Consider the following 57,671-nt stretch of genomic DNA (forward strand, 5'->3'; position numbering starts at 1 on the left):
TATGAAATCCTAAAAAGAGTAAGGCATCTAGATGCAACTATTCTAAAGAATATCTAAGTAGAATGGAAAGGCCGTAGCTTGCAGTAATCTTTAGATTGCTGTTAATACGAAGTCAGTTCCACTTCTTTAACGCCCAACCAATAACTTGAAGAGAAATAAATCTTATAGATTTTATTTCCATACGCTATTACTTCCAAATAATAAGCGGTGTCTTGCTGTTTCAATAAAAGCCTTTCTACCTTACCAAGTCCTTAGCTTTATTGGGATTTAGTTTAAACTTAATAAACATATTTTATTTTCTTTCAAAAGTTATATATATTTACTTACAAATAATGCGATCTTTAAGTTAATTGTTTACCATAGGCGGGTGGGGGGCAAGGTGCTAAAACCTACTTGTATGGATAAAATATTTAAATCGCGTTTTGAGAAGTAATTAGCTATAACTAGATGAAATTTAACCAACTAAACCAATAAAATATGTTTCCTCCCCTTTATCCCTCAGGGATATTGCCATCTTCATTACAGTATCCCAGTATTGGGAATGCCGTTAATTTCTTAGCGCTTAAAGTCTATCATGTAAAATCTGAAGCTATCCGTACGAAAAACAATTTTAAGAGTTCCTGTCCATCAGTGTTTTTACGGCCTAGCGACGATTATTAGAAATAATGAATCATTAGATATACCATCCCAAGGGTGGTCGCATTTTAAAATCCTTTAAAACCATTTGCATGACAGCTATTTATATCATTTTAGGAATTCTAGGGATCGCCTTATTTTTAGGTTTGGGCTATTACCTGTGGTCTAGTTCCAACGAGAAGTACGATTACAACATATTTAATCTAGGAGTTATTATTAGAGGGGTGCTGGCTGTGGGATGTATTTGGTTGGCAATGGGCATGTCTGACCTCGGGGACGGATCCTCAATGGTATGGATTATTGCCTCAGTTATCTTATGGTTATGGACATTTCTGGAAACCGCTATGAGAGCAAATATATTTATAGCCATATTTTCCTTGGTTTATCAACTATTAGCGGTGGTTTTTATCTTAAATATCATTAATCGAGTTCTTAAATTATTTCCAACCAAAAATTAAATTGACTTAGCTAAGGGCATAGAGTACTCCTTCTATTTTTTAGGCAGAATGCCATGCTACCCATAAAATATATTCTGAATTAAAGCCGATTATTATGGAAAAAGAGAAACTTACCAAAAACCAAATAATTAATCCCAACCGACCTTATTGGCGAAAGGAAATTGATGAGGCATTTGCTAAAAGAAAGGCATTGATGCACGAGGTAGCCTTAAAGAGGGGAAGGGCTTATGATGGTGAAAGTATAGCGCTATTTCACGATTGCTACACAGGTAAATTGCTTAGAGGGGGTGATCGGTATGATTATGAGCATATTATATCTGCCGAAATCTTATTTGATCGGTTTAAGGCAACCCATACCAACCAGGAGATTGCAGAAATTGTAAATCATCCCGATAACGTGGGAGTTACCTTGCGTAGCATAAACCAATACAAAGGCAAACACCCTCTAGTCTCGCGTATTCTGAATAATCCAGAGAAAGTAAAGGAGTTTGGAATTGATGCTCAATTGGCTAAAACGAATTTATTAAAGGCAGAGAAAGCGGTTTATTCATTTAGGAAAAAATAATAGGCCTCTACTGCAAAGGTCAGAGTGGCCAAAAAAAAGAGGGCGCTCCCGAAATTGCACGCCCTCCTTTTACGTCGTTTTCATACACTACACTATGACTGTAGATTATGAGCGACAAAATTATTCAACAAAAAAGAGACCCTCTAATTATTTAACGGTTATAGCTTTTTTTTAACATTCCTAGACTAGGTTGCTCTACCCCATAGCCTTAGGGAACGCCATATATAGGATAAAGAGCACTTAATTTGATTCCTAATTCCTGTAAAGCTTACTGATTTTTATTTTGGTAGTTTAGAATTTCAGGAATAACTCAGCAAGTTTCCTAGGATTCACTTTCCCACTTCTTTATAAGGCGATTATACTAACACTTTATAGGTTTTAGTAGTAATTACTGGGAGTTTGAGGTGCATTAAGGTGAAAATCTATAAGGGGGGGGGCCCCTGTAGCGCACGGCAACCTTATCCGTATTAATCGATTGGGTTAGTTTTAATATCGAACATGATATATGTCATTGTTTTTTATTGTAAATTGAAAATGCGAATACTCAGTAGGTGTAGGAAGTCAGTATACTTTCTATGCAGTGACTGAAAATGGAAGGAAATGTTAAAGTGGACTATTATTTTCGTGGTACTTGCGCTAATAGCAGCAGTTTTTGGATACGGAGGATTTGCTTCTGGTGCTGTGTCCATTGCCAAAATTCTATTCTTTATATTTTTGGCATTGAGCGTAATCTCCATAATTGCCGGCAGGTCCAATAAAATATAGGATTCATTACGTGTAGAATGGAGCTAAGCTTCATTTAATGGTACTAGTGTTACCATTTTATTATGTAGACCCTCTAAAATCCCTCCCAAATGAAAAAGGAGAAGCATGAGAATAAAGTTTTTATAGATAGCTATAAGTTGATGCGGTCGCGAAACAGTTTTAATAAACGGGATGAAGTTTTTGTGGAAGTCGAGGGAAAAAAATCTATTTCTTCAAAGAAATCAAAGGGCTATACCTATCCTAAAAATACCTTTCTTACTACCTATGACCCCTTAGAGAGTCTGTAATTAAAGGTGTTTAAAATTGTTTGTAGGTTCTTTTTATACCAAATCACTTGTCCTTTGGATTCCGTCTTAGGTGCTTCAAAGGTATAGGGCTGTATACCCCTCCGCTATGTTTTTTATAACATTAATGGCTCAAAAACTGCGCTCTAAAGATAATAGGAGCTGGTGCTAGCTTTTGAAATCTTATTTCAAAAGACTATAGTGTTACTAGTTGGTGGCGTTGGTATAAAACCCCTAACCTAGTATTTGTAGGCCTATTAATTCTGCTAACTAAAAGATTGTAATGGAGCTAAGCGAACTGCATATCAGTATACAACTTTTTGAATACTATAAGTCCCTTGGTGAAAAAACAATGGAGCAGTTGGAGGAAAAGGATTTTTTCTGGCAATTTAATGATGCGTCTAACTCCATAGCCATCATCGTTCACCATCTTTGTGGAAATATGAAATCTAGGTGGACCGACTTTCTAACTACGGATGGGGAAAAAGTTTGGCGTCAGCGCGATTTAGAATTTGAGGATGTGATTAGGACTAAGGAGGAAATGTTGCTTAAATGGAATGAAGGTTGGCAATCCGTTTTTACGGCTCTAAACTTGCTTGATAAGGAAAATTTGGATTCTACCATTTATATTAGAAATCAGGCACATACCATTCCTGAAGCAATAAATAGACAATTGGCGCACTATGCCTACCATATAGGACAAATGGTTTATATAGGCCGAATGATTAAAGGTGCCGAATGGAAGAGCTTATCCATTCCGAAGGGAAAATCCGATGCGTTTAATGAAATCAAATTCTCCAAAGGAAAACACGGCGGATCCTTTACGGATGACATTATTAAAAAAGGATAGCCCCTAGACCTGATTTTTTGTAGGTGAAAAATACTTAATGCTACTATTAGCCAGAACACCTAATTAATTAGGTTTAGTAATCCAACTTAAAAATTGTTTAGGTTAATATAGGCAGTTTTAATAGAGGTTTCTTTTTCCGATATATTTGTCCACGCAAAGTGGACCTTATCCTTTACAAGCCCCATTTGTGGTAAACCAGATCTCCTAGATGCGCTTAGACTATCTACTACTATTGCGTTGTATTTTTTACCGGTAGCGTGTACTTTCATCGCCAATAGGCGTGCATCCGTGTCGGTCGCTTCCATCCAGCTTACGATGGCATATTCTTCATCTATCATTAATAAATCTACCCTGCCCAAAGGAGCCTTTTCACTTATAACAATGGGAGTATCAAAATTTTCGCCACCATCATGGGAAAAAATCAGGTTTACCTTAGGTTGGTTATTGGCCGCAGTAAACCAGCTTACGCCAAGCGTATTGCCAATAGCGGCTGCCTTAGGGCCGTTCACAGGACATCCCTTAATTTCCCAGCCATCCTCATTGATAGATCTTGGGGCAGTCCATTTTCCGTTAACCCTTCTTGTAATGGAAATATCCCTAACTTCATCCTCGGTACGATCCCTATAGAGTACTACTGGGCCATTAGAAGTAATGGCGGCAGTGGTCTGGCAACAATCGCAGGTTCTATCGTCCAACAAAACTTCATTGCCTACCCATCCTTTTGCAGAAACCTCGGCAGCTCTTAGGCTCATGGCACCTGCATGCCCCTCGCCATGTCCTGCGCTCGAAGTATTTCGGCCATCGAGCCAAGTAACAAAAAATGAATTCTCTTTATAGGGGAGTGCGGTTACAAAACCATGTTCTGTCTCAGTGCCATCTGTGTGTAGGGGAAGGGAGGTGCTCCAAACGGAATCTCCAGCGGGGAGCACGTTCAATTTTATGTCGTATGAATAAGTGCCGGGGGACGACTTCCTTAGCACGTGAGAAAGTAAATTCCCATTATTCGCTGTAATCATTGGGAAGTCGGCCCAATTTACAAACCAATCCTTACCTGTGATTATTTCTTTCGGTTGCTGCCAAGCATCCTCTACTAGCTCGGCATATTTTAGGCGATGTGTGGTATCATTAACTGCTTCTACCCAAGATAGTATGGCATTGCTACCATCTGTAAATAAAAATGGAAGGGAACTTCCCGTACCCGATGGAGAGGGAATATTACGCACTATTTCCTGGCCTGTTGTTGCCCCTTTTTTTTCTTTTTTATTCCCGGTGTTACAAGCGCTTACAAGGAGAATAATTACGAGGAGTGGTGAAAATTTGAAGGCGTGCATTTACTGAATATTTTTAAGTTTGGTGATCATGGTTTCAGCATCCCATTCAACGGCGCCGGTAATTTCCTCTACTTTCTCCCCTTTTTCATTATAGATGAATGTGGTGGGAAGGGCATAGATATTTAATTGGGAAAGGGCAGCAGTGGTCCTGATAAAATTAAAATCATAATCTACCCGCTCTTTAAAATCGGTGATTTTCTTGACGGATTGATCGGAGACCAATAGAAATTGGTAGTTTTCCTTTTCTAAAATCTCTTTAGCTCTTAACAAAGAGGGCATTTCGGCAATGCAAGGTCTGCACCAAGTAGCCCAAAAATTGAGAAGTATCTTCTTTCCCTGATAATCGGATAAGGAGATAGGATTGCCCTCCAAATCTACATATATGGAAGTTGGGGTGGGAGTTTGTTGAGTAACCGTTGCATCGGATGTGGGAGCTTCGTTCTGTTTTTTCACCTGCTTACATGAAGTTGAAATCATTAAGGGAAACAGTAAATAGAGAAAGATTTTTTTCATGCCTATAGTGCCTAATTAGCGATTGTCTAGGTTATAAATATATCTTATTAAAGCTAAATCCGAGAAGCATTACCTTTATTTTTTTATCCATGCAGTGAGGTAGCAAGGGGTTTATGCAACCGAAAAATCATTCTCCCTTGGGTATTCCCTATAAAAACGAGTACCGCACGCACATTCCTATAATCCTGAATAGGGATTAGCTGACTGTTTAGTAAAACCTACTATAATTGGATCTTCGTCGTTCTTTAAATCGGGAAATATCGAACACTAAAAATAATTCCAACGAATTGGGAATAAATTGCTTGGCCTCGGCCCCAAAGGGCAACCTATAATTCAGCCCCAACTCAAAAGTTTCCAATATCAGGCTGCTGGCAAATCCTACCTCCGTAAAAGAGGCATTTTCCATAAAATTAATATGTTCATTTATACCAATGCTAAAGTTTCCCAAGGTAACATCCTGATAAAAATCTAAGCGGGTATTGGGCCCCTGTACAGATACCGCATTAAAAAAATATAGATATGAAAACTCCGGTAATTTTGCCTGTCCGTATTTATTGATATCCAGCTCATACCCAAATTGTCCGGAGATGAGCATATTAAGGTTAACGTTAATTTCACTTTGTCTGGAAGATATTTTTGGCTGATTAAGATGTTTAAACGATAGCCCAAAGAGCATATTGATATCGTTATGTACTAAAACAGAAGCCCCTAGATCCAAATACCCAATATTTTCCGATGCGGTGATGGGGTCTATGGTATTGGCACTTATTTGACCCGAAAATATATTGATCTGATCTTGAAACGTAAGGTTGTTAAAATCGTATCGGTAGTTGCTGTAGCCCCCCGAAATTCCTGGGTACAACAACCAGTCATTGGGAAGCCTTAATCTGTACATATAACTGAGTGCCGCCGAAGTATATTTATATCCCTCATTGTTGAGGTTGTTATTAAAAAGGTCTACTCCCAATTGAAAATTGTACTCTTCAAATGCGGTGGACCCAAAGGCGTATTTGTGTTGCGAATGAGAACCTTGATTCTGACCTGCAAATTCTGCCAATACCCCAACTCGGGTTTTGTCCTTAAATGCATGAAAACTTGGATTTAGGGAGGCAGGAACCTTACTGAGGTTATGAACAAATTTTTCCTGTGCATAACTCCCCAGCGAAACAACAATAAACAGTAAGGTTATAAGATTATTTTTTTTCATTATTATCTTAATATGGAGGCTTCGCCAGTTTTTGTGATTTGGTTGTTGTCCTTGGTGGTTCCTACGAATAAGTATCTAAATGACTTGTGTTTATAGGGTTTTCCAGAACTATAGTTTCCATTCCATCCCCAGTGGATGGGCATGTTGTTATAATCATAGGCCACAGTGTAAACTAGGCTGCCCCACATATCAAAAATTTGAAAGGTAAAGGACGATATCCCTGTAAATTCACCCTGAAAATAATCGTTGATTCCATCTGCATTAGCAGAGAAGACATTGGGGAACATTACGTCGTATCCCTTACCAATCTGTACGGTTTGCTGCACGGATTTACTACAACCTTGCTCATTAAATAGGTTTAGGGTAACCGTAAATTGTCCGGGGTAATTGTAGCTGTGGGTTGCCAAGGAACCCTCCACAGTGGGATCTATGTTTACTGTGGGACTTCCGTCGCCAAAATCCCATCTTGCCTTGGTGTAACCCTCATTATGGATGTTGAACCTAATATCTTCCTTGGCCAATAAAAGTCCTGTAATATCGTATTCTGCCGAGCTATAGCTAAAGGACGGCTCGGGTACCCCAGTGCTAATAGGTAGCGTAAAGCCGCATCCTTGGTCGTTAACCACATTTAAGGAGGCATTTTCCATGGGATTGGCAATTTGAATGGAATAGGTATTAACATCGGTTTTTACAGAGGGCATTAGCGCATTATTATAATAGAAGCTTACATCGCCCCCATAACTGTTAAAAATGGATACGGAAATACTCCCTGGATTTCCAAGACATAAGGCTTCGTCCAAAAATGGTCCGTCCAATTTTTGAAGCGATTCGGTTTTCTTTACCTGTATTATTTCTCGGTAGTAATAAGATGGATCGTCATTGGAACATCCATTAATATTGCTTGTTACGGTAAGCCTATACCTACCTTCTTCCAGATTGCTAAATTCCGTTCTATTTTGTCCCATGGGGGCAAATTGAGGGTCGGGATTGGAAGTGGTTCCGGCAACTTCCTTTTCCCAAACTATGGAGTAAGGCCTTAGTCCACCAGAAACAGCGATAGAGATAGCCCCATCGTTAGTGGATCCACAACTTACTGGTTTTACTGTTTTGTCCACTACAATTGGAGGATGGGAGGTGGCAAAGGTAAAATGGAGTTGTTGGGAAATACAGTCCTTACTATCGGTAATAGTTAAGGTATAGGTGCCCGGAATTGCTGTGAAACTGGTTATATCCTGTGCTACAAAATTATCGGGTCCTTCCCAATCGTATAAATAATACGGGGTATTATTTGCATCCTTAAAAGGAGAACCACCGCTTACCAATTTGGTATCCAACGAAAAGTTATATTCCCCTTCACATGGCGCCAAGGTGAATTCCTGGGGGCCCTTGTAGGACAATGCCTCATAAGGAGCTAGGTTAAAGGTTTCTACCTTACATTGATTGGCATCGGTAACCGTAATTACATGGCCCTCGCTATTGAGACCGCTTATTGTGGTTTCCTTAGAATTGAATAGTACCGCTGCACCGTTGTTTATTGAATATTGGTAAGGTGCAGTACCGCCCTCTATAGCTATGGTAAATGATCTTCCCGTATTAGGATCGAAACAACTTGCACTTTGCGAATCAATTTCGGTAGCACTAAAAGCCTGAGGGGCTTTTATAACAAAGGTCTTACGGATAGTACAAGGGGCATCAGGATTGCTATTGGTATCGGTAACCACAACCTCATAGCTACCACCACCTAGATTGGTAAGGTTGGTAGTATTGGTAGCATAGCTAGTTCCATTCTTATACCAATTTATTTGTAACTGACTGCTTGGATCCGATTTTACCTGAATGTTTATTTCTGCGTTGGAGTCTTCGGCACATTGTAATTGCTCGTTTACTAGCTGTATACTGCTAAATTCCATTGCTGCCTTAGAGGCCACATGGGCGGTGTAGGTAGTAGAGCAGCCTACCTGATCTGTGATCGACAATACGTATACCCCAGGAGCCAAATTACTAATGTTTTCTGTGTTATAGCTTACATTGTTGGGACCTGTCCAGCTAAAATTATAAGGAGGGAAGCCGCCGGTTACTGTGGTAGTTCCATTATTTAAACTTATAGATCCATCATTTTGACCAAAACAGCTAACATTTTTCACCACAACCGAAGCCTGGTCAAATTGTAATCCCATGGGAAGAGTTACCGATTTGGATACGGAAATGGAACAGGAAGCATCCTGCACAGTTACCGTATAGTTTTCTCCTCCGCTTAATCCGGTATAGGTAATTTTGGGGTTATTGGAGGTTTGTACTGTGCTGGTTCCATCCGGTTTGGTCAGCGTATAGGTAAAGGGTGCAACCCCACCTGCGCTGATTGCTGTAATCACCGTATTACACGTATCCCCAATAGACATAGTAAGTTTCTCTGGTTCTGATACTTGAAAGGGCAGGGAGGTAACGCTACAGCGCTCGTTGTATACCGTAAGTTGATAAACGCCTGCCGATAAATTACTCAGGCTGAGGGTGGTGGCAGAAAAGCTATCATCGCCAACTTTGATCCATTTATATGTATTGGCAACCCGGTTGGCCTGGGTTAGAACATTGGATGCACTAACATTGGAGTCACTCCCCGTACTAACATAAACGGTAAAACTAATTCCCGCAACTTTAGCGGTTAAACTAATCTCATGGTAATTACTGGCTGCAATAACCTCACTGAGTTTGGCGCCCGTTGCACTGTTTACCTTTTGGGCCAAAGCAGCGGCAATTTCACTATTGTTCTGGGGTTGGTTAATGCCATTTAAGGTAACCTGATGTTCGTATACAATTCCGTTGATAATTAAACTGTATTTATTGCCTAGGGTAGGGGTTCCAAAAAATGAAACGGTATTCATCTGTTTTTGTGCGGTACTCCCTCCAGTAATCCTTTCGTTGGGTATTACAATACGCCCATCATCTCCTCCAAAGCAACTAACACCGGTAATATCATTGGCAATAATATCCTGGTTGTTGATAATTGGATAGGGAATTACCGTTACCAATATGGGGGCAGTTTCATCGGAACAAGCCACTCCATTGAGGGTACTGGTTACACTTCTTTTGTAATAGGTAGATTTTGTTAAGGTAGCAGGCGGAGTATAGGTTGGTTGATTAGCATTAACCACCGGATGGTAGGATTGGTTGTCTTCCGAAGAATACCACTGGTACGATAAGATGCCTGCCCCTGAAGCAGCAACTATTTCTACAAGCGCTTTAGGTTGGTCGCCTTCACAGATAGACTGATTATCTGCTATTTGTCCGGCATCCACGGCATTGTATGTAATCTTCACAGGGTTGGTGGCTACCGTGCAGGTTTGGTCACCTAGGGAAGTCCTTGTCAGGGTCCTCTTATAGTAGGTTGTTTCGGTGGGAGTAGGAGGTGTGTAAGATGCGGTGGTGACACCTGTTTCGGTCCACGTATTCCCATCTAAGGAAGCTAACCACTTATAGTGTTGATCGGGAAAATTACTTGCATCGGTAACGGTTAGGGTGCTTGGGGTATCGCCCTCACAAAGGGTCTGATCGCTGGTGAGGCTCCCTGGTACTAATTTGTCTGCCACCTCTACAACAATAATATTGCTATCAGCCATGCATAGTACTCCATTTAAGGTAGATATGGCGGTTCTTTTGAAATAAGTAGTGGGGTAGTTGCCTGCTTGGGGGTCGTAGGTGCCGTTGGTTGCCCCTTGTATTTTTCCCCAAGTGGCGTTATCTATAGAGGAATACCACTGGTATTTTAGGACTCCGTCTGCCGTAGCATCTACGGTGCTTCCCAAGATGCTTGGATCGTCTCCAAAACAAATCTTTTGAGCTCCAGAAATACTGCCACCATCTACATCGTTAATACTAATTTTTATTACGTTGCTCGGTACAAAAGGTCCGCACACCCTATTATCTACAGTGGTGAGATAATCCCTTCGGAAATATTTGTCTGCGGTTAATGGGGCTCCCATTGAATACGTGGCATCGGTTGCGCCTACGATAGGGGTAAAAGTTATATTATCATCGGATTGATACCATTGGAAGTCTAAATAAGGCAGGCCTTCTATAGCACTGGGATTGCCAAGGGACGGAGGCATATCATTGTAACAAATAGTGATGTCCTGGCCTAGATTGTCTGCTTGAGGAACTAAAACGGTCACCGGATTGCTATCTACAATACACTCCACCCCGTTAATATCGGTATTGGTAGTGGTTCTTATATAGGTGGTTGTTTTAAATATGGGGTTCGAAGGAGCAAAGTTTATACTGGTCGCTCCCGGTATTAGACTACCGTTTTTATACCACTGATAGCTTAGGGTGTCATCGCCAGTGGATGCTTCCATCTCTATAATTCCACTGGGAATGTCCCCATTACAGATTACTTCCTCATTGCTACCCTGGGTACCGTTGGCATTGGTAGTCCCAATGACTCCTCCTGTGGCATTGCCTCCATTTATGACGGTTAGGACGTTACTGGTAACACTGCAACTGACTCCGTTTAAGGTAGAGGTGGTAATTCTTCTATAGTATTTATTTTCTGTTACTACCGGAGGGTCAAAGAAAGCCTGGGTGGCATCTGGAATTTGGGTAAAATTAATATTGTCATCGGAAGCTTCCCATTGGTAGGTAAGTTCACCAGAAGCGATTAGAGGGTAATTAACCCCAAAAGGTTGTGGATCCCCACCATTGCATATTTCTGTAGTTCCTGTGGCCCCAGAAGAAAAGGTGATTTTATGGTTTTCTGCATCTTCAAACTTGTTTATATATACTAATACGGGGGTGGTAATAGCTTCACAGGAGCTTGTCCCCAGGGTACTGGTAGCCACCCTTCTATAAAAGGTTTGTATTTCCCCCTCATTTATTGGGGTGAAGGTGGCTTGGTTGGCGTTTGCAATTGTATTCCAGTTTTCCCCATCTGTGGAGCTTTGCCAAGCGTAGGCAATGGTTCCGTTAGAGGTGGCATTTTCGCTACTGGTGAGTGGGGGAATGTTTGCATCACCACATACGGTTTGGGTCTGGACGACAGTTCCTGCCGTTAGGCTAAGCAAGGTAACCTGGGTAGGCGTACTAAATCCTTCGCAATTAAAACCATTATTGGTATTGGTTACTTGTCTTTTGTAGAAAGTGGAGACCGTAATTCCATTGGAAAAATGTAGGGTTTCTCCAGTTTCTCCTGGTATTTGGGTATATGCAATATTATCCGTGGAGGAATACCATTGGTAATTTATTCCTGTTCCAGCTGGGGTTCCATTGGCAACGGTAATAGGGGCCGGAGCTTCTCCCTCACATACTACCTGATCTGCAGACCCTTCACCGCCAGAAATTGTTCCAGCTACGTTTACGGTTACCTCATTGGTGTATGCAGTACACACTTTTCCCTGATAGCTACTGGAATCTAAGCGTCTAAACTTGGTAGAAGTAGAAAGAATTCCTGGGGTATAGGTGGTTCCTTTAGCCGCTGCAATGGTAGTCCAACTGATACCATTATCAACAGACGCTTCCCAAGTATGGGTTAGGTTTCCTGGGGTGGTGGTATTCCCCAAAGCAATAATGGTCTCTGGTTGCTGCCCTTCACAGACATCCTGGTCATTACCTATACTGCCAATTCCTAGGCTGTTCACATAAACGGTGCTTTCTGTAGAAAACTCGTGACAAACGGTTGCATTATTTGTTATAATGGTCTGTCTCCTATAGGTTGTGGTAGTCGTTGGCGCTGTGGAAAAACTGAGGGAAGCATTGGTTTCTCCATTAATATTGGTGAAGCCTCCTGTGGTTGCCGCCTGCCATTGGTAGGTAATATTAGGGCCTTGGGGAGTACCGTTTTCGATGGTTATAGGGGATGGAATATCGGCCTGACAAATAGTTTGGTCTACGCTGGCAGTTCCTCCTTGAATTTCTTGGAGCACTACAATTTCTATTTGGTTGGTATATTCCGAGCAACTATGGCCATTTAGTACAATGCTGTCCTGTCTTCTGTATTTTGTGGTTTGGGTTAGGGCGACAGGCTGATATTCCGCATTGGTGGCCCCGGAAATTGAGGTCCATGCATTTCCATTATACGCTTCCCATTGGTAGGAGATGGTCCCGGAACCTGAAGCATTCTTCGCTGAGGTGATGGGATTGGGAACCTGATTATAACAAATGGTTTGGGCACCAGAAATATTCCCTACATTAAAATTGGTATAGGTAATGGTAGCCACGGAACTAATTCCTTGGCAGCTTGCACCGGAAATGGTGGTGATACGCCTATATTCCTGCACTCCGGGAGCAATATTGGCAGACGCATTGTAGGTGCTATTGGTAGCGCCATTAATATTTACCCAATTGTTGTTGATACGTTTTTGCCATTGGTAGCTGCCATTGTTTTCCCCATTGTTAATGGTAAGCAATTGCAGCTCCTCTAGGGAGCAAATCTTTTGATCTGTAGCTGTGCCACCTAAAACAGAAGAGTTTACGGTGATGGTGGCTGCAGGAGTATCCATATAACAGCTAAAACCATTTAATACATTGGTGATTCGTCTTTTATAAGATGTAGAGGTAGTTAAAGCCGGGGGTTGATAAAAATTTTCGGTAGCGTTCGGAATGGGTTGCCATTCCCCGGAATTGTATTGGTACCACTGGTAGGAATGTCGACCTCCTGGGGTTACAGCTACCTCAGCTGCGGTATTTAATTGTTGGGGAGTTTCTCCCGTACAAATATTTTGAGAGGCTCCCTCTGTAATTCGGCCTGGGGTAATTTCATTTACGGTTACGATGGCAGGGGTGCTCATTTCTGTACAACTCTGTCCGTTTAAATTGAATGAGGTGGCTCGTCTATATTTATTTACCCCATTGGTAATATTGGCCAAGTTAATTGGTAAGGACTCTTTGTTTGAATTAGGAATTGCCTCCCAACTACCGTTTATTTCCTTTTCCCATGCAAAACTTCTGTTTTGTACAATATTGGAGGCTGCAATCCCAATGGCCTGTACCTTGGATAGGGAACATACTTGTTGATCTACTCCGGTTCCGCCAGAAAGGGGTATAAATTCTATAGTGGCAATTTCCTCTCCGTCTGTTAGTCCATTTAGGTGATTGGTATTCCCATCCAGTATATATTTAATACTTCCATCTGTAGTAGTGGCAGTGGGTTTTAAGGTAATGCGCACGTTTTTTATAGTAATCACATCCACTGTTGCTTGGGCATTAGCGGTTACGGTTACTTCCAGTCTGGAGGTGTTATTGGGGGCTTGGATTACGGAGATCGATGAAATATCCGCCCCACTTGTATTAGCTTCGCTGGCTGTAATCTCAAAGTTGGAGGGGGCTTCCAAATAGAACGTATAGGAGCCTTGGCCAACATCGGTTGCTAAGTTTTCCGTTAGAAATAAACTGCCTAGGTTTAATTGGGAATTGGGCAAGCTGTTACCACAGGTGTTGAAACTGCCGTTCTCTATACTACTGCTTAGTTGTGCGTTGCCGTGCCATAGAGAAACCATTATCAGAAGTATGAATGTGGCTGTTTTTATGGAATTTGTTATCATGATAATGCTCCCTTTAACTGATTTACCTGCATTTAAACAGATTATTAGACCCAAGTATGGTGAAAGACCCTATAACGGTGGAGGAGTTAAGGATATTGTCGATTTTTTAGGTATTAAACCTTCCATATCCAGTTTTGTTGTGAAACCGTATATTTGTGTGGTGAACTATCAATCCTAATGTGAAAAATCTTTAATGCTTCCCATATTTTAAGTGGATAGTGCAAAACAAAACTTGGTGGAGGATGGTCTTCCAATAGAGTATCCTAGTATGATATTGGAAGCACTAGGTACCCACTTAATTACTTTACTGACGCGATTTTGATCAGTTTATAAAATTAGATGCTATTTAGTGTATGCCATAATGTACATAGCCACTACAGGGCTGCGGGGGGAGAACGATAAGGTAACGGAGATTTGCATCCTAAATCACGACGGGTCCAACATCACTGATCGATTTTATACCTTGGTAAATCCTGAAATTCCCTTGGATGATGGCCTGTTAAAAGAGTCTGCTCTTAGGGTGGATAGGTTATCGGCGGCTCCAAAGTTTTATGAAATAGCCAAGAAGGTGATGGAGTTCACAAAGGATCGGGTGTTGATTTCCCACTTTGTGAATTTTCATTACCAAGGATTAAAGAAGGAGTATATAGCCCTGGGAGGGGCGTATAAACGCCCAAAAATATGCACGGCAAGATTATCCAGAAAATTGATTCCCGGTCAACAAAGTTATAGCTTGGGAGCTATGTGCACCCATTTGGGGATAATGTTTCAAGGGGGGATAAATGCACAGGAGGGTGCAGAGGCCACCCTATTACTGTTGGAAAAATTATGGGAGTTGGATACAGTGGGAGCATTCCACCACTTATTAAGCGCACGCTCTTTAAGGATTCCGGAACCTCCCTTATGGCCAAAAACGGCAGTTAGCAAATTACCCAATTCCACTGGGGTGTATTATTTTAAAAATTCTGAGGGGGTCATTATTTACGTTGGCAAGGCCAAGGATATAAAACAACGTGTATTAAGCCATCGGTATAGTAGGGACCATAAGGAAATGCGACTTTGTTTTGAAACTACGGAAATAACCTATACCATTACCGGAAGTGAGTTGTTGGCCCTGTTGTTAGAGTCGGACGAAATTAAAAAACACACTCCAAAATACAATCGCGCGCAAAAAAGGACTCGGGCTCGATACGGTATCGGAACCTATATCGATAAAAATGGGATAGTGAACCTTACTTTTGGGCAATTGACCAATTTGGAAACCCCCATTTTACATTATTACACCGCATCTGCCTGTAGGGATTTCTTGGAAGAGCTCTGTAAAACGCACCAACTTTGTTTAAAGTATTGCGACCTACAAAAGGTAAAAGGTCCTTGTTTTCAATTCCACCTAAAGAGTTGCAAAGGAATATGTACCAAGAGGGAATCGGTAGAAGCTTACAACGACAGGGTAGAAAAAGTTTTGGAGGAGATTGTGGCGCCCAAAAACACCTATGTTATTAAAGGAAAGGGAAGGGTAAAGGACGAAACCTCCTTTGTTTTGGTAGAAGAGGGGATATATAAAGGTTTTGGGTACCTACCATTCAATAAAGAGACGCATCAATTGGAGGGGTACACCTCCTACCTAGTCGCTATGGAAGATAATTTGGATGTGCAAAGGATTATAAAGAGCTATTTGAGGCAGGGGAAAAATAAAAGTAGTATTCTTAAATTCGGCGAATTGTGTGCTTCCAGAGCTAGATAACTCCACCGGCTACTTTATTCGCAGATAGACAGCATTGTAACCTTTGGGATCCCTAACCATCCAATAGGAAATAAACCGAAAGTAACTATGGGCTTTAAATTTCCGTATAGGGTGAAACTATTGGGTAAAAAATACCTAAACCACAATGTAGTGCAATTTAGAATAGAAAAACCGTATGGCTACACCCATAGCCCAGGGCAGGCACTAGAACTGAGTATTGCCAAACCGGGATACGAATTGGCCGTTGCCCCGTTTACCATAAGCAATTTAAATACGGACGGGTATTTGGAATTGACCATAAAGATACATCCCCATAAAAAGAGTCTTACTTATGGCATGGCAACTTTGGAAAGTGGAGATTTCCTTCAAATTACCGATCCTTGGGATTCCTATAATTATAAAGGTCCGGGAATGTTTATTGCTGCTGGTACGGGGATAACTCCCTTTTTACCCATCTTGGAAAGTTTAGAAGCGCAAGGGGACAGAGTAGATGAACAACATAGTTTACTTTATGCCAATAAAACGCCAGAGGACATTTTGTATCCTAACAAACTTCAGCAGCGTTTGGGAAAGAAATGCGTTCATGTGCTAAGCAGATCTAGGACTAGAAACACCTTATTCGGCAGAATCCATTACGGCCTTTTAGAGTCGCTAATCCACGATGTTCAGCAGTATTTTTATGTCTGCGGCCCAAAACTGTTTGAAAAGGATATTTCAAAAAGCCTCTTAGCGATGGGCGTTGGAAAACGGTATATACAGACTGGAAATAAGTTTTAAACCTCTCTAAATGCTAAGCATTAGATGATGAATGGGTACCCCTATTCTCCTTGTCATATTTATGATATGGTCTAGGGTTGAATTTTTGAAGTCTACCTTGTATGTTTCTTCGCCAAAGCAATACTAACAATCACTTAAAAACACCCCTACTGCGAGTCCGCCTGTGGAGGTTTCCTTGTATTTGGTGCTCATATCCTTGGCGGTTTCCCACATGGTATTTACCACCATATCTAGTGGCACCTTGGCATTTGCGGGATCTGTATCTAGTGCCAATTCTGCAGCGTTAATGGCTTTAATAGCTCCCATGGCGTTACGTTCTATACAAGGGATTTGCACCAATCCACCAATGGGATCACAGGTAAGACCCAGATGATGTTCCATAGCTATTTCTGCTGCCATTAGTACTTGCTCTGGACTCCCACCTAGTAATTCGGTAAGAGCTGCCGCTGCCATAGCGGAGGAGACCCCAATTTCTGCCTGACAACCTCCCATGGCTGCAGAGATAGTGGCCCCTTTCTTAAAAATGCTGCCTACTTCGCCGGCAACTAGCAAGAACTGTTTTATATGGTTAAAATTAGCTTGATGATTTTCTATCACCATATAGTACATGAGTACCGCAGGGATTACCCCAGCACTCCCATTGGTGGGAGCGGTTACCACCCTACCCAAGGAGGCGTTTACCTCGTTTACACTGAGGGCAAAACAACTAACCCAAGTAAATATGGAGCGGAACCGCACCTTGGTCTTTCGTATGGTCTCTATCCATTCTTCTGGAGTGGAGTAGGGCAGGTCTCCTTTTAGTTTTTTATGCGAATCATAGGCCCTTCGCCTTACATTAAGACCACCTGGTAAATGTCCTTCGGTATGGCACCCTATGTACATGGAAGATAACATGGTATCCCAAATATGCTGTAGACCCTTATCTATTTCTGCATCGCTACGTAGGGAACGCTCGTTCTCCAGCACTATTTCCGAGATGGTTTTATTCTCTTCTTTGCAGGTAGCCAGTAGTTCTGCGCCATTTTTTATAGGATGAGGAAAGGTCTTAAAGACTTCTTTTTTTCGTTTGGAGTTAGCCATTTCTTCCTTGACCACAAATCCTCCTCCAATGGAATAATAGGTTTCCTTTATTTTTTTTCCATTCGCTAGCGTCGCAATAAAGATCATCCCATTGGCATGAAAGGGTAAAAACTCCCTTACAAATACGATGTCTGTAGCTGGGTTAAAGGGAACCTCCAAGGATTGGTTTAAGTTAAGCACTTTTTGCTCCTTAATCCCTTGGATAATTCCGTCAATGCTTTCAATGGCTACCGTAACAGGATCGGCACCTGTTAATCCCATCATTATGGCAATGTCTGTGGCGTGACCTTTCCCAGTTAGGGCTAAGGATCCATAGGCTTCTACCCTTAATTCTCGTACGGATTTAAAAACCTTTTTTTTCTGTAGTACCTTTATAAATTGCTCTGCGGCGCGCCAAGGGCCTAAAGTATGGGAACTAGATGGTCCGACCCCAATTTTGAGCATATCAAAAACACTAATGCATTCCATTTTGTAAGCTAGTTTTAAGGGTAAAGATAGGATTATATAATGAGTTAATATAGCAATGAATTAATGTAACAATGAGTTAATGTAGCAATGAATTAATGTAGCAATGAAGCAATGAATCAATTTGCTAATTTGAAGATTTGGAAATGGGCTGATGTAGAAATGTGCTAATTATCTAATGTAGCAATGAGTCAATGTAGCAATTAATCAATATAGCAATGTAGCAATGAATCAATTTGCAAGTTTGAAGATTTGGAAATGAAAGAATAGTCTAATCTAACAATGCAATTTAACTTTCATCACTATTAGGGCGCAACCAAGGTAAAGGACGTGTAATCATGGTTTGGCTAAAGCCGCTTTACTGATTCGTAATAAACCCCGAGATAAACCTTGGGGCTATACAGTTCTTGTTATTGGAAGGCGTTGCACGATCTTTTAAGTGGTCAACCTATATCAGGGACGTACACCATTGTTAATTGCTAATTGATCATTGTTTATTGAAATAAAATGCACCATAGTTTATTGCTAATTGTTTATTGATCACTGTAAAACTGCCCACTGCTCACTTCCCACTGGCCTCTGCCTACTGCTATTTCCCCGCATTAGTGATTGCAATGTATAGCTCCCCCAAACCAACCTCTTGGGCGGTTAGGGGGACTAGCAATGGAAAGCACGACCCTTTGGCTTATTTTATGCCAAAGGGGAATGCCCAAATACCTAAGATTGTCTTCATATAGGCTAGTAATTGTATGCTTAGCTGACACCTTGTCATATTTATTTGTCATGGCACAATCATTGACTTAATACCCGCGAGTACTAAAAAGAATTTTCAACATAGTAAATACATAAACATGAGTAAAATTATTGGAATAGATTTAGGAACAACAAACTCTTGTGTTTCCGTAATGGAAGGGAATGAGCCTGTTGTGATCCCAAATGCAGAAGGTAAGAGAACTACTCCATCTGTCATTGCTTTTGTAGAAGGTGGCGAGATTAAGGTTGGTGATCCTGCAAAAAGACAGGCAGTTACCAATCCGGCCAAGACCATTTACTCTATTAAACGTTTTATGGGGAACAAATATTCGGAGTCTAGCAAGGAAGCCGATAGAGTGCCTTATAAGGTAGTAAAAGGGGATAACGACACCCCAAGAGTAGATATTGATGGACGTTTGTATTCTCCACAAGAATTATCAGCTATGATTCTTCAGAAAATGAAGAAAACCGCTGAGGATTACTTGGGACAGGATGTATCTAGAGCAGTAATTACGGTTCCTGCTTACTTTAACGATGCACAGAGACAGGCTACTAAGGAAGCTGGTGAGATTGCCGGCCTAACTGTAGAGCGTATTATTAACGAACCAACTGCTGCCTCTTTGGCTTACGGGTTGGACAAGAAAGATACTGATCAGAAGATCGTAGTATTCGATTTTGGTGGTGGTACACATGACGTGTCCATCCTAGAATTGGGTGACGGTGTTTTTGAAGTGTTATCTACTGAGGGGGATACCCACTTAGGAGGTGACGACGTTGACCAAAAGGTAATTGATTGGTTGGCCGATGAGTTTAACAAGGAAGAGGGTATCGACCTACGTAAAGATGCTATGGCATTACAACGTTTAAGGGAAGCTGCAGAAAAGGCGAAAATTGAATTGTCTTCTACTTCCCAGACCGAAATTAACCTTCCATACATTACGGCTACCGCTTCTGGACCTAAGCACTTGGTACGAACCTTAACCAAGTCTAAGTTTGAGCAATTAATAGACGATTTAGTAAAAAGAACCATCGCTCCTTGTGAGTCGGCCTTAAAAGCTGCTGGTTTAACTAAAAGCGATATCGATGAGGTAATTTTAGTAGGAGGTTCTACTAGGATTCCTGCGGTTCAGGACGCTGTTGAGAAGTTCTTCGGTAAAAAGCCATCCAAAGGGGTGAACCCAGATGAGGTAGTTGCCGTTGGAGCCGCTATTCAAGGTGGAGTTCTTACTGGAGATGTAAAAGACGTATTGTTATTAGACGTTACACCATTGTCCTTGGGTATTGAAACCATGGGAGGGGTAATGACCAAGTTGATCGATGCTAACACGACGATCCCGACTAAGAAATCACAGATTTTCTCTACTGCAGCGGATAATCAGCCTTCTGTTGAGATTCACGTATTGCAAGGAGAGCGTCCTATGGCAGCGGACAACAAAACAATTGGACGTTTCCACTTAGATGGTATTCCACCAGCACAAAGGGGTACGCCACAGATTGAGGTTACTTTTGATATAGATGCCAACGGTATTATTAAGGTGTCTGCTACAGATAAAGCAACCAATAAGAGTCAGGATATTAGAATTGAAGCTTCATCCGGATTAACCGAAGAGGAAATTAAAAAGATGAAGGCAGAGGCCGAAGCAAATGCGGAAGCCGATAAGAAAGCTAAGGAAACTGTAGATAAGTTGAACGAGGCAGACGGTATGATCTTCCAGACCGAGAAGCAGTTGAAGGAATTTGGAGACAAATTGTCCGACGATAAGAAAAAGCCGATCGAAGAAGCTTTGGAAGAGCTAAAGAAAGCCTATGAGTCTAAAGACTTGGCGGTAATTACTCCTGCTTTGGATAAGATTAACGAAGCTTGGAAACAAGCTTCCGAAGAGATGTACAAAGCACAGGCTGAAGGTCAGCAAGGAGCACCAGCAGGAGCTGGAGCGGATGCTGCTTCAAGCAACGGAGAGTCTTCCGATACCGATAACGTTGAGGATGTAGATTTTGAAGAAGTGAAGTAATTTATTTCTCCTAATATAGTACAAACCCCCATTGAGCAATTGATGGGGGTTTTGCTTTTTTGGCCTTAGCTTCTTTGCTCCCAAATCAAAGCTATTGGAATTGTTTTTACTCAATCCTTCTAAACTGGTAATAGTAGTCTGCAAGCACCTTTAAAGTTGGCCTGTTGCCAATTAGTTTCCAGGTTTAAGGCTGCTGGTTGCTTAATGTATAGAGGCTTTTCCCTTTTGGAGATTCTACCAAAGATTTTAGCAGGGTTTCTAGCAGTGAAAAGTGGCCGGAATGTACCACATCTTAGGTTTATTTTTCGTGGAATTGAGTGCAAGTCCATCTATATATAGATAAGCACCAGGGGTTCATATATTTTAAGGGATGTGGTTGCTGTGTTTTCCTTTATAAAATCAGTTTGTCTCGGAGGTATTAATATAGCTCATTATCCTTGTCTTAGTGAGGTTTCTTTTGCCTAATATAATTTGCGATGATCTCCGCAATTAATTCCCTTCCATGGTCGTTCCAATGCATATCATAAATTAGATTGGTAGGTTTTTTAGATTTCTTGAAACTTTCTGAAAAATCGATATACTTAATTTGATTTTGATCACAAAATTCCAAAAAGATATTACTTGTTTTTCTGGCGTCCAGCAAAAGAGTAGTTTTGCTTTTATCAAAGCCATAAAGCTTTATAAGGTTTTGGAAATTGGCGATATATCTTTTATCCCTTTCTAATTTCTCGGCCTCAGTTTCTTCCTGTATTTCGTTAGATTGATAAGCGGTAATATCCGTTTTAAAGGGATTTTTACCTGTAGCAAGCTTTTTAAAGGGTTCCAATACGCCAATCTTTGATCCATAGGACAACAATTTAATCTGATCCCGAATTTTGAATATGGTGGAAGATAACATCTGTATTCTTTCGGTATTTGGAGTATAGCTGTCCCGCTCCAAATCATTTTCATAATTTAAGTATAGAATAATTTCGTCTATTAAATTAAAGGTATCCTGATAGGCATATACCAAATGCATCTGATTGGCAAAATCATACCCTGCATACCCGTATTGGTATACCTCAATACCTGCTATTTTTTCTTCAATTTTTTTGCCTATGGAGTTTTGGAAATCTTGGTGGAAACCTTCAATATAGGAGTCTCCAACAATCGCTATTTCGTATTTGGTAGCACTAGGATTAAACTCCCGGTGCGAATTAAATCCCGATTTATTAATATTGAATTCAGAGAAATTTTGTTTCCTATTCCCCGTTACTGCGTAGCCATTATGGTGTGGCACTCTTTTTTCAACGCCATGGTCGTCAATAAATCTAGGTGGATCTACAGTGTAAAGATGGAATGCCCGTACTGCTAGTTCTAACATCAGCAGAATTAATAAAATATACAGCGCAGTAGTACCAATGAATTTTTTCATGATTTTTCTTAGAATTGAAAATAGATGAAAGATCGGTTCACATTATCATCATAAAATAATAGCATGCCCAGGATCATGGCGCTATAGACAAAAAAGCGTACCCCCTTGGATTTAAACTTAAAAGGATTTCTTTCGTCTTTCCTAATTAGGTATTCATAAAGGGTAAACAAGGCCAATAAGATATAGAAGTCGGTCATTCTATATCCCATGGGATGGGTATAGGCAGAATAACTGAAATTGCTATATATTCTGTCGATATAATTAAAGGAATCGGTTAAAGAAGGGGATCTAAAAAAGATTCTGGAAAAGGTAACCAAGACAAAGGTCCAGAATACCATAAGCAATTCTTTTAGAGATGGTAGTAAGGTATTTTGCCCAATAACGTTATCGGCATAAATTCTATTTCTACCCATTAAAAATACGGGTATATAGAATAGGGCATGGAGTCCGCCCCAGAAAATAAAAGTCCAATTGGCCCCATGCCAAAATCCGCTGACTAAAAAAATAACACAAATATTCCTGACAGATTTAAGCTTGCTTACCTTAGAACCTCCCATAGGGATATAAAGGTAATGTCTAAACCAGGTTGATAGGGATACATGCCATCTTTGCCAATATTCTGCTACATTTCTAGAGAAATTGGGAAACTTAAAGTTGGACATTAATTCTATTCCAAAAAGTTTTGCTGTCCCAATGGCAATGTCCGAATACCCACTGAAATCTCCATACACCTGAAAACTAAAAAGACAGACCCCTAAAATAAGTGTGGAAGCGGTATGCTCTGTGTAGTTGTTAAAAATATCGTCCACAATGGGCGCAATGGAGTCGGCAATCACTAATTTTTTAAAGAATCCCCATAGAATTAATTTAACTCCGCTAACTGCCCTCCCATAATTGAACTTTCTTTCGGTGGTAATTTGAGACAATAAATTGGAGGCCCTTTCTATGGGGCCGGCTACCAATTGCGGGAAAAACGCAACAAAGGTGGCAAAGGAAATTAAATCCTTGGTGGGGCTAATTTTTTTATAGTAGACATCAAAAGAATAGGACATGGTTTGGAAGGTGTAGAACGAAATTCCCACCGGTAACAAAACACTCAGTATCCAAGGGCTCTTTACATCGTATCCTATACTGGCAAGAAGGTCGATGTACGAGTCTATAAAGAAGTTGTAATATTTAAAGAAGCCCAAAAGTGCCAAATTAAAGAGGACACTAAATGAAAGCCAATATTTACTTTTTTTGGGGGAATCCCTATGTTTAAAGATTTGCTGGCCGATAATAAAATCTACCAACGTACTCAAAATAATTAAAAATAGAAATCGCCAATCCCACCAACCGTAAAAGATATAACTACTGATGATGATCAGTATATTTTGGTGCTTAATGTTTTTGTTGAAAACAAACCAGTACAAAATAAATACTGTGGGCAGAAATAAGAGAAATTCTAGGGAATTAAATAACATAAACGTCCAACAGGATTAGGGCTTATTAAAAGAAATACCTCGTTCTAAATCTAATTGCCACACACAGGGCAGAAACGATATTCTTCATTTACTTTTTTATGGAGTAAAATTAAAATTTATGAGCGATAATAATCACCAATTTGTAATGGTGAATGTACAACTTACTACAATTATACCTTAAAAGATTCTATGGTAGACTTGGTTTTGTCGTTGAATTGCAGATGAGGCCTTATTGACTGCAATGAGGGATATAGCTCTTATTTTTGAAAATGTTTGTTACCTAATATTTTCGGTTTTTGCACATTTTCAATTGTTCGATGGGGAAATTTTTACACTTGTTTCATTGCCCTGTATGATATAGGCATTTTCTTTATCCAATCTATAAATTTCTATTTGTGAAATATGCGTAATGGTGGAATATAGAAAATCGTAAATATATTTATTTAGAAAGGCGAATTCTTCCGTGTTGGGATCTATTTTTATACAGTTTTTGGTAGATGGGGGTGTTGGTAATTCCTCAACTTGATAATCGATGGATTCGAAGTTGGTGTTTCTTTTACCAGATAGCTTACCTTTTAGTTTGTAATAAAGGATATGAATGTTTTTGGATTTTAGATATAGTTTGAGTCGCCCTAAATAGGCTTCCTTTAAACTCCAACCTACTCCAAAAACTGAATCTTTACGATAATGGATATGATGCTCAAAATTATATATTTGATTGCTCCAGCGACGCTTATAATCTAAATCGCCCCTGCCCATTTCAAATACCAAATGGTCATTCTCTATGCACCATGCTATTTGCTTGAAAATTTCGACATGCCCAAGACCAAATTTTGAATAATCAATGTCATAGGATGAAATAGCGCTAAAAAGTATACCGTGATAATGAAAATTCAGGGAAATCTCTATGGGTTTTTTACCATCATAAATCACAAACAAGGAGGCTCTATTCTTCAAGATTAGATGGTAAGCAATTTTTCTTATGTGTTCCCATTTAGAATCACTTTCATTCTTTGCATTTAGCTGGCGGAACCTTTTTTGCAACATATCTGCCAAGGAATCCATTATGAAATTATAGGTTTTCTTCTCTATTTCCCCATAGTACATTTTATATTCGATGTTGAAACAAGATTCCAACCGCTTCACATACCTGTGGATAGTTTTTGAATTGGATCTGAATTGATTTTTCACATAACTTTCAACCTTTGAATAGCCATCCAAATTTGCAGAGTACCCTTTTACTTGGGGTATTATTTTGGAATGAAAAAGAGTGTTGTTGGTTAACGGAAAAGTCAAATAATCTGGAACAAATTTCACGGAATAAACTGGTAATTCAGGGGTGCTGGCTGTTTGGGAATTACATGTTATTAGGGTGCTGGCAAATTGCACACCTCTGTAAATATCCGGGATACCATTTTCTTTTTCGAATAAATCTGCAAATAAATCGATTCTCTTTACCCTCATACCTTATATTTTAATAAATAGAATTGTTAAGCAAAAAACGGTTTCAATATTTTCTAGAGGTCCCATTAAAAAAGAAAAGGATATGAATATACAATTCCGTACCATGGTTTATTCATTAGAAGTAGTTGTTTTTGGTAGTGTTAGGATTCTTTCCAATTGAAATTGGCCAATTTTTTAGCCCTAGTTATATACAGGATTTTGTTCATCTGGAATTTTTTACCAATAATTTCCTTATCTCTTAAATATTGTCTTAATCTATATTTAAATATCAATAAGGTAGCCTTAGCTCTCGAAATAAGGGATTTAGGGTTGTAAAAAAGGTGGTGACTATAACGGTAAATATGATTACACCATTTAATCTTGTAATCTGTATGGCCCATACCAAGATCAAAAATGATGAAGTCATTTTTTTTACACCATTCTATATGCTTTAGCATGCTAATATCGCCCATGTTGTAATGGGAGTAGTTTATGTCATAGGTTTGAATATAGCTGGAAACAATGTTGTGCAAATGAAAATTTAGGGTAATAGTGATTGGCTTTTCTCCATCATAAATTACAAATAAAGAGGCTTTTTTTTCCAGAATCATGGGATGGACTAGTTCAAAATAATACTTCCAACTTAGTAAGTTGTTGTTATACATTCTTTTTTCCAAAAATCGCTGTTCCAGCATATTATAAAACTCTGTAAAAAGAAAATCGTAATGAGTTCTTGAAATATCTCCGTAATGAAAGGTATACGAAATCTTATGACTTCCTTCCAATTTACGTTGTTTTGCATAGAGATTCTTTATATTTCTTTTACTTAGTTGTTGCTCTAAATAGGTTTTGCTGTCATTAATACCTTTTAAATTCACCAGAAAACCTTGGTACTGGGATATTCTTGTACACTTTAGTGGTGTTTTTCCAAAGTCTAGTTCCAAGTTTAAATAATCAGGAACGTTGGTCACCCTATATACGCTATTTTTTATTTTATTGGTATCCTTGGATTTAGGCAGTTTTACAACGCTATTGTTGTCTAGGTTGTTAACTATTTTCTCAGAATAAAATGGCGGAACACGGTTTTCTATAAAGGTGTAGAACATTAGACCTAATTTGGAAGCAACTTGCTCCCGTAGAATTGTTTTTGTTCCCATGCTAGTTTCCATTTGATTTTTAAGGGGTTTATCCTGCAATAGCTTAATTATTATATACGGTTTGTTGGGTAAAGGGTAGGTGGTGATTATGTATTGGTATTTTTTAAAGGAATGTAAGAGAGGTTATTAAAGCTGATTTCAATTGTGAACACTCCGCAGGTAGGTTTTAGTTTAGTGCTAGGAGTTTTGGAACGTATAGGATGTCCCTTAATTGGATGAACTCCGTATAATTTGAAATTTATCTGTGGTTTCACAATATTGTCTTTCTTCTTGAATATAATAAAGCCATCATCCCCCTGTGGCTATTAAGGTAAATAGATCTGTTGTGAAGGTATAAATATTCGAAGATTGTTCTCTTAATTACTCGATGATAGACACTAAAAAGGTGTTCTTTTTCAATTAAAATGAGGGGCCTTGTATGATAGGGATAGAGAAATATTCCCATCACCCTACTAGTTGTTTCCAAAGCAAATCCATAATTATGGTAGACTTCATATAATCCTTACCTAGTTTTTAGTTGGAGGCTTCTTTTTAATAAAGAAACCATGTTATATAGGATTTTTGCATTGAGAATAAACGTGGGTGAAAATGCCGATTCTAGGGGAGTAGAAAGTTATCATGAAAGGGAATCGGATCGTTGAATACAATGCCATAAAATTAAAATGGAGGGGAAGGTGGCAGCATATTTAGAGGGGCCGGCTTTAAAAAAGGTGCTTATTATACGAATGTGATATTAATATTTCCGAGTAAGAATTTAAATGTTAATTAAATAGCAGTTATATTAATAATATTGTTTCATTTTAATTAAATTTATCCATAATACTAAAACAGAATTAGTTAAATATTCGACTGGATGGTAATACTTGGGCTTAATTATTATTTTCACGATTCTACTGCATGTATTGTGATAGATGGCAAAATGGTTGCTGCTATAGAGGAAGAAAGGTTAAATCGTGATAAACACACCACGGCTTTCCCTTTGCTTGCTATTGAAAAATGCTTGGAACTGGCCAATTTATCATTTCAGGATATAGATCATATCGCCGTTTCTATTAAGCCTACCACCAATTGGTCTAGGAAAGTGGTGCATTTAATGGGGCATGCATCTAGTTTTATGCCGTTTTTTGGACATCATGTGGTAAATGCCTATGCAAAACAACGTCGTTTTTGGATTTGGTACAATAATGTATTTAGGAATGGGACCAAATCGCCCAAAGTTCATTTTATAGAACATCATTTGACACACGTTGCAGGGTCATTTTTTGTGTCACCTTACAAGGAGGCAGCCCTACTGGGTATAGATGGATCTGGAGAATGGGCCACATCCTGGTTGGGTTATGGAAACGGTAATAAAGTAGCATGTTTTACCCAGAGCTATTTTCCACATTCCTTAGGCTCATTCTATGAAGCGGTTACTGAGTTTTGTGGATTTATACCAAATTATGATGAAGGGAAAACCATGGGCTTGGCACCAATGGGAAATTCCGAAACTTATATTGAGGAAGCTAGAAAGTTGGTAGCCGTTGATAGTACCGGTCAAATAAAAGTAGATCTAAGTTATTTTAACTTCCAGAATATTGTAGGTAAACGATGTTCTAAAAAGTTCTATGCTACTTTTGGGGAACCTAGGGAAAAGGGGGGAGAGATAGAACAACATCACATGGATGTGGCTGCTGCCTTTCAAAAGGTTTTGGAAGAGAGAGTGCTGGAAATTTGTGAGATCCTCTATCAGAAAACAAAGGCCGACTACCTGGTGATCTCTGGTGGTGTGTCTTTAAATAGTGTCATGAATGGTCGCATTGTAAGGGAAAGTAATTTTAAGGACGTATATGTTATGCCTGCTGCGGGGGATAATGGAACAGCAATTGGTGCTGCCTATTACTTATACAACGGTATTTTGGGGAAACCTAGGGACTTTGTTCATGACAATCCATATGTAGGTACCAGTTATAGCAATGATGAAATTGAGCAAGCCATAAAGGGGGCTAAGCTCCCATATGAGTATCATGAAGATATTTGTGAAGTAGCAGCTACTTTATTAGAGAAGGGTAAAATATTGGGATGGTTTCAGGGCCCTATGGAAATAGGTCCAAGAGCCTTGGGTAGTAGGAGCATCTTGGCTAATCCTGCTTATCCGGATATGAAGGATAAAATAAATTCGGAGGTCAAATTTAGGGAGGCCTACAGACCGTTTGCCCCCTCTGCCATTATAGAAGCTAAAAATGATTTTTTTGACTTGGATGTGGAAGATCCATTTATGTTAAAAGTTTGTAATGTGCTCAAGGACAAACAAAATGTAATCCCGGCCGTTACCCATGTTGATGGGAGTGCTAGATTGCAGACCGTTAGGAAAGAACTGCATCCTCGATATTATGATGTAATCAAAAAGTTAGGAAATAAAACAGGGGTGCCAGTTGTTCTTAATACAAGTTTTAATATACAGGGAGAGCCCGTAGTTGAATCCCCCAAAGATGCCTTGAGATGCTTTTACTCTACTGGTTTAGACTACTTGGTTATTGGGAACTATGTATTGAAAAAATAAAAAGATCACTGTCTGGTATAATGTCTTTTTCTGCTTTTTCCGTGCTTGGTATTGTACTATAAGATGGAAAGAAGTACGCGCTCCTTTTTGCCTATAAAAATAAAACTGTTATTGGTATGCTGTTTAATGGTTAAATCCTTTTCAGCTTCGCTGTTGAGGTATAGGAACTCGAATATCATAGTGCGTAGTTGATTCCATTCGCTGCTATCTTTTGTGACTTCCTTATAATTTTCCAATACCAATCCTTCCTCCATGGGTGAGAAAGTAAACTTGGTTTTTTCATCTTTTACAGACTTATTGTTCTTTAACAGAAAGCTTAATTTATGGAATTTGGTATTAAGGTCCTTTTCCCTTAAATACTGCTTTAGCTTAAAATAGTTCTTAATATTCCATGCTAAAAGTGTGGATAGGGGGGAAGTGCCATCGTAAAGAAGGTGATATTCAAAATTATAGGCTTTGTTGGTCCACCGCTTTTTGTATTCGTAATATCCCTTGGAGAAATCAAAGACTCCTAAGTTGTTATCCAAGGACCATTCAATCAATTTCATGATATTGATGGATCCAAGATTGAATTTCTCAAAATCGATGTCAAAGACCGTTATTGCATCTATCAGGGCGTTGTTCTGTATATAGTTTAGGGTTACAGCTATGGGGGTTTTTCCGTTATAGACTACAAATAAGGCTGCATCTTTTTCAAGGATCATGGGATAAGAAGCTTCTTTATAGAAGTTCCATTCTTTGGGTTCAAGGTTATTATTGGTTATTTGTTTTTGAAGGAACCTTTTTCGTAACAAGGCTTCAAAATGTTCAAAGACAAAGTAGTACTCTTCTTTCTCTATTTCTCCATGGTACATTTTATAGCGAATATCAAAACAGGTTTCCAACCGTTTTTTATATTTATTTAGCTTATACCTACTGCTTTTGCTAAACGTTTGAAGTAAATAGTCATTATAATCCTTGAAGGGCGCTAGGTCTAATAAAAAACCGGGATACTGGATTGTTTTTTCCCTTTTCAACCGTCCACTTGCTAATCCATCTTTGGTTACTGCCTGTTCAGGAACGTCATAGATAAACAGCACCTTGTTTTTCACCTCCCTGTTTATCTTTTCGTTCTCTAAAGAGTACCACATACCCTTGGTCATATTTCTGCCCACATTGGTGTAAAGAGGCAGAAATGGGTGTTTATAAAAGCTGATGCCCTTTAAAAAGGGGAATGAAGATATTTGCGCCGAGGGCCTAAAGTGTTGAAGCCAGGTGGTAGTGTACGTTTTCGAAGAAAACGGATTGTTGTTCATAAAAAATATGTATTATAAGTTACTACGGTAAGCGGGGAAAAACGTTGTGCCTTTTTCTTGGGGTTGCTCCCCATTTCTCTCTTCCTTTTTGGATGCAAGTTCATTATACACTTTATGGTTAACAATATACCGCCATAAACTAAAAGGTTTAAAGTCTTTGGAGTATGCAGATTTAAAATTGAATAGACTATCCTCCTTGTATCCTACGCCACCACCTAGGTTATAGTAAATACAATCCTGTTCTGTGGCCACTTCCCTCATTTCGTCTATCAATAATTTAATCGGATATAGGTGAAGATAATTGGCGTCCGAACCAGACAAGTGGTAGTGAACCGTTTGATTGGTTTCAAAAAACATGGCGCCCGCAATGATCTTTTGGGTCCCTTTTTCAATAGCCAAAAGTACCCTTGTAGTAAAGTGCTTGGCGTTTAATAACTTAAAAAAGTAATCTTCGCTAAAGAAATACTCCTGTTTTGCATTCACCCTTTTCATATTTTGGTAGTACAATTTTATATATTGTAAAATATCTTCCTTAGATTCGGCTTGTTTTACATAGCATTCCCTTCGAGCTTTATTGATATGGGTACGTAATCTTCTGTTATACTCTTTTTTTTGGTTTTCTAGACTTTTGGAAATGTCTATATTAACAATCTGACATAAGGAGATGATTTCCCCTAATCCTTGCAAGCAGAATTTTTGCTTAGGTATGAAGGGATTTAGTCTAGAGAAGACGGAAACAATATTGTTTTTAAATAAAAACTCTTGGATTCTTGTTGTGAAATTGGAGAGATCAATATGCTCATCTATGTTTTTTGTAATTGGCCCTCCATAACCGTATACAGACGTACAATCTTTATAGGTAGAATTTGGTATATTTCTAAGTAACAGTGGAATGGCAATCATCATATCATTTTCCGAATAGACCAACAGGATTGGCTTTTCATCTGGTTTTTTTGTTATTTGATGATATTCATAGGTATGGTAAATATCGGCTGCATCCGCAGAATTTATCAAAAAGTCCCAATTCTCTTTTTCAGAAACAATTTCGATTTTACTTGTCGATAATATTGATAAAGGTGTTTTCACAACTTATCTAATTTAAATGAGACCTTGCGTTTTCATTGTTAATTATGCAAATCACTTGCTATATATTAATCTAAAAGGCTCTGCATATTCTATACCGACCATATTCCCATAATATTTTGCGGTATTTCTTAAGCCCTCTAAGCTACGCGGATGGGGATATGATCTTAATTCTGTCTGATACATCCCCATTGAATTTAATTTCTTTTCGATGGAGGAGGATATATCAATAAAAACATTTGGATTGAAGGGATGTTTTTGCAGTAAATTACCCCACTCAGTGGATGAGTTAACGTAATACGATAATAAATTCTTGACTTTTTGTCCTGGATAGGTCCTACATGCAACGATGGTAGATTCAAATAATTCTTTGTGATCTTTGTTTATATCGCTATTATCTTGTACAAATACGGTATCATAGCCACCTTCTGAGATAATTTTATCCAAGGCAATATTCTTATCAACATGTGCTACAGTGTCTAGACGCATATCCGGAAAATCTAAACGGGGTAGTAAATTAGAACCTAATAAACTGTTGGCTAGCCTCGCTTCTTCAAACTTGTCTTCCAGAATATTTTTATTATTGAAATATTGGGTACTGCTACCGTCAGTGAATATTAATACATCCACTTTTTTTTTCATTTGTACCATTAGAGGAATGGTACCGCCAACTCCTAATATTTCATCATCTGGATGGGCAGCTATAATTAGTACTTTTTTAAAAATATCAAGCATTATTTCAATCTGTTTTTTAAGTGAAAAATTTCATCTTGGATGTTATATCCTAATTTCTCTCCGACTCTAAATAACTTTAAATCAACAGGCTCTCCGTTTTGAAAGGTCGGGTAGTTCAACCATAAATTTCCATCTGAAAATTGTATCAGAATTCCCTTTGCATTTTTTTTAAGAATTTGTCTTAGTGTTCCATGATAATTCGATTTTTCATCAAATTCCACCTCCCAAAATAGTATCTTTTGATTCTTATAATAGCAATAGGCACCAGGGAATGGCTCAGAAACTGCCCTAATCAGTTTTTCAACTTCACTAATTGGCTTGTCAAATTCTATTAAACCATCTGCAGGCGTACGCTTGCCTCTTACAGTGGCGCCACGTTCACTTTGAGCGGAAAATGTTATTTCTTCATTGTTCTTGATTAGCTTATAAATTTCATGGAAACCAAGAGATAATTCTCTAGCTACAATTGCATATAGTTCCTTTACGTATACTCTTTTAGGGATTTTAAACTCACGTTGAAAAATTAATTGGCCTGTATCAACCCCAGTGTCTATTTTAAAAAAGCTTACTGCAGATTCGTCCAAGTCTTCCAGTATGGTCCACGGTAAGGGAGCTCTTCCTCTTCCATAGGGTAATTTTGTTGGATGTGTACCTACTATAAACTTGGAAAAACAATTAATGACTTCTGGTTTGAAAATTTGACTCCATCCCAAGGTAAATAGGTAATCGGGCTTATGTCTTTTCAGCTCATTAATTGTGGCCTCTGAGTTAACATCGATTGTGTCAATAACCTTAATGTTATTATCATTACAGAATGGATGTAAGTCGTAATAGTCAGAAACATTTTTATTTGTTCCACTGGGCAAGGTAATTAGCGAATCTATTACACATCCCTTGTTTACTAAAAATTTTAAACTTTCATAGGATTCCAAGTTAGCACCGATGCAGAATATTTTGGTTTTCGTCTTCACTGTACCCATTATATCATATTGGTTAATATTGTATTTTGTATAAATTCAATTTGGGTTCTTATTTATTGCATGAGAAATGTTTTCGTTTTCATAATTGTGGTTAAAATTCAGTGACCTCCTACTGTTTAATTACAAGATAGTCCGCATTATTTATAATCATTCTTAGCGTCCAAATTATCAAAGATTGATTTACCCATTTTTTAGTCGGTGTAACATAAATTGCATGCATTGAAATTATTGAAATAGTTACATTATATACGCACTAACTTGACGAACAGCAGTTATTATCGTTTATCTTGGTAAAGCTAAGAGTTAGGTTTCCTTTTACACTTTTAGCATAATGAACATTTCAACTAATTATTTTCAGATCGGAGAGTGTTATAATTAGGTTGTGTGGTTGGTGTTTTTCTTCCAAGTATAAGTAGCGGTCGCTGTGCATGTTTAAACCATTGTCAATTAAACCTATGGTATTCCAACCTAAGTCATTGGGGGCTATAAAATCTTTTCTTAAGTTATCGGCAATGTAGTAATAGGTTCCTTCCCCAAAGTTGGATTCGATTAGCTTATAGTTATTGGGATGTGGTTTTTCGGTACCAATTTCTTCAGAAATAACAATCTGATCTAGGTAGGGTAAAAGGCCAAGTGCTTGTATTTTATGCGTTTGTGTTTTTTTTCTACCATCCGTAATTAATCCTATTTTTCCATTGTTTTTCTTGATATTCTCAAGCATGGTCAAGGCGCCGTCAAATAACTTAATGTTAGGTATGTGCCCCCTATAATCAGCAAGTAATTTGGATTTTGAAATCTTATATCGTTCAGATACAAAATCAAAAACATTTACATTGTTTCTGAATAGGGAAAGCATGTGGGCGTATAGGGAAAGATATCTTTCTTTATCCAAGTTCTTGGCAATTACTAGATATGCAGATTTTAAAAATTCCATCTCATTGTATAATGTATCATCCAAATCAAAGACAATTATGGTCTTATGGTCAACTTTTATATCCATGTACTAATATTTCATCATCATACCTGATCATTAATAAATTGCTTTCCCAAACATCGAAGTTTTCGTTTATTTCCTGATCAAAAAGATATTCTTGAATGACCCATTTTGGAAAATTGGCTCCGGCCAGAAAGGAGAGGGGGAAGCCACCCCCGAATCTGGGGTTAATTTCTATCCCATAAATAGTGTGATTGGTTTTATGCATAAAAAATTGGGCAGTTAAACAGCCCCTTGCACCTTCAATTGTTTTTAAATGCTTTTTTATATATGGAACCAGTTCGTTGTTAAGGGTAAGCCCCTTATTTACCTCCCCGTCCCGTACCTCTATTCGTTTTCTTGGGACCACACATTTTAAGGAACCCTGTTTGTTGTAATACAGATCACAGGTAAACTCATCGTAATGGTCATGATCTAAATATTCTAGGAACATTAATTTCTCATTACTAAAGTGGAAGTCTCTCAGCTCCTCTTTACATCGAATAATATAATTATCTACGCTTCTGCTACCGTCTAAAGGCTTAATATATATTGGAAGAGAATAATTATCCTTTTGGTATTCTTTGGCAACGGAGATTCCCTTGGAAGTAAAAAACTCATGGATAATTCTTTTGTTCCTGCATTTTCGGATAAAATCCTTGGACGATAATACAACGGTTATGTTGCTTGCCTTGAATTGATTAATGTGTGTGGCCAAAACCATTAATTCCATATCTATGGTAGGAATAACCAAGGAAATATCATTTTGGGTGCAAAATGCTATTAGGGTGTCTATATACTTTGAGCTTTTAACTAAAGGTACTTCTACAAATCCGTCGGCAACATGACATGCTGCTGATTGCTGTGGATTGGCATCAGCAGCGTAGACTTTACCATTATCGACCAACTTAGCCAATTCTGTTTTGAATGCCCTTACCAGGGACACCCTTCTTCCTGCAGAGGTTATAATAATGTTCATCTGACTAATTTATAGAAAGTTCTAAAAAACCTAATGAAAGGATTGATTAAAGGTCTATTATTAAAGATGAACACCATAAATGAGTAGTCTAAACCATTATAATCTGGTCCAATAAACTTTTTTAGGGGGTAGGCGTCAATTTCTTGAAACCTAGAAAGCATTTGGGGGATTTTCTCTACCGATATGTCCGATTTCATAAGTCTTACCAATAAAAAGAATACAAAGGACTGTTGCCTGGTTTTTAGTCGGGTAATACATGCTGAAGTATCTTTATGATTTGAAGGGATTCCGTTGATTAAGGTAACGAATTCTTCTGCTGCGTTGGCATTGTCATAGATTACTTTATTGTAATGTTCCGGAGATTTATTACGCATGGCAGAGGTGGGAAGAATGCGATACCTATGAGCATCCAGATCCATATGTGCTATCCGCTGGGCCTTGGTAAAAAGTTGGGCGGTTAAAATGGCATCTTCCATCCATTTTCCTTCTATGAACCGAATTCCACTGTTCACCATAAACTCTCGCCTAATGAGATACCACCAAATTTCGTTTTTAAACTTATAGGTTGCGATATAACCGATTCCGTCCTGAACGTTTACTGTATCGGGGACGGTATCTTTATTGCTAGAAGTGGGTTTACTGTTGTCCTTAACCTCTAGACTATAAAAGGTTAATATGTCTAATTGATATTTCTCAATGGTGGCCAAAAGAATTGGTAATACATTCTGGGCCAAATAGTCATCAGGATCTAAGAAGTAAATATAGGTGCCCTGTGCCACATCAAACCCTGAGTTTCGCGCAGCCCCGACCCCAGCATTTTTTTTATCTATGATTTTTATTTGGTGATGCTTTTTAGCATAGGCCATTGCAATCTCTAAGGTAGCATCCTTGGATTCATCATTGACTACAATAACCTCATAGGTGGCCGGATCTAATCCTTGGTCTAGGAGACTATCAAGACATGTTGGCAAATATTTTTCCATGTTATAACATGGGATTATGATGCTTAGCTTCATAAGTAAGGCAGTAATTTAATTGTAAACCTTTAGCGTAACTATTTACGTAACATTCAAGATTAAGGTGCTCTGGGAAGTTTTTTTTAAGTCTTTCGTTTACTTTTGTGGACCGAGTGAACTATGAACTTACCCATACTTTTAATTAGGATTTTAATTATTTTTTTGAGGCAAGACATGTTAAAAATACTAAGAAATTTAATCACTTCTGCCTCATAAAATAAGGGTATCCCTCCCCTTTATCCGGTTTATGGAGTTGATTTAATCATGGATCTTTACATCTAATATTGATTATAAATTTAAACTACGACTCTTTAGGGGGAAAAGAAATTTTTTAAGTGATTTCTCGTCTAATGTATAATTATTTCGACCATAGACACAAAGCTATTACAAATGAGAAAATTGAGTGATTTCTGTAAAATGGGGAAGTGCACCGTTAATTGGAGCGAAACGTGATTTACAAATAGTACTCTGGAAAATAAGATGTTTCCTTCGTGGACGTAATTGAACTCCTAGACAGAGTAAGTATGCATATCTAAAGTAGGAAGATGGGGAGCATGATTAGTTACCTTTAAAAGCTTCCATGGTAGCACTTGTACTAGAAGATATTCCTTCTCTTTTAAGTACTTTGGAGAGGGTCATCCAAAGTATTTTGCAGTCCAATAGGAAGGAACAATTCTCTACATACCATACGTCATAGGCGAATTTCTGTTGCCAAGAGATGGCATTTCTCCCATTTACTTGGGCCCAACCTGTAATCCCTGGTTTAACAAGGTGCCTTTTTTTTTGATGCTCGTTGTAAAGGGGGATATAGGAAATAAGTAGTGGTCTTGGGCCAACTAGAGACATATCCCCTATTAGTACATTTACGAGTTGTGGTATCTCGTCCAAGGATGTTTTTCTAATAAACAAGCCAACTTTGGTCAGACGATCTTCGTCTGGTAATAAATTCCCGTTTTTATCTTTCTTATCGTTCATGGACCGGAACTTGATAATCTTGAAGATTTCTTCATTAAGGCCTGGACGCGATTGGTAAAAAAAAGCCTTGCCACGATTTGCTACCATAAGCGTTATAAAAACGGCAATAAAAACAGGACTCAATAAAAGCAGCATGATGATAGCGACGATTAAGTCTAGCAATCTTTTAAAGAAAAGTCTATACATGGTTTAGGCTTTTATGCTATTAACAGCAATTCTGGTTAATTAGTGTTCATAAAAATAAAAAACTGTAATTCATTTTCACATCTGGTTTCCAGATTTAATATTCTCTATAAATCAAGATCATTTAAACAAGCGGTAAATATTTCTTATATAGTGCTAATTATGAGTTGTTTACTTCGTTCATTATAGTGTCATAGGCTTTTTGGGAACTCAGCTCCTTTTTCATATAGGTGTATCCACTTTCTCCCATTTGCCTTCTTAATTCTTCATTTTGATAAAGAATCATCAACTTTTCTTTTAATTGAGCTGTCTTTCCTGCTTCGGCCCATAATCCCGCATTATTTTTTTCCAAATCCGTTCCAAAATCGGTATTTAAGTCAATGGAAGCCAAAACTGGTTTTTTGGCATTATAATAAGATAGTACTTTAGAGGGGGTGTTTGGAATGGTGAATTTTTCGTTTAGGGATATTAAACCTACATCGGCAATTTGAAGTAGTTTAAAGTATTCACTGTGGCTTACTCCGTCTCTCAGTTGTATGTTGTTCACATTTTTTTCTTGGATCAGATTTTTCAGAGGTTCAAATTCGTTCCCATAGCCAATAATTAAAAATAAGATATTCTTTTTATCCCTACAAGCAATGGCAAGGTCAACAATATTCTCCAATTTTTGAGGTTTACCTATATTCCCTCCAAAAATCACGATAAACTTGTTGGCTAATCCCTCTTGTTGTTTTAATACTTCATTTTCTTCTTCAGTTTGTAGGGGCAAAAGATTTGCCCAGTTGGGCAATAAATGCAGTTTGCTTGGGTTTAGGAGCGGATTATGCTTTATAACATAGGCCTTATTGCCTTGGGACATACAGCCAATACGGTCTGAAATAGCATATAATTGTTTTTCCTTTTTTCTAAAATAACTGTGTATTATGCCACCCTTCCTCATAAACCCTAAATCAACGGCATTTTGAGGGAAAATATCCCTTAAAATTAAGTACACTTTGGCATTGGATTTTTTCTTGAGCCAATGTACTAAACTAAAAAGGGTGATGGGAGGAGTAGGGGTGATGATCAAATCGAAATTCAAGTCAATCTTAAATTTCTTAAGGGCCGTTTTATATTGATAGGGAAGTAAGAGATTGGCAATTCCTTTTCTTATTAGACCCACTCTAAACAGGTCCATCGTAGCAACCCTTAGCACGTTAATTCCCGCCTCCACTACAAGACCCTTGTGATCTTCCTTGTTGGCGGGTGCTACCACCAAGACTTCATGCCCATGATTATGGAGTTGTACTACCAAATCCGTATATAAATATTGCGTCTTCTCAATTCTTGGGAAGGCAAGGGCTAGAAATACAATTCTCATATACCTTAATCTTTAGACCAAACTACCCTGTTGATATAATCAACATAGGAAATTATAATTCGCACTACTTTTTCGCTAACATTGGGCATGGAATAATCTGTTACAGGTCTAAAATTTCGTTTAGGATTTCTTTCTTGGATTTCCAAAGCGGTCAGCGCCTGTAGAATACGTTCTGGATTTAGCCCCACCATCATAACGGAAGCTTCTTCCATGGCTTCCGGTCTTTCATGGGCTTCCCTAATATTAAGTGCCCTGAAGTTTAATATGGACGATTCTTCGGAGATAGTGCCACTGTCAGACAACACTGCAAAGGAATGGTACTGTAGTGCGTTGTAATCCGAAAATCCCAAGGGTTTTAGAAATTGGATGTTTTTATGAGTTTTTATCTTTTTTTCATCTAACATGTTCCTAGTTCGGGGATGGGTGGATACAATGATAGGGTAGTTGTACTTTTCAGCAATTTGGTTAAGGGAGGAAATCAGCCCTTCAAAATTTTTTGGATTATTGATATTCTCTTCCCTATGGGAGGAGACTACAAAAAACTGCTGTTTTTCTAGCTGTAGTTTTTCTAGGACATTAGAGGCTTTTATCTTTTCCTTAAATTTCCCCAATACTTCGTACATAGGGCTGCCCGTTTTTATGACTCGATCTGGAGGCAAGCCTTCACGCAACAAATATTCTCTTGCGATATCGCTATAGGTAAGGTTAATATCTGCTATATGATCTACTATTTTCCGATTGGTCTCCTCCGGCACACGCTGATCAAAACAACGGTTGCCGGCTTCCATATGAAAAACGGGGATTTTCCGTTTCTTGGCGGGAATAGCACAGAGACAGGAGTTGGTATCTCCTAGCACTAAAAAAGCATCAGGATCTATTTCCTCTAGGAGGGGGTCTATTTTTACAATGATATTGCCTACGGTTTCCGAGGCATTTTTACCTGCTGCATTTAGAAAATAATCGGGTCTTCTGATGCCCAAATCCTCAAAGAATATTTCATTGAGTTCGTAATCGTAGTTCTGTCCGGTGTGAACCAAGGTATGTGCAATGGCCTCATTGGCATCCAAAGCGTTTAAAACACAGGCCAACCTGATTATTTCAGGTCGCGTCCCCACCACGGTAAGTACTTTAAGTTTTTTCAAGGTTGATGTTTTTATGTTGATTAAACATTTACAAAATAAGTGTCGGCATCCTGCGGGTCGTAAGGCTCATTGATCCAAAATAAAGTGACCAATTCTGTATCGCCAATATTTTTAATATTATGGGTATGCCAAATGGGCATGTCCACATAGGCAGGCTCCTCTCCGTCCAAGTAGTAATCTATAACTTTATCGGTGCCTATTCTTCGTAGTTGAATGAGTGCTTTACCGCTTATTACAGCAAAGCGCTCCGCTTTTCGGGTATGAAAATGGTTGCCTCTGGTAACTCCGGGAACCGTGGTGGAAAATGAGAACTGACCACTGGTTTGAGTTCTTGCTATCTCTACAAAACTCCCTCTGTTGTCCGTGTGTTTGGTGTATTTAACCGGATAATGATCAGTGGGGACATAGCATCTAAAGGTATTGAAAAGCGCCTTTTCAAAATCGGCCTCCAAATTCGGGAAAATTCCCTTCTCCATATAATCTCTTTTATAACGCTGTAGTAACGCTAGGATTTCCGACACTTTGATGGTTTTGGTAGGGGCAATCTTTATCTCTGAGGAATTGGTAAAGTGCTCCTTTCCTATCTGCTCATTCTTGATAGCGGTTATAAATACCTGTACCAGTTCATTGACATAAATAAGGCCTACATTACTATCTTTGATGATGCTAGGTGTTTCATGGTGGGCTACCTTATGGCAGAAAGTAGCTACCACAGAATTGTAGTTGGGCTTGCCAAAAGGACCAAATACATTAGGGATGGTAAGGGAGGTGAATTTACCGCCTTCTTTTTTCGCCCAATCCATAAAGATTTCCTTCCCCTCTTTTTTTGAGCGTCCATAAAGGTTGTCACTCTCCTCTTGTGAGGAAGAAGAAAAAATAATATGAGGGGTTGCTTTTTTGGAAAGGCAGGCTTTTACCAAGTTATTTACCAATTCTAAGTTCGTATTGTATATAACTTTGGGATCCTCATGGCGATTCATGGCAGCCAAGTGTACAATTACATCACACTTACTTACAAAATCTTCCAATAATGATTGGTTCCCAAAATAGGAACGCTCAAAAGGGACCAAACTAACCGTATCGTCCAGTGATAAAGTATTGTAAAGATGGTTGCCTATAAAACCGGCCTGTCCGGTGATTCCAATTTTTTTCATCCTTCTTTCTTCTTCAATAATTATTAATTTGGTGGTAAGGTTTATAGGGAAACCTTATTGGTATACTGCAATTTAAGGTTTTCTTATTGAAATTGACTGATATGTTTTGCATCACCATGTTGCTTTCCACGTCTCTATCGGAAAACGGATATCATCTTTGGCCGATTCCTCTAGGGTAAAGTTGGAAAACACCATTAATTTGGAATGTGGCAAGCCTGCTTTAAAGCCCGTAGCATTTCCACCAGGGACTTCCAATATGAAAGGGTTGTCGGCATTTAGTTCAAATCTTTTGGGGTCTACCTCGGTAGCGGGACTATTATGGTCGGTTATGTTTACGATATTGATCACGAAACTACCGCTATGGCAATAGAACCATTTTTTTTCAAAACTATGACCTTGCCAGGCACGAACTACGTCTGTGGAGGAGGGGGTTATTTCATAAAAGCGGACCACCTTGGACATATCAAAGGAATTAAAGAATTTTATTTCTCCTCGCTGGTCCACGAAACTTGATCCTTCAATTGTAAAGGCTCCCTTCATTTATAGATTGTTTTTGATATATTTTAAATTTAACAAGGTCTCCTTTAAAGCATTATTGGTCAATTGTTGCGTGTTGTGGGAGTGGTAATCCTCTATAACGCTAATATCTGTTTCTCCTTCAGAGAAAAACTTGCTATAGTTGAGGTCTCTATTATCGGCTGGAATCCTATAGAAGTCTCCCATATCTTCCGCTTTTTTCATCTCCTCTCTGGTACATAGGGTTTCGTAAAGCTTTTCCCCATGCCTGGTACCAATAACCTTTATTTCATTATTTGCCTTAAAGAGTTCCTTGATGGCTTGCGCCAGATCGCCTATGGTACTGGCAGGCGCCTTATTTACAAAAAGATCTCCTTGGTTTCCATTGAGGAAGGCAAATATTACTAAATCTACCGCATCTTCCAAGGACATTAAAAATCGGGTCATCTTGGGATCGGTAACGGTCAGCGGGGTACCTTCCTTAATCTGCTTTACAAAGAGAGGAATAACAGATCCCCTGGAGGCCATTACGTTCCCGTATCGGGTGAGGCAGACAATGGTACTGTCATTAGGGATGTTTCTAGAGGCGGCTATAGCAACCTTTTCCATTAGGGCCTTGCTGATACCCATGGCATTGATAGGGTAGGCCGCCTTATCGGTACTAAGGCAGATAATACGCTTAACCCCGTTGGCCACGGCGGCGTCTATGGTATTTTGAGTGCCAAAAACGTTGGTCTTGGCAGCTTCCAAAGGGAAGAATTCACAAGAGGGAACCTGTTTCAAGGCAGCAGCGTGGAAAACATAATCTACCCCCTGCATGGCCTTTGCAATACTATTGTAATCTCTTACGTCCCCAATATAGAATTTTACCTTTTCATTTTTTAGCTGTGTCCGCATGTCGTCCTGTTTTTTTTCATCCCGACTAAAAATGCGGATCTCCTTAATATTGGTTTCCAGAAAGCGATTCAGTACCGCGTTCCCAAAAGAACCTGTACCTCCGGTGATAAGTAGTGTTTTATCTTTGAACATTATAGCTTGGTTTTATATTTTTTACAAACTTCTTTGGTAGTGTTATTTGATATCTATGTATCAAAAATCTCTTCAATTAAATTTAACTGGTACTCTGGATTGTAGTTTTTATCAACGATTTGATAACAATTATTCTGTAGTTCTGATTTAGATTTAATCTGAATTAGCTTTATTACATCTTTTATTTTCTCTTTCAGGTCATAGGTGTTTCCATTTTCAAAAAGAGCACCATTAATTCCGGGTTGAATAGCTTCGAATTCTGGCATTTGTTCATTAGGGTCACTATGGGAAATTACTGGTACACCATATACCAGAGAATGCATTGCTGTTAAGCCAATTTCGCCAGGTGCAACACATATATCACTTGAAGCTATAAGCTTGTAGTTGTTACTTTCGTTATAAGATGCACCATAAAAGTGGACCTGATTATTAATTTTTAATTTTTCAATTTGATCTAATAAAAATTCTTTTTCAGAACCTTCACCCACAAACAACAAGTTAACGTATATATTTTCATCTTTTAATTTTTTCACTGCGTTAACTAAAAGATCAAGTTTTTTCTGACTTGTTAGTCTACCAATGAAAAGTATTTGATAATATTCAGGATGAATAAACATTTTTTCACGAATTTCCTTTCTTTCACTCTCTTTTAATAATCCTCTTAGTTGTATTTGCTTTTTATAATCGAGCGAGTTATAAATAACCTTAATCTTTTTTTGATTATACCCCATGTTAACAAGGTTGTTTTTGGATTGATTACCATAAAGAAGAAGCCCGTCGAAAAATATCTTGAAAAAATAATAATATAATTTGCTATGGATATTTTGTTGATTACTCAATAGGCCGTGAGCCCAATTAAAAACTTTGATTCCTTTTACTCTGAAAATTATTGAGGCTAGGATTATAGATACCCAATAAGGAGAGGAATGGACTATTATTCCATCAGCTTTCGCTTTTAATGCTAATCTAATTAAGCCTTTATTAAAAAAGAAAGGTCCGATTTTATATGCAGGACAGTGAATGAAGTTTTCTACACCATTGAAGTTATAGGGTTTGATTCCGGCATATCCATTTTTATCGCCAACAAAGGTATACTTAAATTTTTTGGATAACAGAAGTTCTTCAATTATACCGTTCCGATAATGAGGAAACCCTGGATATATTATAAAAATGTTTTTCATTATAAGGAATCAAATTAGGGAAAACTTTAACAAACTAGAAAAATAAATTCTATTAGATTTAGTATATGTTACTTTATTTCAATACTTGGAATATAATTTTAATTAAAAATTTCTGAAATTTTTAGTTTACATAATTGACTTTGTTCTTCATTTATAAGTTTTGTTTCCTCCAACAACCGATTCAGGTCACGATCAGAAATATCTAGTTGATCGTCAGACAACATTGTAACAGGTTCAGTACTAGAACCAATACTAGAATAAATCCCTTTTATTTTATTCGTACTCGCATTATCATTTATCAATGGAACGGTCAGTGAGTTGTGTATGAATCCCAATAAGAGTACATGCAATCTATTACTTATAACACTTTCAAAGTCTGAGTAAGTGATAATATCTTCAAAGTTTAAACACTTTTCAATAAAACTTACACCTGCAATTCCTTTATAGGTTAAAAACAATCTTTTTGTATAGTCATAGTCTCTATTTACCTGGTAGAAAAAAACAACCTTCTTTCCCTTTTTTAAATAGTAATTCACGTATTTATTCACAGATTGGACAATTCTCTCGTCTAATTTAGCATCTTGCAGATCTCTAAAAGAAATGCCTACCTTGGTTCGATTATTTTTTTTGGCGGCTTTATCATACAACAAAAAACACAAGTCAGGGATATAATTGGCATTGTCCACCCCAATTGAGTTTAAAAACTCGACATTCGACTTGCTTCTAACCATATGTTGATGAAAATACTTACTCAAATTTTGATATTCCTTTATCTCAATTTCATTCTTTAAAGAGACCTCAGAACCTATAACATAAGCTTTACAACCTCTATTATGTGTGGTTTTGAAAATTTGATCAAAAACAAAACCTCTAACTCGATCCTTTATGCCAGAGGGTTCTGTAAAGCCTATGGGCCCCGGACTTTTAAATAAATAACTAAATTTTATCTTGTTTGAGGCTAAGTATTTTAATATGGAAGCATTTTTAAATGAAAAACCATGACTTTTTTTTAAAAATTTTACCTTGTCATTTAATTCAAAATATTTAACGAATTCCTCACTTGTGTTATGTGAATCTACATGAAGTTCTACGTGTTTGGTAAGTTCGTCTATTAAGCATTTATTTATTATTAAGTCACCAAGATTATCATATTGTGTTGCAACTAGAAAGACTGCTTTTTTCATAGATGTATAATTTTTTTAAATGGGTAATACGTTTTATTTATTGCGTTGGTTTAAAGTGATTTGATGAATTTTACTTTTCTACTATGTTTTGTTTATTATAAACTTCTTGGTTATGGTTAATTAATTGAAGCATTTAATCTAAAATTAGTTGTTGTTCAAAATATTAATTTTATGTCTTGTGTTTTACAAACCTGTTTACATTTAGGAATGATACAGTTTTGTTATTTTTAAGTTATTTAGCTTAGCATTATTAAAGGAACTATCCATAGCTGCATAGGGGATTGTCCATTGTTTTTTATAATTGAAGTCATAGTTTGTAATTATTAGGTCTAAGGAAATAACGACTAAATAAAATCATTGTTGTTTTTCTGAATTGTTTTCATTATAGTTTTGTAAACTAAATATAATCCCCACGGGTATAAATAATAATATTGTTGTATATAGCCCTCCAGAAAACGAATAATGTACAAGGCCAACCATTAATATTATAAGAGCATATAAATGCTCCTTATTACTCTTGGATTGTTTGATGCCTAAAAGAAAACCTTTGAGAAGCACTGGGAATATTAGTATTGCTCCTAGCATTCCAGTTGCCATTAATATTTCTACTATAAAATTATGGGGGTATATATTTCCAATTTCTATTCTACCACCAATCAACTGATTGTCGAAAAAATGATTTATTGCATTTCTCCATAAAGTTGTCCGCCCCCCGCCTTGATCTTCAGTAGTCTTGCTCAATCTTGTGAAAAGGCCACTCCCGCTAGCGTTAACTAACCAAACTAATAAGGGAGAAATAATAAAAGAACTTAGTAGAATTTTCATTTTTTGTTTGGAAGGGCCAAATATGATAAATAGAGGAAGAGTAGTTACAAGCACAACTACTGATCCCCTGGAGGCACCATACAAAAATAAAACTAGGGATATAAAAATTGTAGAAATTAGAAATATGACCTCAATTTTACTGTTCTTCTTATAAATAACTAATTTAAAAATACATAATAAAATGGTTAAGACACCCGTGTATGACATAGCTAATGGATTTAGAACAGCTTCACCGGTTTCATAGGATATAGCATTAATTCTGCCAACACCACTAATTAAATATTCACCATATAAATATATGCTAACTATACCAAGAATAAATCCTGAGTAAATAAATCCAGATATAATATTTAACCAATATCGCCTTATATCCAAGGAGCAATAGCAGATAAAAGGAATAACAACATAAATAATGGAATATAGAATATATTCATACCAAGGCCTGCTTAAGGTCCCAGATGAGAATTCTGTTATAGTATAGAGTACTTTTAAAGAATAAATGATCCAAAAAAATATAAACAATGAGATGAAAAATGATAATTTATGAAAGACAAGATTAAAACGATTTTTATGTATTACATACAGCATTAAGATTGCCATTAAAACTCTTAGAGGTTGCGAATAAAATCTACTTATCTCTCCTAAGTTTAATGCAAAAATGATGGCAAGCCCAGCATAGTATCCGCCGTAGGCGAAAAAGGCAATAATAAAAACGATTCTAGACATTAATATAATTTTTAATCTTAAAAGGCTTGAAGGGATTAATGCATTTATTATAGAGCCCTGATTCTAATAGTCTAATGTGCTAATAACTATAAATATTCTAAGCCAATAACATTTAATATTTAAAATAAAGAGATATCATTTCCTTCTAAAACTTTTAATTATAGAGATTATAGGGGCGATTTCTTTTTGTAGCAGCACTGAAAATAAAACTAAGTATAAAGTAAAATAAATAGCGAAATTTATATAAAACGGGACATTTAATATGGGTGCTAAAAAAAATGTGATTAAGATTACTGGTAATGTAATTAAGGTTGGTTTATAAATGGACTTCATTAAATTATAATAGTGGAAATCAATAAATTTACTGACGTAGTACTGTGCTATAAATAAATTAATTACATTAATTAAAATTACTGCGATGGATGTACCTATTACTCCATATAAATACGTCCCGAAAAAAATTAAAGGAATATCTAAGAAAAATGTTACAACGAATTGAATTTTCATTTCTAATTTGGGTTTGCCAATACTTCTTAAGACAACAGGAAAAGTACTTGACATTGTGCCTATGAATTGTGAAACAGCTAAGAGTTGTAACGGTATTACTGCCATAGACCATTTATCTCCAAAAAATATAGTGATAAATGTATCATTAAAAACTATAAAGAAACCCATAAATGGAAAGACCAGTAGAGAATTATACATAGTCACTGTTGCATAATATCTTTTTAAAGATACTTTGTCTTCCTGTAACTTTCCAAAAACGGGGTACATTATCTGATTAATTATTGTAATCAAATTTGTTTGGAATTGAGAGGTGATCATCATTGCTAAAGAGTATGCTCCCACCAGTGAAGAGGTAAGAATTCGACCAATGAATAGATAATCAATATTACCAGCCAGGTTCCCCAGTAAATTTGTTCCTGTTGTGAATACTCCAAAACCAAATATATCATTAAATGCTTTGCGTTCCCATGTAATCTTAGGTTTCCAATTGGTAAATTTGAAATATAATGGCATAACAACTACAAAAGTCGCAACTGAATTGAAAACAAGTGCCCATATCCCAAAACCTAAATAAGCTAGAACTAAGGCTAGAGTTCCTGAAAAAATTCCTGCAATGTTATTTATTAAGGCAATCTTTTTAAATTCTAAATTTCTTGTTAGAATTGCTTTTTGAATAGCATTTATTGGGCTGGAAAGTATTCCGAGGCTTAGTACCGGGATTATGGATAAAAGAATAGGTTCATCGTAAAAATTGGAAGCTACCGGAGAAATAATAAAAAAAACAATAATATATAGAAAAATAGACCATACAATTCCAGACCAAAATGCCGTATGGAAATGCTCTTCTCTTAGTTCTGACTCTTTCATTTGTACGATTGCCGCACCGAAACCTAAATTTGTGAAAACTTGAATAAAGGTGGTGAAGACAGCGGCCATGGCGACAACGCCAAACTGATCTGGGAATAATATTCTAGCTAGGACCAGTTTAATAATAAAATCGAACGACCTATGTATAGCTAGTGATATGAAGTTCCAAATAAATCCCTTAACAATCCTTTGGTTTAACAGTGTTTTTTCCAAGTTATGTAGTTGCTATTTTTTTAAATATATTATTAAGGTAGTTAATGCGCATTCGCAGTTTCAAGGACTAATCTACCTATTGGATTATCAACTAATTAAAAACTTGCTTTTAAGTAAGTTTTTAATTGTAGTTTAACTCCAAACGCCTATTTCAAATATAGATAAACGGTATACTTATAGCACTATTATGAGGATTATTGACGGCAATTTTCGATTAGGCGGAGTAATTGTCAGTTATAAGTATTAGAATAGTTATTGGTTTTGTATTCAAGGGGGTCATGTAATGTGTGAAAATTGTCCTTTTACCGTAGGGTTTACTTACTCAAATATTTATATTATGGCGTCCTGATGTATGTTAAAGTACTTTCAACGAAATTATAAGCATTTCCGTAAGATCAAGGAAAAACCCCACTGAATGCGATTTCATTTTTGACTTTAAATTTGTTGTTATTTTCCAAAAGGAAATCGTTAAGATTAATCCATTAACAAGCTCAAAAAGCCTTTTTTTTGAAGGTAAAGGTGACCTTACTAGGATAATTGTAGAATAATCAATAGCTTATAATATCGAAAATCTATACCTAAGTTCAAATTATAAAACACCTGATATTATATATAAAAAAACTAATCCAGTGAAGCTTACTTCACTGGATTAGTTGAATTTGCAAAAAATGTCGATCTTAATTTAAACAGCGCAATATTTAATGAGGCAGTTTATCAAATTATTGACACGACACTTCGTTCCATACTCCTGATGGCAATTTATTGAATCCACTTGGAGCTATATTGTTACTGCCAATATTTATTTCGCCTATGTATTTAACACCGCCACTTCCATAAGCATATATTGACGAGTTTTCTTCAAAGGTGTTATTACAAATGTCCATATCTCCTACACGTATATTTAGGGCTATACTAGTTCCAGGATTAAATACGCAATTTTCTACAGTTATATGCTCTGCCCTACTTGGTATTAATCTTCCTTCATACCCCCCTGGGTTATTAAAAGTACAACCACTAAAAACATGGTTCCGGGATGTGCTATTGGGATAATTTGTAATGTTAAATATAGACATTGTAGCCATTCCACTAGACGGAACTTTACTTGTTAGACGGGGATTTGATGGAAGAGGACTTGTAAATGTTACATTGTAAAACTCCATATTTGCAGCAGTACCCTTAACAGCTCTACGACTAAAGTTTTTAAGCTCCGTACCCGTGACTATGAGCTTACAATCATGGATATAATCGTTAGTCGTCTGTTCTACTTGAATTAGGTCACCATCATCTCCCCAGGCGCCATCCCATATACCGCCATTTACATTTACCGTGGTTTTGGAGCTTGTGTCTAACCATCTAAGCCATAGACAACGGGATACTCCTTGCATATCACCTATTTTATCATTTTTTAAACTTTCCACGTCCGTACAATCGCAATCTGTGAAATTGTATTCACCTTGACTGGCGGTATTGGAACTCACTTCTACCCTCCATGCAACAGAGCGTGAATTAGAGCCGTACAATTTTTCTACATTAACATTTGTGGCATTGATTTGACTACGGACGAAGAAAGCTGATGCAATATTACGTTTTCCCTCAACGTCTAAGTTAAGTAAATTGGTAATTCCATTGGGTTTCGCGATATTAAAAGCTTGTGATACTTTAGTTGATGCGGTAACGATTGCACCATTGAAATCTATAGTTTGATCTCCAGGTTTATTTATATTTAAAGTTCCTGTAATTCTGAAGATAGCACCTTCATCAGCTACTAAAGAGCCTTCAGCATCTAGTGCCGCCTGTAAAGCCTTGGTGTCATCGGCTTTACCGTCACCTACCGCGCCAAAGGTGCTAAAATTAACATATCCAGTAGTGTCATCGGGCTGTGTTTTTTCCGCTTCCCCAACGTTTACTGTAACATTTCCGGTTGCGGTGGTTGTGGAATTATCGGGGTTGGTAACGGTAGCAGTGTAATCAAACTCATCTGTTCCACTCTTATCCTCGTCTGGGGTATAGGTAATGGTATTGTCATCATTAACAACGGCAGTACCTAAGGTAGGAGGGGTAACTTCAGTAATTATTACATTTTCAGGGACTACTACCACCTCGTCCTTTAAAGGGTCAATCACAATTGGATTGTTAGATAAGGTGGTTACAATGGAATTCGCTAAAATTGTATTAGGGGTTTCTACAACATAGTCTGCAATAAGATCGGTGTCTTTACTACAGGAATATCCAAATAGTAATACAAAAGTTAATAGGGTTAATTTAATAATGTTTAAGGGGTGATTCTTCATAAGTAATTTAAATTTAGGGCATTACCTTAACGATTAAAGCCGAGCAATATTATTTATTTTTTACATTTCAACCGACAAAAGGTGATGTTTTTTCGATGAAATGCACAATTCTGTCAAAATAAACATAAAGACTTGGTTGTTAGGGTACTACATTTTCTTTTAGATTTAAGGATTTTTATTACAAATACTTTTCTGGTTCTAATCTTGGTTCCAAACCAGTTCTTGATTGAACACAGACTTTATACGCAGGGAATTTGTAGATGGACTCCCTAAGGGGTTGGTTTAACATAGTTTTAAGACTATTATCGATGAACTGCACAGATATTTGTTCACTTGCCAGATTTATGAGATCTAATTAACTAGTTAATACGTATATATAGGCATCTTCTTTAGAGGGTTTGGATAGCCGTTATTACGGCGGTTAAGGGTTAAACTCAAATGTATATTTCTACCATCAGTTCATTTCATTGAACCTTATACCATATTAATTTTAATCTTACGTTTTTATGGGAACTGAGAAATGAAGGATTCTAGTTTATAACAATTATCTGAATAATTAGGTTCCAGTTTAGAAAGTATGCTATTTCCCTTATTGGGGATAGCAAGTGTTGTTCGTAACTAATAGTGACAACTAGTAATATTGAAACCAAGTCCTTGTAAAAATAAATAGGTCAAGATCAGATTCAAGGGATTGATAAAGGCCTAAGTGTCATTGAGGCTATAAAAGCACGCTACCGGTGACAGCTTATGGTTACAGTTGCATTATATCCCGAGTATATATCAATTGGGACACACAAACTTCTTGCAATTTAGATCAATCTTTTGGTGAAAAGTAAAATTGGAAAACTAGATTCCGAGGCCGGATGGCTGAACAACAAGATTGGTTACTTGTAAATGAAGAATGGATTTAATTCTTATAATTTATAATACTCCTTGTACCAGGCTACATATTGGGCCACGCCTTCCTGTATGGGAGTGCTGGGACTGTAGTTGTAATCCTTAATCAAGTCGTCCACATTTGCCCAGGTTCTTTTAACATCACCGGGTTGCATGGGAAGAAGCTCCCGATTGGCTTCTACACCAAGTTTTGTTTCTATTGCCTCAATAAAATCGATTAATTTAACGGACTTGTTATTGCCAATATTATAGAGCTTATAATAATTCTTGGTAGCGCTACGCTTGGAGAGATTTTTTTCTAAAACGCGTACAACCCCTTCGGTAATATCATCTATGTAGGTGAAGTCGCGTTCCATTTCCCCTTTATTGAATACTTTTATTGGCCTTCCAGTTATCATGGCTTCGGTGAATAGGGCCATTGCCATATCGGGTCTTCCCCAGGGACCATAAACAGTGAAGAACCGTAAACCGGTGGTAGCAAACTTGTATAAATGGCTGTAGGTATGGGCCATTAATTCGTTGCTCTTTTTGGTTGCGGCATATAGGCTAATAGGGTGATCCACATTATCCGTGGTTTCAAAGGGGACCTTTTTATTCATTCCATAAACGCTGGAACTACTGGCATATACCAAATGCTTAATTTGGTGGTGTCTACAGCATTCCAAAATATTTAGAAAACCTACGATATTACTATCTACATAAGCGTGGGGATTTTCCAAGCTATAGCGTACTCCTGCTTGGGCCGCTAAGTTGCAAACGACATCAAAATTTTGTTGTTTAAACAGTTGGGGAAGTAGGACACGATCTTCAAGATTAAGACGGACAAACGAAAAGGAGCTAGGATATATTTCACTATTGCTCAATTCGTTAAACTTTTCACTTTTTTTTCTATCAATCCCTAGCTCCTTTAACCGGGCATATTTAAGATTTATATCATAATAGTCGTTTATATTGTCAAGACCTACTACAGTATGACCTTTAGAAATAAGGGATTTTACGACGTAGAAACCAATGAATCCTGCTGCTCCAGTAACTAATATTTTCATAAGATAAATTTATAGGAGTTATTTACTTCCTTGTAATAGTGTGAAAAGGTATATTGAAAATAAGTACTTTTATTCTTGTCAGTTAAAATGGTTTAATAAATATCTTCACTATAATTCCTCAAACCTCTTTTTCTTCAAGGTCTTTTGTAAAGCGTACACAGGAACTTACAACTCATCGCCAGCATATTTCATTAATATAAACCCACTGCCTTACTACTGAAGATTATTAAATACGCCTAGTTAGACTCCCCAATCTTATAAAAATTAAACCCTATCTCGGTAAGTTTTTTCTTGTTCAGCAATCTTCTTCCGTCAAAAATAAAAGCGGGCTTCAACATTTTCTCATAGATAAGGGACCAATCATAGGTCTTAAACTCGTCCCACTCTGTTAAAATAGCTATGGCATGGGCGTCCTGGGTTTCAGCTAATGGTTCGTTAACAACCTTTAACAATTTTCTATTCTCCTCTGGCGATCTAGTGTTTAAGTAATTCAAATCGGCATAGATCTGTTCCTCTGAGACCTTTGGATCGTAGACCACTATCTCCGCTCTTTCCTCTAACAAGGCATCTGCCACATAAATCGCAGCAGATTCCCGGGTATCATTGGTATCTTTTTTAAAGGCCCATCCGTAAAAAATAATTTTCTTTCCGGAAACGGTATTGTATAAGGTGGAGACAATGGTATCGGCAAAACGCTTTTTTTGGTAATCGTTCATAATTATTACCTGCTCCCAATAGTCAGCCACTTCCTGTAGTCCATAGCTTCTAGCAATATACACTAGGTTAAGGATGTCTTTTTGGAAGCAGCTACCGCCAAATCCGACAGAGGAATTAAGGAATTTTGGTCCAATTCTACTATCGTACCCTATGGCCCTTGATACTTCCGCAATATTGGCATCTGTTTTTTCGCAAAGCGCCGAAATGGAATTGATGGAAGATACTCGTTGCGCCAAAAAAGCATTCGCTACTAATTTTGATAGTTCCGAAGACCATACATTGGTCTGAAGGATACGTTCTTTGGGAATCCATTTTTCATAAATGGCACTGAGAATGTTTTTGGCTTCTTTTCCGGAAGGGGTCTCGTCACCCCCAATTAATACACGGTCTGCATTTAGCAAGTCGTTCACAGCTGTTCCTTCCGCTAAAAACTCCGGATTGGATAGTATTTCGAAATCTACCCCATTGCCGGTATTGTCCAAAATGCTCTTTATGGCACTGGCGGTACGAACTGGAAGGGTAGATTTTTCTACTACAATCTTATCGTCCTTGGCTACCCGGGCAATATTTCGGGCGCAAAGTTCTATAAACTTTAAATCGGCCGCTTGTCCCTTTCCTTTCCCGTAAGTCTTGGTAGGGGTGTTTACAGAAATAAATATCATTTCGGCTTCATCAATAGCTTTATCTACCTCTGTGGAGAAAAAAAGGTTTTTCCCTCTAGTGGCACCTACAATCTCTGCCAATCCAGGTTCATAGATAGGTAGGTTGTCTAAATTGGGGTCATTCCATTGTGAAATTCGCGCTTCATTAATATCTACTACGGTAATTTGAATATCCGGGCACTGTTGTGCAATTACGGACATAGTGGGGCCACCTACATATCCGGCTCCGATACAACAAATTTTGGAAATTTTTCTCATGGTATAATCCTATAGATTGAATGCAAAGATTACAAATAAAATCAAATTACCTCGTTGTTTTGTGTTTTGCAGTTACATTTTATCGATAAACCCCCTTCTACCATGATTTTACTTCTTTCATCGGGTTTGGATTAGTATTTAATCGAGAATATTCAATCTTGAACGAAAGTAAGCAGCATAATTCCCTCTCGATAGAAACTATACGTAAATTTACTTGCCACAGATAAATGACCACACATTGATAACCAAATCGAAAATATGGCTTTCCTCGCCTCATATGGGCGGTTCCGAAGAAACTTTCGTCAAAGAGGCATTTGACACCAATTGGATTGCCCCTTTAGGACCCAACGTGGATGCTTTTGAGAAGTCTATTGAAGATTATTTGGGCAATGATTTAAATGTAGCAGTGCTAAGTTCTGGTACAGCAGCAATTCACTTGGCGCTAGAGTTACTGGGTGTAACAGATGGAGATGAGGTAATATGTCAGAGTTTTACATTTTCAGCTTCAGCCAATCCCATTACCTATTTGGGAGCGAAACCGGTTTTCGTGGATAGTGAAAGGGAGACTTGGAATATGTCACCCCAATTATTGGAAAAAGCTATTCTCGCAGGAATTGCCAAAGGGAAAAAACCGAAGGCGATTATTGCGGTACACTTATATGGTATGCCTTATAAGGTAGGGGAGATAACAGCGATTGCCGATAGGTTTAAAATCCCCATTGTAGAAGATAGTGCAGAAGCGCTGGGTAGCACGTACAATAATATGCCCTGTGGGGGCTTCGGAAAATTGGGAGTACTGTCCTTTAATGGAAACAAGATTATTACAACTTCCGGTGGAGGAGCCTTGGTTTCCAAATGTCTGGAGCTAAAAAGTAAGGCCGTTTTTCTGGCAACACAGGCAAGGGATAATGCCCCCCATTATCAACATTCCCATATTGGGTATAATTATAGGATGAGTAATGTATTGGCGGGTATAGGACGAGGACAGATGAAAGTATTGGAGGAAAGGGTGATGGCAAGAAGGAGGAACCATAAGTATTATATCGAAAAATTAGGGAAACAAACAGCTATAGAATTTTTGAAAGAGCCTATGGGTTTTCATTCCAACAGGTGGTTAAGTTGCATCTTGTTTCCTTCCTATGATACTAGGGAAAAAATAAGATTGGCGCTTTTAGATGAAAATATAGAATCTAGACCCTTGTGGAAGCCTATGCACCTACAGCCGGTCTTTTCAGATTGCGCCCAGTTCGTGGATGGGACTTCGGAAGACCTGTTTAATAGGGGGCTTTGTTTGCCCAGTGGCTCTAACCTTTCTGAGAATGATTTGGATCGAGTTGCTGAAATAATCATTAAAACACTGGCCATATGATACATAGTTACTTAACCATAAATACACGTAAATATTGCTCAAAATGGATCGTGCTGGCTATAGATTTGACGCTTACCGCACTTACCTTTGTAATGTCCTATCTGGTGAGGTTTAATCTCACCCTAGATTTTGACCTAAGTAAGTTAACCTTGCAATTACCATTGATAGTCGCCTTTGCTCTAATTGCTTTTTTAGTGACTGGATCTTATAAGGGAGTTGTTAGGCATACTGGGGTTAGGGATGTTTATAATATTTTTAATGCCATTTGCCTTGCTAGTATCATCACGATTTTCATGATTATTGTAAATAGGGAAATGGATTTTATGACGGGATTTACCATTCCAATTTCCATCATCATTATCCATAGCTTATTAAACTTTATTGCGCTAACAGCTTCTAGGTATATTTTTAAAACCCTCTATGACAATTTTATCAAGGATATCAAGATTACCAAAAACGTCCTTATATATGGAGCGGGAGAGTCTGGTATCCTTACCCAAAATGCATTGAGTAGTCACTCCGCTTTCGTATCCAGGGTGGTGGGCTATATTGACAACGACAAGGAGAAGGTGGGGAAAAATATTAATGGAGTAAAAGTCTACGGCCCGGAAGTCTTAACCTTAAACTTCATAAAAACTCACAATATCAGTGAAGTTATATTCTCTATTCAGAAAGTAGACCAAAATCGCTTAAGGACTATGGTAGGGGATCTGGTAGAATTGCCTGTGCAAGTTAAAATAGTGCCTCCCATTGAAAATTGGATCAATGGAGAGTTAAAGGTTTCACAGATCAAGCAGGTGCAAATAGAGGATTTATTAGATAGAGTTCCTATTAATATAAAAAATGAGCGGATTTTTAAGGAGTTGAAAGACCAGGTAATTATGGTTACCGGAGGGGCAGGCTCCATTGGTAGTGAATTGGTAAGGCAAATTGCGAATTATGAATATAAGTCGCTTTTGGTGATTGACCAAGCAGAGTCTGCACTTTACGATTTACAACAGGAATTGATCCAGAATGGCTTTCATAATTTTATCCCAATCGTTGGGGATATTAGGGACAAAAACAGAATGGCGAGTATTTTTCAGGAATTCCGACCGGATTTGGTTTTTCACGCTGCAGCCTACAAGCATGTACCCTTAATGGAATATAATGCCTACGAGGCCATAAAAATAAATGTGGCGGGAACAAAAGTGGTGGTAGACCTTTCTTTGGACCATAAGGTGAAGAAATTTATTTTTATCTCTACGGACAAGGCGGTGAACCCAACTAATGTAATGGGGGCCACCAAAAGAATTTCTGAAATGTACATTAGCTGTGCACAACAGTTTAACAAGACCAAGTTTATTACCACCCGTTTTGGGAATGTACTGGGTTCCAATGGCTCTGTAATTCCGTTGTTTAAAAAACAGATAGAGAAAGGAGGTCCGTTAACCGTTACCCATAAGGAGATTACCCGTTATTTTATGACTATCCCAGAAGCTGCCCAATTAGTGTTGGAAGCAGGAGGTATGGGCGAAGGAGGGGAAATATTTATTTTTGATATGGGAGACTCTGTAAAGATATTTAATCTGGCCAAGAACATGATCAAATTGTCTGGATTGCGTTACCCAGAAGATATAGATATTAAAATAACAGGTCTAAGGCCAGGAGAAAAACTCTATGAGGAGCTGTTGGCCAATGGCGAGAATACCATGCCCACTTATCATAAGAAGATTATGATAAGCAAGTGCAGGGAGTTTAATTATGACCAAATTAGATCTAAGATAAATGAGTTGTGTGTAAGCAATATGTTTTTCAATGAAAACATTGTATTGCTTATGAAAGAGATTGTGCCAGAGTATATATCCAGTAATTCTGAGCTATGTAAATTGGACAAGCAGCGGTTAGATAAGCAAAAGGAGAATTCTATGCCAAAAATTATACAAACCTAAGTAAATAACTGTTCCAATAGCATCAACACAATGACCAATTCACCTAAAACCACCTATATGAAAATCAAATCTTTCGGTATAATAGCCAGCGTACTATGTCTTTCTATCATACTTCTCTCTTCCTGTGCCTCCAAGGCAAGGGTAGTCTACTTTCAAAATGCAAGTGGGTACGAAACTATGGTAGAAGAGCACAGCTTTACTCCAAAGTTTAAAGTAGATGACCTTGTTAGTATTCATGTCTCCACCCTAGATCCAGAGGCAAGTACTCCCTTTAATTTATTTAAAGGTGCTTCTGAGGGCGGTTTCCGTCCAGAGCAAATAGATTATCTTATAGACCAAGATGGTAATATTAATTTTCCCGTTTTAGGAAAGGTGAAAATTGCTGGTCTTTCCCCCGAGGAAGTGAGGGTATTGTTGTCGGAAAGATTAGCAGACTATCTAAAAGATCCCATAATTAATATTCGCTTGGTGAACTTTAAAGTGACCGTTCTAGGAGAGGTGGCTAGGCCGGGGACGTATCCTGTAAATGGAGAACGAATCACTGTTTTAGAAGCATTGGGTTTAGCGGGGGACCTCACCATCAAGGGGA

At 37.9% G+C, this 57,671-nt stretch carries 42 protein-coding genes (2 of these 42 cut by a window edge); 13 read left to right on the forward strand and 29 right to left on the reverse strand.

All coding sequences use genetic code 11. The features are described from left to right. The 6 genes from BV214_RS12560 to BV214_RS12585 form a co-directional block, all read left to right on the forward strand. Nucleotides 1-13, forward strand: partial view of a mechanosensitive ion channel family protein gene (locus BV214_RS12560; RefSeq protein ID WP_245806792.1) — the final stretch only. 680 nt of this gene lie to the left of the window's left edge; the window shows 13 of its 693 coding nt (coding positions 681-693); the start codon falls outside the window, past its left edge; it ends in the stop codon at nt 11-13. Nucleotides 14-728: 715 nt separating this feature from the next. Then, nucleotides 729-1,094, forward strand: a complete 366-nt coding sequence (locus BV214_RS12565; RefSeq protein ID WP_086477861.1) for a hypothetical protein — start codon at nt 729-731, stop codon at nt 1,092-1,094. Between the two features lie 94 nt (nt 1,095-1,188). Then, complete coding sequence (locus BV214_RS12570; RefSeq protein ID WP_086477862.1) at nt 1,189-1,659, forward strand: hypothetical protein; 471 nt, start codon at nt 1,189-1,191, stop codon at nt 1,657-1,659. A 600-nt stretch (nt 1,660-2,259) separates the two neighbouring features. Further along, nucleotides 2,260-2,424, forward strand: a complete 165-nt coding sequence (locus BV214_RS12575) for a DUF1328 domain-containing protein (RefSeq protein WP_086477863.1) — start codon at nt 2,260-2,262, stop codon at nt 2,422-2,424. A gap of 89 nt (nt 2,425-2,513) precedes the next feature. Beyond that, nucleotides 2,514-2,711, forward strand: a complete 198-nt coding sequence (locus BV214_RS12580) for a hypothetical protein (protein ID WP_086477864.1) — start codon at nt 2,514-2,516, stop codon at nt 2,709-2,711. A gap of 280 nt (nt 2,712-2,991) precedes the next feature. Then, nucleotides 2,992-3,558, forward strand: a complete 567-nt coding sequence (locus BV214_RS12585) for a DUF1572 family protein (protein WP_086477865.1) — start codon at nt 2,992-2,994, stop codon at nt 3,556-3,558. Nucleotides 3,559-3,644: 86 nt separating this feature from the next. Here the strand turns inward: BV214_RS12585 and BV214_RS12590 are convergent, their stop codons facing one another. From BV214_RS12590 to BV214_RS12605, 4 genes are all read right to left on the reverse strand, one after another. Continuing rightward, on the reverse strand, nt 3,645-4,889 hold the full coding sequence (locus tag BV214_RS12590; protein ID WP_086477866.1) for a hypothetical protein: 1,245 nt from the start codon (nt 4,887-4,889) through the stop codon (nt 3,645-3,647). After that, nucleotides 4,890-5,402 (reverse strand): TlpA family protein disulfide reductase, encoded by a 513-nt coding sequence (locus tag BV214_RS12595; RefSeq protein WP_223883352.1) that lies wholly within the window; start codon nt 5,400-5,402, stop codon nt 4,890-4,892. 208 nt (nt 5,403-5,610) lie between these two features. After that, nucleotides 5,611-6,609 (reverse strand): type IX secretion system membrane protein PorP/SprF, encoded by a 999-nt coding sequence (locus tag BV214_RS12600; RefSeq protein ID WP_086477867.1) that lies wholly within the window; start codon nt 6,607-6,609, stop codon nt 5,611-5,613. A 2-nt stretch (nt 6,610-6,611) separates the two neighbouring features. Continuing rightward, on the reverse strand, nt 6,612-14,138 hold the full coding sequence (locus tag BV214_RS12605) for a PKD domain-containing protein (protein WP_086477868.1): 7,527 nt from the start codon (nt 14,136-14,138) through the stop codon (nt 6,612-6,614). Nucleotides 14,139-14,499: 361 nt separating this feature from the next. Here BV214_RS12605 and BV214_RS12615 point away from each other — a divergent pair, with 361 nt between their 5' ends. Together BV214_RS12615 and BV214_RS12620 are read left to right on the forward strand one after the other, a co-directional pair. Continuing rightward, nucleotides 14,500-15,882, forward strand: a complete 1,383-nt coding sequence (locus tag BV214_RS12615; protein ID WP_086477870.1) for a 3'-5' exonuclease — start codon at nt 14,500-14,502, stop codon at nt 15,880-15,882. Nucleotides 15,883-15,969: 87 nt separating this feature from the next. Next, nucleotides 15,970-16,659 carry a ferredoxin reductase domain-containing protein gene (locus BV214_RS12620; protein WP_086477871.1) on the forward strand — a complete coding sequence of 230 codons (690 nt, stop codon included), beginning with the start codon at nt 15,970-15,972 and terminating at the stop codon, nt 16,657-16,659. A gap of 123 nt (nt 16,660-16,782) precedes the next feature. Here BV214_RS12620 and BV214_RS12625 read toward each other — a convergent pair whose 3' ends face one another. Beyond that, the gene (locus tag BV214_RS12625; protein ID WP_086477872.1) at nt 16,783-18,207 is read right to left on the reverse strand and encodes an L-serine ammonia-lyase; all 1,425 of its coding nucleotides are present in this window, start codon (nt 18,205-18,207) and stop codon (nt 16,783-16,785) included. A gap of 848 nt (nt 18,208-19,055) precedes the next feature. Here BV214_RS12625 and dnaK point away from each other — a divergent pair. After that, nucleotides 19,056-20,969, forward strand: coding sequence for a molecular chaperone DnaK (gene dnaK / locus BV214_RS12630; RefSeq protein WP_086477873.1), 1,914 nt, complete (start codon nt 19,056-19,058; stop codon nt 20,967-20,969). A 442-nt stretch (nt 20,970-21,411) separates the two neighbouring features. Here the strand turns inward: dnaK and BV214_RS12635 are convergent, their stop codons facing one another. The 4 genes from BV214_RS12635 to BV214_RS12650 all read right to left on the reverse strand — a co-directional run bounded on the left by BV214_RS12635 (nt 21,412) and on the right by BV214_RS12650 (nt 26,446). Next, on the reverse strand, nt 21,412-22,383 hold the full coding sequence (locus BV214_RS12635) for a hypothetical protein (protein ID WP_086477874.1): 972 nt from the start codon (nt 22,381-22,383) through the stop codon (nt 21,412-21,414). An 8-nt stretch (nt 22,384-22,391) separates the two neighbouring features. Continuing rightward, complete coding sequence (locus BV214_RS12640) at nt 22,392-23,846, reverse strand: MBOAT family O-acyltransferase (protein WP_086477875.1); 1,455 nt, start codon at nt 23,844-23,846, stop codon at nt 22,392-22,394. 306 nt (nt 23,847-24,152) lie between these two features. Next, a complete protein-coding gene (locus tag BV214_RS12645; protein ID WP_086477876.1) occupies nt 24,153-25,310 on the reverse strand; it encodes a GNAT family N-acetyltransferase in 1,158 nt (385 codons plus the stop codon). Nucleotides 25,311-25,450: 140 nt separating this feature from the next. After that, nucleotides 25,451-26,446, reverse strand: coding sequence for a GNAT family N-acetyltransferase (locus BV214_RS12650; RefSeq protein WP_176328514.1), 996 nt, complete (start codon nt 26,444-26,446; stop codon nt 25,451-25,453). Nucleotides 26,447-27,299: 853 nt separating this feature from the next. On the opposite strand from BV214_RS12650, the gene BV214_RS12655 reads away from it, so the two are divergent. After that, nucleotides 27,300-28,988: a carbamoyltransferase family protein gene (locus BV214_RS12655; protein WP_086477878.1), complete on the forward strand. Its 1,689-nt coding sequence runs from the start codon at nt 27,300-27,302 to the stop codon at nt 28,986-28,988. Between the two features lie 56 nt (nt 28,989-29,044). On the opposite strand, the gene BV214_RS12660 is transcribed toward BV214_RS12655, so the two are convergent. The 20 genes from BV214_RS12660 to BV214_RS12755 form a co-directional block, all read right to left on the reverse strand. Continuing rightward, nucleotides 29,045-30,283: a GNAT family N-acetyltransferase gene (locus BV214_RS12660; protein WP_086477879.1), complete on the reverse strand. Its 1,239-nt coding sequence runs from the start codon at nt 30,281-30,283 to the stop codon at nt 29,045-29,047. 12 nt (nt 30,284-30,295) lie between these two features. After that, on the reverse strand, nt 30,296-31,369 hold the full coding sequence (locus tag BV214_RS12665; RefSeq protein ID WP_140157760.1) for a GNAT family N-acetyltransferase: 1,074 nt from the start codon (nt 31,367-31,369) through the stop codon (nt 30,296-30,298). Nucleotides 31,370-31,420: 51 nt separating this feature from the next. Continuing rightward, nucleotides 31,421-32,101: a PIG-L deacetylase family protein gene (locus BV214_RS12670; protein ID WP_086477881.1), complete on the reverse strand. Its 681-nt coding sequence runs from the start codon at nt 32,099-32,101 to the stop codon at nt 31,421-31,423. Then, entirely contained in the window at nt 32,101-33,072 is a 972-nt protein-coding gene (locus BV214_RS12675) for a formyltransferase family protein (RefSeq protein WP_176328515.1), read from the reverse strand. Before BV214_RS12675 ends, BV214_RS12670 begins: the two co-directional genes overlap by 1 nt. A 349-nt stretch (nt 33,073-33,421) precedes the next feature. Next, nucleotides 33,422-34,081 carry an HAD family hydrolase gene (locus BV214_RS12680; protein WP_086477883.1) on the reverse strand — a complete coding sequence of 220 codons (660 nt, stop codon included), beginning with the start codon at nt 34,079-34,081 and terminating at the stop codon, nt 33,422-33,424. Continuing rightward, a complete protein-coding gene (locus tag BV214_RS12685) occupies nt 34,065-35,033 on the reverse strand; it encodes an ATP-grasp domain-containing protein (protein ID WP_086477884.1) in 969 nt (322 codons plus the stop codon). Before BV214_RS12685 ends, BV214_RS12680 begins: the two co-directional genes overlap by 17 nt. Then, entirely contained in the window at nt 35,030-36,049 is a 1,020-nt protein-coding gene (locus BV214_RS12690) for a glycosyltransferase (protein ID WP_086477885.1), read from the reverse strand. The genes BV214_RS12685 and BV214_RS12690 overlap by 4 nt, the downstream gene beginning before the upstream one ends. Before the next feature lie 558 nt (nt 36,050-36,607). Further along, nucleotides 36,608-37,210, reverse strand: a complete 603-nt coding sequence (locus BV214_RS12695; RefSeq protein ID WP_086477886.1) for a sugar transferase — start codon at nt 37,208-37,210, stop codon at nt 36,608-36,610. Between the two features lie 157 nt (nt 37,211-37,367). Then, nucleotides 37,368-38,567, reverse strand: coding sequence for a glycosyltransferase family 4 protein (locus BV214_RS12700; protein ID WP_086477887.1), 1,200 nt, complete (start codon nt 38,565-38,567; stop codon nt 37,368-37,370). A 5-nt stretch (nt 38,568-38,572) separates the two neighbouring features. Continuing rightward, nucleotides 38,573-39,709 carry a non-hydrolyzing UDP-N-acetylglucosamine 2-epimerase gene (gene wecB / locus BV214_RS12705; RefSeq protein ID WP_086477888.1) on the reverse strand — a complete coding sequence of 379 codons (1,137 nt, stop codon included), beginning with the start codon at nt 39,707-39,709 and terminating at the stop codon, nt 38,573-38,575. 20 nt (nt 39,710-39,729) lie between these two features. Beyond that, complete coding sequence (locus BV214_RS12710; RefSeq protein WP_086477889.1) at nt 39,730-40,863, reverse strand: polysaccharide biosynthesis C-terminal domain-containing protein; 1,134 nt, start codon at nt 40,861-40,863, stop codon at nt 39,730-39,732. Between the two features lie 111 nt (nt 40,864-40,974). Next, nucleotides 40,975-41,403 carry a hypothetical protein gene (locus tag BV214_RS12715; RefSeq protein ID WP_086477890.1) on the reverse strand — a complete coding sequence of 143 codons (429 nt, stop codon included), beginning with the start codon at nt 41,401-41,403 and terminating at the stop codon, nt 40,975-40,977. After that, a complete protein-coding gene (locus tag BV214_RS12720) occupies nt 41,404-42,408 on the reverse strand; it encodes a polysaccharide biosynthesis protein (protein WP_086477891.1) in 1,005 nt (334 codons plus the stop codon). A 53-nt stretch (nt 42,409-42,461) separates the two neighbouring features. Next, nucleotides 42,462-43,589, reverse strand: a complete 1,128-nt coding sequence (locus BV214_RS12725; RefSeq protein ID WP_086477892.1) for a glycosyltransferase — start codon at nt 43,587-43,589, stop codon at nt 42,462-42,464. A gap of 98 nt (nt 43,590-43,687) precedes the next feature. After that, complete coding sequence (locus BV214_RS12730) at nt 43,688-44,773, reverse strand: polysaccharide pyruvyl transferase family protein (protein ID WP_086477893.1); 1,086 nt, start codon at nt 44,771-44,773, stop codon at nt 43,688-43,690. A 354-nt stretch (nt 44,774-45,127) separates the two neighbouring features. Further along, nucleotides 45,128-46,324, reverse strand: coding sequence for an O-antigen ligase family protein (locus BV214_RS12735; protein WP_086477894.1), 1,197 nt, complete (start codon nt 46,322-46,324; stop codon nt 45,128-45,130). 135 nt (nt 46,325-46,459) lie between these two features. Further along, entirely contained in the window at nt 46,460-47,911 is a 1,452-nt protein-coding gene (locus BV214_RS12740; RefSeq protein WP_086477895.1) for a lipopolysaccharide biosynthesis protein, read from the reverse strand. A 719-nt stretch (nt 47,912-48,630) separates the two neighbouring features. Next, nucleotides 48,631-50,202, reverse strand: coding sequence for an Ig-like domain-containing protein (locus BV214_RS12745; protein WP_086477896.1), 1,572 nt, complete (start codon nt 50,200-50,202; stop codon nt 48,631-48,633). Nucleotides 50,203-51,116: 914 nt separating this feature from the next. Further along, on the reverse strand, nt 51,117-52,145 hold the full coding sequence (locus tag BV214_RS12750) for an NAD-dependent epimerase (protein ID WP_086477897.1): 1,029 nt from the start codon (nt 52,143-52,145) through the stop codon (nt 51,117-51,119). A gap of 236 nt (nt 52,146-52,381) precedes the next feature. Beyond that, nucleotides 52,382-53,782 (reverse strand): nucleotide sugar dehydrogenase, encoded by a 1,401-nt coding sequence (locus tag BV214_RS12755; RefSeq protein WP_086477898.1) that lies wholly within the window; start codon nt 53,780-53,782, stop codon nt 52,382-52,384. 238 nt (nt 53,783-54,020) lie between these two features. Between BV214_RS12755 and BV214_RS12760 the strand changes: the two genes are divergently transcribed. The 3 genes in view from BV214_RS12760 to BV214_RS12770 are tightly spaced (at most 57 nt apart) and all read left to right on the forward strand, a layout consistent with a single transcriptional unit that may run on beyond the window. Next, entirely contained in the window at nt 54,021-55,151 is a 1,131-nt protein-coding gene (locus BV214_RS12760) for a DegT/DnrJ/EryC1/StrS family aminotransferase (RefSeq protein ID WP_394334940.1), read from the forward strand. Beyond that, nucleotides 55,148-57,082: a polysaccharide biosynthesis protein gene (locus BV214_RS12765; RefSeq protein ID WP_086477899.1), complete on the forward strand. Its 1,935-nt coding sequence runs from the start codon at nt 55,148-55,150 to the stop codon at nt 57,080-57,082. The genes BV214_RS12760 and BV214_RS12765 overlap by 4 nt, the downstream gene beginning before the upstream one ends. Nucleotides 57,083-57,139: 57 nt before the next feature. Next, a protein-coding gene (locus BV214_RS12770) for a polysaccharide biosynthesis/export family protein (RefSeq protein ID WP_086477908.1) crosses the window boundary here: on the forward strand, nt 57,140-57,671 show its 5' portion. 242 nt of this gene lie beyond the right edge of the window; the window shows 532 of its 774 coding nt (coding positions 1-532); it begins with the start codon at nt 57,140-57,142; its stop codon lies off the right edge, out of view.

Source organism: Arenibacter amylolyticus, assembly GCF_002150785.1.
Taxonomy (GTDB): Bacteria; Bacteroidota; Bacteroidia; order Flavobacteriales; family Flavobacteriaceae; genus Arenibacter; species Arenibacter amylolyticus.

What these genes read in the sequence shown, in the direction of transcription:
- BV214_RS12670 (WP_086477881.1), bottom strand. Translation starts at nt 32,101, where the DNA reads ATGCTTGATATTTTTAAAAAAGTACTAATTATAGCTGCCCATCCAGAT.
- BV214_RS12590 (WP_086477866.1), bottom strand. Translation starts at nt 4,889, where the DNA reads ATGCACGCCTTCAAATTTTCACCACTCCTCGTAATTATTCTCCTTGTA.
- BV214_RS12635 (WP_086477874.1), bottom strand. Translation starts at nt 22,383, where the DNA reads ATGAAAAAATTCATTGGTACTACTGCGCTGTATATTTTATTAATTCTG.
- BV214_RS12625 (WP_086477872.1), bottom strand. Translation starts at nt 18,207, where the DNA reads ATGGAATGCATTAGTGTTTTTGATATGCTCAAAATTGGGGTCGGACCA.
- BV214_RS12730 (WP_086477893.1), bottom strand. Translation starts at nt 44,773, where the DNA reads ATGAAAAAAGCAGTCTTTCTAGTTGCAACACAATATGATAATCTTGGT.
- BV214_RS12710 (WP_086477889.1), bottom strand. Translation starts at nt 40,863, where the DNA reads ATGAAAAAAATTGGAATCACCGGACAGGCCGGTTTTATAGGCAACCAT.
- BV214_RS12715 (WP_086477890.1), bottom strand. Translation starts at nt 41,403, where the DNA reads ATGAAGGGAGCCTTTACAATTGAAGGATCAAGTTTCGTGGACCAGCGA.
- BV214_RS12640 (WP_086477875.1), bottom strand. Translation starts at nt 23,846, where the DNA reads ATGTTATTTAATTCCCTAGAATTTCTCTTATTTCTGCCCACAGTATTT.
- BV214_RS12695 (WP_086477886.1), bottom strand. Translation starts at nt 37,210, where the DNA reads ATGTATAGACTTTTCTTTAAAAGATTGCTAGACTTAATCGTCGCTATC.
- BV214_RS12720 (WP_086477891.1), bottom strand. Translation starts at nt 42,408, where the DNA reads ATGTTCAAAGATAAAACACTACTTATCACCGGAGGTACAGGTTCTTTT.
- BV214_RS12680 (WP_086477883.1), bottom strand. Translation starts at nt 34,081, where the DNA reads ATGGATATAAAAGTTGACCATAAGACCATAATTGTCTTTGATTTGGAT.
- BV214_RS12585 (WP_086477865.1), top strand. Translation starts at nt 2,992, where the DNA reads ATGGAGCTAAGCGAACTGCATATCAGTATACAACTTTTTGAATACTAT.
- BV214_RS12570 (WP_086477862.1), top strand. Translation starts at nt 1,189, where the DNA reads ATGGAAAAAGAGAAACTTACCAAAAACCAAATAATTAATCCCAACCGA.
- BV214_RS12765 (WP_086477899.1), top strand. Translation starts at nt 55,148, where the DNA reads ATGATACATAGTTACTTAACCATAAATACACGTAAATATTGCTCAAAA.
- BV214_RS12605 (WP_086477868.1), bottom strand. Translation starts at nt 14,138, where the DNA reads ATGATAACAAATTCCATAAAAACAGCCACATTCATACTTCTGATAATG.
- BV214_RS12725 (WP_086477892.1), bottom strand. Translation starts at nt 43,589, where the DNA reads ATGAAAAACATTTTTATAATATATCCAGGGTTTCCTCATTATCGGAAC.
- BV214_RS12565 (WP_086477861.1), top strand. Translation starts at nt 729, where the DNA reads ATGACAGCTATTTATATCATTTTAGGAATTCTAGGGATCGCCTTATTT.
- BV214_RS12735 (WP_086477894.1), bottom strand. Translation starts at nt 46,324, where the DNA reads ATGTCTAGAATCGTTTTTATTATTGCCTTTTTCGCCTACGGCGGATAC.
- BV214_RS12650 (WP_176328514.1), bottom strand. Translation starts at nt 26,446, where the DNA reads ATGGGAACAAAAACAATTCTACGGGAGCAAGTTGCTTCCAAATTAGGT.
- dnaK (WP_086477873.1), top strand. Translation starts at nt 19,056, where the DNA reads ATGAGTAAAATTATTGGAATAGATTTAGGAACAACAAACTCTTGTGTT.
- BV214_RS12755 (WP_086477898.1), bottom strand. Translation starts at nt 53,782, where the DNA reads ATGAGAAAAATTTCCAAAATTTGTTGTATCGGAGCCGGATATGTAGGT.
- BV214_RS12750 (WP_086477897.1), bottom strand. Translation starts at nt 52,145, where the DNA reads ATGAAAATATTAGTTACTGGAGCAGCAGGATTCATTGGTTTCTACGTC.
- BV214_RS12700 (WP_086477887.1), bottom strand. Translation starts at nt 38,567, where the DNA reads ATGAGAATTGTATTTCTAGCCCTTGCCTTCCCAAGAATTGAGAAGACG.
- BV214_RS12685 (WP_086477884.1), bottom strand. Translation starts at nt 35,033, where the DNA reads ATGAACATTATTATAACCTCTGCAGGAAGAAGGGTGTCCCTGGTAAGG.
- BV214_RS12655 (WP_086477878.1), top strand. Translation starts at nt 27,300, where the DNA reads ATGGTAATACTTGGGCTTAATTATTATTTTCACGATTCTACTGCATGT.
- BV214_RS12595 (WP_223883352.1), bottom strand. Translation starts at nt 5,402, where the DNA reads ATGAAAAAAATCTTTCTCTATTTACTGTTTCCCTTAATGATTTCAACT.
- BV214_RS12660 (WP_086477879.1), bottom strand. Translation starts at nt 30,283, where the DNA reads ATGAACAACAATCCGTTTTCTTCGAAAACGTACACTACCACCTGGCTT.
- BV214_RS12745 (WP_086477896.1), bottom strand. Translation starts at nt 50,202, where the DNA reads ATGAAGAATCACCCCTTAAACATTATTAAATTAACCCTATTAACTTTT.
- BV214_RS12615 (WP_086477870.1), top strand. Translation starts at nt 14,500, where the DNA reads ATGTACATAGCCACTACAGGGCTGCGGGGGGAGAACGATAAGGTAACG.
- BV214_RS12690 (WP_086477885.1), bottom strand. Translation starts at nt 36,049, where the DNA reads ATGAAGCTAAGCATCATAATCCCATGTTATAACATGGAAAAATATTTG.
- BV214_RS12620 (WP_086477871.1), top strand. Translation starts at nt 15,970, where the DNA reads ATGGGCTTTAAATTTCCGTATAGGGTGAAACTATTGGGTAAAAAATAC.
- BV214_RS12600 (WP_086477867.1), bottom strand. Translation starts at nt 6,609, where the DNA reads ATGAAAAAAAATAATCTTATAACCTTACTGTTTATTGTTGTTTCGCTG.
- BV214_RS12580 (WP_086477864.1), top strand. Translation starts at nt 2,514, where the DNA reads ATGAAAAAGGAGAAGCATGAGAATAAAGTTTTTATAGATAGCTATAAG.
- BV214_RS12575 (WP_086477863.1), top strand. Translation starts at nt 2,260, where the DNA reads ATGTTAAAGTGGACTATTATTTTCGTGGTACTTGCGCTAATAGCAGCA.
- BV214_RS12645 (WP_086477876.1), bottom strand. Translation starts at nt 25,310, where the DNA reads ATGAGGGTAAAGAGAATCGATTTATTTGCAGATTTATTCGAAAAAGAA.